Genomic DNA, 57,671 nt, shown 5'->3' with positions numbered 1-57,671 from the left:
GCCACGTCAGCGCCGAAGCGGACCTCAGTTCATCCGTCAGCATCCGCGTCACCACGCACTACGACACCCGGCGCGTCGGCTGGCACGAGATCACCGCCAACGGCCAGGGAGTCACCGTCGCCGACTCCACCGTTCCGGCGGCCTCACCTACCGACCAGTTGCGGCACTACCCACGAGATCCCCTCGCCGCCCCGCTCGACCAGCGGACGGCAGAGCTCCGGGCCACTCCCGGCGACGGGCCCGCAGCCCGGATCGTGCCCCCCGGTCTGCCCGGCTCGGGCCCTGCCACCGCCGTCCTGAACAAGGTCTCCACCCTCTTCGACACCCTGGTCGGCAGCCGCGAACTCACCGTGCCCGTCGGTCTCCTCGCCCTGCTGCTCGCCGTCGTACTCGGTGCCTCTCACGCGGCGATGCCGGGGCACGGCAAGACGATCATGGCCGCGTATCTGGCCGGCCGCCGCGGTACCCCGCGCGACGCCTTCACCGTCGGCGCCACCGTCACCCTCACCCACACCGCGGGTGTCCTCGCCCTCGGCCTCGCCCTCCCGCTGGCCACCCACCTCGCGGGGGAAACCGTCCTCGTCTGGCTCGGGCTGGCCAGCGGCTTGCTCGTCACCGCGATCGGCCTTCAACTGCTGCACTCCGCACTCCGCGGCAAGGCGAACCATCACCACAGTCACCACCACCACGCTCACGGACACCACGCTCACGGACACCACGGGCACGATCACGGCCACGACGGCCACGACGAGCACGACCACCACAGCGACCACGGCGGGCCCGGCCACGGCCACGGGCACGGGCACGGTCACGGGCATGGCCACGGGCATGGCCACGGCCACGGCCACGGGCATGGCCACGGCCACGAGGAGCTGACCGCCCTGCCCCCGGCGCGCCGTGCACCGGACACCCCGTCGACGGACGGCTCCGTGGTGGTCCTGACCAAGCACGCCCCGGCGCCGCACAGCAGCCACCGCCACGACGCGGCCGGGCCCACCCACTCCCCGGCCCGCAGAGGGCGCTGGGCCCTCGTGGGGGTCGGCATCGCCGGCGGCCTCGTCCCCAGCCCCTCCGCCCTCGTCGTCCTCCTCGGGGCCGTCGCCTTGGGCCGTACCGCCTTCGGCGTCCTGCTCGTCATCGGCTACGGACTCGGCATGGCCGTCACGCTCACCCTCGCCGGACTCCTCCTCGTGCGCCTGCGTGACCGCATCGCCGTCCACGCCGTCGAACGGGGTTCCCAGCGCCTGAAGACCCTGGGCCGCATCGGACCGGCCGTAACCTCCGCACTCGTGCTCCTCGTCGGAATCGGCCTCACCGTTCGCGCCCTCACCGGGATCTGAGGAGCCGGGGAGGTCCGGACCCTCACGGTTCAGGAGCGCGCGCGTAAGCGGCGACGCGCTCACGGTGGTGCCACACCCGCAGCTGATCGTCGTCGTTGACGCATGCCCAGCCCGGCAGTGCGCGGCAGCGGGGACAGACGATGGTCCGCGCCTCTTCGGGGTGCACCGGCCGCACGTGTTCCCCGCCCAACTGGCGGGGCATGTCCGAGGCGAGCGCGGCACGGTAGGCGGTGACCCGTTGCGCGTGGTTGGCGGCGCGGTCGGCTCCGCTGACATGACTGCAGGGGTTTCCGGCCCGTGCCCGGCACAGGGGACAGGCCACGGATTCCCGGACCTCGTCCTGGCGGGGGGTGCGCCGCAGTACGAGCAGGGGCTGCTGCAAGCGGGCCAGTGTCGTCCGGGTCTGGGCGCGGCCCTCCTCCGTGCCCCAGAAGGCGATCAGCGGGTCCGGGCCGACGGGGCGGCTCGCCGGGCAGACGTCCTCGTGGCGGACGTGCACGGGTCCGGCCGGGTTCTTTCCGTCCCACCTCGACAGTGCACCCGAATCATTCACTTGCCAGCCCGACCCTGCCGGAACGAGGGAGGAGGGTGCCGGGCGCAGGTCGAGGTCCAGGAACCGGTCTCCCTCGACCGTGTAGCGGCCGACGGTGTCGCCGCAGACCGGACAGACCACCAGGGCCCGCTTGGCGCTTCTTTCAGAGTGCTTACTGCTCACGCGCCGCACGGTAGTGTCCTCACGCGCTGGCTGGCGGGCCTCTTCAGAGGCCGTGGACAAGAGGGTTGGTTCACTCTCGTGCATGGATGCCGCCGGATACGAACCCTGAGGCCCATCCTTCGGGTGAATCCAGAGCACCGAGCCAAACCGGCGGACCGCTCGCAGCGAATTGCACCGAGCGGGGTCCCATGTCCGGACTGCGGGCGCTGCGGGCAGAGGCGCTGAGCAATTCACCCGCACGAGAAACGCGTTCGTAGCCCGCCCGTGCGCAGGTACCCACGTTGTGGTCGCGGCTTCCCGGATCGGGCCTGGCCAGACCCGAGTCATCGCGAAGATCGCGCAGATCCTCGGGCTCGAAGGGTCTTCGACGCCGTCCGCTGACAAGGCTCCCGCTCCCGCCCCGCCGTCGCGGCACTCGTCCTGGCCGGCACGCGTCGGATCACTGCGCGGACCACAGGAAGGTGGGCGCGACAAGGAGCCAGAGGTACGCCGCGTCATCACAGGCGCGCGCGGACGGCGCGCGCGGTGTTCCTGGTGCGGGTAGGCGTCAGGTGGTGCGGGCCTTGAGGTGGGCCCGTTCCCCCTGGGTGCCGAACAAGATGAGGAGTTCCACGGTTCGTTCGTCGTCCGGGCCGAGCCAGTGCGGCACGTGGGTGTCGAACTCAGCGGCCTCGCCGGGCTTGAGGACCACGGTCTCCTCGCCCAGCAGCAGGCGTAGCCGGCCCGCGAGGACGTAGACCCATTCGAAGCCCTCGTGGGTGCTGAGCTGTGGTTCGGTGTCGGGCCGGGGCGGGATGAGGAGTTTGTGGGCTTGGGCGCCGCCGGGGCGGCTGAGCGGCACGAAGGTCATGCCGTTGCGGGTGACGGGCTTGAGGTGGATGCGCGGATCGCCGGTGCGGGGCGCGCCGACGAGCTCGTCCAAGGGCACGGCGTAGACCTCGGCAAGAGGAAGCAGCATCTCCAGGGTCGGCTTGCGGGTGCCGCCTTCGAGGCGGGAGAGCGTGCTCTCGTTGATACCGGTCCGCTCGGCGAGGCCGGCCAGCGTCAGCCGGTGACCCCGTCGCAGTTCCCTCAGCCGCGGCCCGACCGCTGCCAGCCTGTCCTTCTTCTCGGTGCCCGTACCCACCAGCATGCTGAAACGGCATGAAGCTTTGCAACTCCAGCAGCGTGGGGCGCAGTGTCGTACCAGCGGCCCGGCCGGACCGGTGCCTGGCGATCCGCTCGTGGCCTGCCGACTTCCCGAATCCTTTTGAGGACTGGTCCCTGATGGCGATGGAAAATGATGCCGTGATCCGAGGAGGGCCCGTCCTGGACCCGCGGCGCTGGCTGGCGCTGACGGTGATCTCGGTGGCGACCCTGATGGTGGTGCTGGATGCCTCCATCATCAACATCGCTCTCCCGCACGCCCAGGCCGGCCTGGACATCAGCGACGCCAACCGGCAGTGGGCGATCACCGCCTACGCCCTCACCTTCGGCGGTCTGCTGCTGCTCGGCGGGCGCGTCGTCGACTTCGTCGGCCGCAAGCGCGTCTTCCTCATCGGCCTGATCGGCTTCGCGGTCACCTCCATGGTCGCGGGTGTCGCCCCGAACGGCGCGATGCTGTTCGCCGGGCGCGCGCTGCTGGGTGCGTTCGCCGCACTGCTGGCCCCGGCCGCACTGTCGCTGATCGCCGTCACCTTCACCGACACCCGCGAGCGGGCCAAGGCGTTCGGTGTGTACGGGGCCCTCCAGGGCGCCGGAGGCGCGGTCGGACTGATCGCGGGCGGTGTGCTGACCGAGTACACGACCTGGCGCTGGTGCCTGTTCGTCAGCACCCCCATCGCCCTCGCCGTGGCCCTGGCCGCACGCCCGACACTCAAGGAGAGCCCAGCTGAGGGGACACGGCGCTACGACATCCCCGGCGCCCTGCTGGTCACCACCGGACTCGTCGCCGTGGTCGTCAAAGGCCGCCGCGCCAGCGCCGCGACCGCCTGACCACCCACGCCCGAAAGGCCCCGCATATGAACAGCGCCAACGACTCCGCGTCCTTCTGGGAGAACCACTACGCCGGCATGGACGCGCAGAGGGGCACCAAGCCCAACACCATCCTGACCGACCTGGTCACCGACCTGGCCCCCACCGCGGGGACCGCCCTGGACCTGGGCTGCGGACACGCCGGCGACGCCCTCTGGCTCGCCGCCCGAGGCTGGGACGTCACCGCCGTCGACGTGTCACAGACCGCCCCCTCAGCCGCGTGAGCGCCGGCGCTGCGGCCACCGGCTCCGCCGACCGGTCCACACCCGGCGACACGACCTGGCCGCAACCTTCCCCGACGGCACCTATGACCTGGTCACCGCGACCCACTTCCACACCCCGATCACCATCTCCCGCGAACACGTACTGCGCCGGGCCGCCCGGGCCGTAGCTCCCGGCGGACTGCTCATCGTGATCGAACACGCCTCCGTTGCCCCCTGGTCCTGGCAGGCCGGCCAGGACATCCAATTCCCTGCCCCCGGGGAGGTCATCGCCTCACTCCAGCTGACCGACGTCTGGTACGTCGAACGGGGCCACGCACCCCAGCGCACCGCTACCGGCCCCCAGGGGTAGACCGCGACCGTCACCGACAACATCATCGCCGTCCGACGCACCCGCTAGCAGGACACGAGCGCGGCCGTCCCGGCGCTCCGGGCCACCGGACGGGCAGGGTGCCCAGCTCAGGGCTCACCGTGGGAGTGCTCGGCGGGGGAGACCTCCGATGTCGCTTCCTGACGCTGGGCGTTCCGGTCCGCCATCCCCTTGGCCCCGTCCGCCTTGCTGCTGGCCCACTTCGTCTTTCACGCCGAACCCACCCCCACACCGGTCCGCGGGCCGGTCGGCGTCATGGGCGGCTTCGGAGCGGAGTTCTACCTGTTGACCTTGGTGCTCCAAGAGGAAAGGGGTGTAGGCCGCTCGCCGCAGGTCCGGTATGCCTACGGAGCTGGAAAACCTCCGACGCCTCAACGAGTCACGCCTGGACGGAAATAGGTTCAGAGTTTTTCCCAACGTAGTCTTCTCGTTCGCAGGACTCCGGGTGCTGAGCCCGTACAAGAATCACATCTCGCATGTTCCCTCCGAGCTCGGGAAACTCCGCTGCCCGAGTGGATCTCCACCCTGGAACAGAGGGGCTGTGCCGTCCTGACGTGATGGGCTCGTGTGCCGAGTCCCAGGCCGGAGATCCCGGCAGCCGTGCGTGCCAGGTCGGTGCGAGGCCGGCAGCCATCATGCGCTCGGCCTGCTGCTCGTACGTCCGGTCCGCCCGCTCCCTGACGGAGCTGGGCCCTCCGGGGTGGGCCCTCCGGGGTGGGTCGGCCGGGCTGCAATGCCGGGGCGGGCACGGCCCCGGATGCGGAAGACGGGAGCGTGGGCGACGGTGGAAGCTCCGTCGTCGAGTCACGAGGAGAGCCATGATCGTCAAGTTTCTGCACGACAAGGGCCTGCGGAGCGAGCACGCGTACACCGTTGCCTGCCTGACCATCGGGTTGTCGGTAGCTTCGTGGGTGACGTCGATGAAGGTGGAGCCGATGGGCATTGACCGGGCAGACCGGTGGGGAATCTTTGTCGGCACGTGGCCGGCAACGTGGTTCGGCCTCGGCCAGGCCCTGGCCCAGTACGAACACGCCGACGAACTGTTCGTCGACGAGGCATAGGACCCTGCCTGTCGCAAGGCGTCGTACCACGCACCGGACAGGCCCTGCCGTTTCGTCTGGGCCGACGTGGCGTGACAGAGCCCGGCCGGGTGACTACAAGCCCGGCCGGGCTCTACGTGCGTGCGGTACCGCCTCGGCTCAGAACGCGTCGTCGCGCAAGTAGCGCTCGTCGAGGAGGTCTTCCTCGCGGCGCCGCTGCGTCTCCTCCGGGCGCTGACCGCCGTGCGAAGGCGTGGAGGGCTGGGGGTGGACCGGGTTCTGGCCGGGCCTCTGCGGGCGCTGCTGCTCCTCGCGGCCCTTGCCCGGCTCCTGGCGCTTGTCCTGCTTACCGCCCATGACGGCGACTCCTTCATGCGTGGGGTACGGATTCCTCCCGCTCAAACTGGCACGACGCATCACTTTCCGCATTTTCTCGGCTACAGGATGTGGCGGGAGGGTGGTGTGACGCCTGGAGCCGGATGCCGGGATGCGGGCCGGGGTTCCGGTGCCGAAGATGGGCGCGGAACCCATCCACCACTCGCACGTCAGGAGTCGATCGTCATGCTGGAGCGCACGCCGCGCAAGGACCGCACCGAGGTCACCTTCGTCCTGCCCGCCGACACCCCGGCCGGCCCTGTCAGCGTGGTCGGCGACTTCAACGACTGGCAGCCCGGCGTCCACACCCTGACGCCCCGCAAGGACGGCAGCCGGGCCGTCACGGTCGCCCTGCCCAGCGCGAGCACCCACTCCTTCCGCTACCTGGCGGCCGGTGACTACTGGTTCAACGACGAAAGCGCCGAGGCACAGGACGGCGGCAACAGCCGTCTGTACACCTGAACGGCCCAATCGGCGTGACGCGTGGTCGCCGCGGTCGCCGCGGTCGCTGCGGACGTTGAGAGCGACGGGGCAGGGCGTTTTCGCGCGTCAGTTCGTGCGGCCTGGAAGTCGGGGTCGGCGGTCGCTCTCGCACACGCCCGCCGAGGAACGGGGCCGCTCCCGGCGGGGCGGCCCTTCCGGTCGGGGGTGAACCAGTGACCTCGGCGGGACCTTCAGGGACGGCAGAGGAGGAGCAGAGCGAGGCTGCAGAGCCCGAAGGCGGCCACGGCCAGGCCGGTGATGCGCCGACGCAGGCGGACGTATCTTCGCGAGTATTCCGCTCTGAGTTCGTCTGCTCGCGCCATCGTCCTGGCGAGCATCTCCTTGCGCAGGTCCAGGTGGTGTTGGGCGAACAGACGGCTGACTTGTTCCTGTTCGCTCGGGCCGAGCCAGGTCAGGGCGAGGGCGAAGGCCTCGCCCTCGGCCTTGGCTTCTCGCAGGGCTGCCTGACTCATCAGGTACCCCTCGATCCGCGCGAGCCCGGCCGCCGTTTCCTTGGAGCGCTCACTCATTAGCCGGCCTCCGCCTACTTGGGCTGCTCCGGACCTGTTCCAGGCAGGGAGCCCCGGGGGCCGGAGGCCTTGTCCTGGTCGACGACGTCGCGTTTCGGGTTGGCCGCGTAGTCGAAGGCGGCGATCGCCGGGTAGTGGAGGTCGAAGGCCGGCGATTCGGACCGTACGCGGGGCAGGGTCACGAAGTTGTGCCGCGGCGGGGGGCAGGAGGTGGCCCATTCCAGGGAGCGGCCGTAGCCCCACGGGTCGTCGACCTCGACGCGGGGTGCGAACTTGGCCGTCTTCCACACGTTGTAGAAGAACGGCAGCGTCGAGGCGCCGAGAAGGAACGCGCCGATGGAGGACACCGTGTTCAGCGCGGTGAACCCGTCGACGTCCAGGTAGTCCGCGTACCGCCGCGGCATGCCTTCGGCGCCGAGCCAGTGCTGGACGAGGAAGGTCATGTGGAAGCCGATGAACAGGGTCCAGAAGTGGATTTCCCCGAGGCGTTCGTCGAGCATCGTGCCGGTCATCTTCGGCCACCAGAAGTAGAAGCCGGCGAACATGGCGAAGACGACCGTCCCGAAGACCACGTAGTGGAAGTGGGCTACCACGAAGTACGAATCGGTGACGTGGAAATCCATCGGGGGCGAGGCCAGGATGATGCCGGTCAGGCCGCCGAAGAGGAACGTGACGAGGAATCCGATGGCCCAGAGCATCGGTGTTTCGAAGGAGATGGAGCCCTTCCACATGGTGCCGATCCAGTTGAAGAACTTCACCCCGGTGGGCACCGCGATCAGGAACGTCATGAAGGAGAAGAACGGCAGCAGCACTGCCCCGGTGGCGAACATGTGATGGGCCCACACGGTCATCGACAGGCCGGCGATGGCGATGGTCGCGCCGACCAAGCCGAGATATCCGAAGACCGGCTTACGCGAGAACACCGGGAAGATCTCGGTGACGATGCCGAAGAACGGCAGGGCGATGATGTACACCTCGGGGTGTCCGAAGAACCAGAACAGGTGCTGCCACAGGAGGGCGCCGCCGTTCTCCGGGTTGAACACCTGTGCGCCGAAACGACGGTCGGCCTCGAGTACCAACAGCGCCGCCGCGAGGACGGGGAAGGCGAAGAGCACCAGGACCGAGGTCAGCAGGATGTTCCAGGTGAAGATCGGCATCCGGAACATGGTCATGCCCGGCATCCGCATGCAGATGATCGTCGTGACGAAGTTGACCGAGCCGAGGATCGTGCCGAACCCGGCCAGGGCCAGGCCCATGATCCACATGTCACCGCCCACGTACGGAGTCCGTTCACCGCCGCTGAGGGGCGTGTAGGCGGTCCAGCCGAAGTCGGCCGTGCCCTGCGTGGTGAACAAGCTCGACACGACGATCAGTGCGCCGAAGAGGAACAGCCAGAACGACAGCATGTTCAGCCGCGGAAAGGCCACGTCCGGCGCGCCGATCTGCAGCGGCATGATGGCATTGGCGAAGCCCGCGAAGGTCGGGGTCGCGAAGAACAGCAGCATGATCGTGCCGTGTAGCGTGAAGATCTGGTTGTACTGCTCGTTCGAGACGATCTGCATGCCCGGCCGGGCCAGCTCGGCCCGCAGCAGCAGCGCCAGTACGCCGCCGATGACGAAGAACCCGAACGAGGCGATCAGGTACAGGTGCCCGATCTTCTTGTGGTCGGTGGTCGTCAGCCAGGACACAAGGACGCTTCCCCATGAACGGCCCTGTACCGGGATCGGTGTGACAGGCTCGGTCGACGTCGCCATGGGCGATTCCTTTGCGTCAGATCACACGGATGGACGCACCGGTACCCGCCGAAGCAAGTCTTACGCCCGGCTTACAGGTGTACTACGGAATGTGACGAAAGAGCTGTGCGACAGCCGTCTGGTAACTCGGTTGGCCCACCTCGCAGCAGCCGACGCCGCCCGAGCGGCCCGTGTGTCACATGGCCCCCAGCGACCTTCGGGGGCGCGTTGCGGGCTGCAGGTGATGGACTCGGAATCTAGAAGTCCGTCAGCGGTTGCGGTGCGACCGGGCGCGTGAGGATCCTGCCCAGACGGGAGCCGGGGTCGGTGCCGCGGTGGGTGATCTTGTGTGTGATTCCGCGGGCCTGGATCAGGCACCGGTTTCTACGACGAGATCATCGAACCTGGCCCGCAAACACCGGGTCCTGGACATGTACGTCGTGGACAACATCCTGGACATGGGGTACGTGAACACGGTGCTGCCGCGCATCATCGAGAGCGGTTTCGACCTCCGTATGCACATCGAGATCAAGTCCAACATGCGGCAGAAGCAGCTCCAGGTCCTCGCCGACGCGGGCCTGATCTTCGTCCAGCCGGGCATCGAGAGCCTCAACAGCCGGGTGCTGACACTGATGGACAAGGGCGTGAGCGGCGGCCAGAACGTCCGGATGCTCCGGGACGCCGCCACCGTCGGCCTCTCGGTGGCATGGAACTACCTGCACGGCTTCCCCGGCGAGGACGCCGAGGACTACGACGACGTCATAGCCCAGCTCGCCGCGCTGGAGCACCTCAACCCACCCGTGGGCCCGTCCTCGTTGGCGAGGACGCCCTGCGCGAGGTACTGACGCGGTGGCGGGCGCTCGGGGTGGTCTTCGAGGACAGCGGGCAGTTCGTGCAGATCGCGCCGCCCGCACTGAACGAGGAGTTCCTGCGGATCGACTTCATGCGGCACACCTCCGCTCGCGCCGCCGAACTCGCCGCGTCGACCGCCTGAAGACCGTCAGACAGAGAGACGACGATGACTCCCGTACCCACCGGCACCCCGTCATTCACCGTGACCGCCTCGCGGGACTACGATCCCGAGGTGGGAGCGCTGCCCGCGATGTCCCTGGGCAGCTACGAAATCGACCTGCCCGGCGGCGAAGCCGCCCGGCGGCTCTTCGCCGCCGGGGCACGGCACGTCACGCTCCCCCGCCCGGTCGACCTGACGGACCCCGCCGACGCGGCCTGGTCGGTCCGGGCGCTGAGCTTCGTGGGCGCGCTGTCCAGTGTGGCCATCTCGGTCGACTGGCAGCTCCACACCGGCCCGGATCCCGATGCCTGGCGTCACTACGGCCACCTCCAGCCGCCAACCGCCGTGCCCGGCACCGCCGACCCGGCGGCGACGGCCATCGAGTGGCGCAAGGCCTACTACATCTGCAAATGCGTCTTCCGGCACGGCCCGGGGTTCATCCAGGTGCGCGACCGGCGCTACGGCGAGCTGCGCCGCTTCACCATCGACGAACCGGATTACCATCAAGCCATCGAAGCGCTCACCGACGGCGCCCGCGTCGACGCGATCCCGGGTCCGATCCTCGACGACCTGATGGGCGAGACCCTCGTCCTGCGTTTCGGTGACCACCTGTGGTGGACCCCGTACAGGGTGCGCCGCTGGTCGGAGGCTCCGATGGTGATCTGCCCCCCGGGCCACGCCCGCCACGCGCCAGGTCGGCCGGTATACCGAGCTGGGCGACGGAGGCGGACGTGTGCAGCACGCGCAGCACCACCCAGGACGGGGCCGAGCGGCCGGCGCTGGCCCCGGGCGCTCGCCGAGGGCCCGGCCGTCGACGGGGCGGCGAAAGGGTTGGTGCGCGGGGCCGCCGGGACCGGGTAACGTCCTTGTCATGTTCTTCCAGGCGCCGATTCACGAGTGAGAGCGTGATGGGCCCCTGCTGACGTCCTTCGACGTCGCCGCCCGTCCCTCACCGATGAATCCGCAGATCACTTCGCATCATTACCGGGAGAACCCGTGACCGTGAGCAAGAACATCAACAACCCCGTGGGCATGGGCGGCGGCCAGCGCAAGAGGCTGTCCCGCGCCGAACGGCAGAACAACGGTCCGCACCGCAACCTCGACCGCCAGGGTGCAGCCGACCAGAAGGCGGAGCTGGTGCGCAAGATGCGCGAGAAGGCAGACGCAGACGAGGACGCCGGTCAGGCGGGCGACGACACCGCACAGAGCTGACGCACCGCCGCCGCAGGGCGGCACCGCACGGGGCAGGGCCCAGACCGCGACGCGCGGTCCGGGCCCTGCTGCCGTACCGGGCGCGGCCGGTCCCGCGCGGCGCTCGGGCGAGCACCCGCGTCTCAGCCGACCAGCGCCACCTCGAACCCTTGTGGTGCCGCCGCCCAGCGGGTCACCCGCAGGCGGCGGTCAGTGCGGCGGTGAGCCCCTTGGCCAGATCGGTGATCACGGGGAGGTCGAAGGCCAGTGCGTTGTACTGCAGCCAGCACCGCAGGCCGCCGTCCGGCTGTTCGACCACGGTCAGCTCGGGCACACCCCGGTCGCCGCCCGGCAGCGGCCACGGCACGGTGCTGCCGCGCGGCAGCTCCCAGGGCTCGCAGGCCAGGCCGGGGAGCTGCGCGGGCGCGGCCCATGCCTCGTAGCGGAGCCAGGCCGCGAACGGCACGGACGGACTGAACTCGGCGAACGGGTAAAGCTGGTGATCCAGCGCCGCGCTGTAGACCGCTCGCAGCCGGTCCACCAGTTCGGCGAAACCGGGTCCCCCGCTCGCGTCCACCCGCAGGAGCAACGACTGGACGAAGCAGCCCACCGTTCGCTCGGCGTCCGGCCGTGGGCGGCCGGGCACGGGGGTCATCACCACCAGGTCGGGACGGCCGCTGCGGCTCGCCAGCAGTCCGGTCCAGGCCGCCGTGACGGCCAGGAAGGGCGTGGCGCCCAGCTCGGCCGCCCGGGCCCGCAGCGCTCCGGCCAGTGGAGCCGCCACCTCGAACTCGTACGCCTTGGTCAGCACCTCGTTGACCGCCCGGCGGCCGGCGAACTGCTCGATGGCCTCCGGAGCCCCGGCCAGCGCGGCCCCGAAGTGGGCCCGGGAGGCCGGCCAGTGCGCGTTGGCCCAGTCGACCAGCTCCGGATAGCCCGGGCCCGAGCGGGCCTGCGGGGCCGGCCGGCCCCGCCGCAGCGCGGAGTAGAACACCCCGAGGTCGGCCAGCAGCACACCGACCGACCAGCCGTCGGAGACCATGTGGTGCATCGCGACCAGCACCACGTGGTCGGTCTCCGACCGGCTGACCACCAGGAGGCGTGCCATCGGGTCACGGGCCAGGTCGGTGAGGCGGTCGCGTTCGGCCAGCAGCAGGGCGTCCACCTCCGCGTCCGTTGCGCCCGGGGCCCGGGTCAGCGTGATCCGCACCCGGGGCTCCTCGTCCAGTACCGCCCGCACGACCCCCTCGCCCACCGCCTCGAACCGGGTCCGCAGCGCCGGATGGCGCCGGACCGCCTCGGTGAGCGCCAGGCCCAGGGTCTCCGGTTCCAGCCGGTCGGCCACCTTGAACAGCGCCGTCACCGCGCCGGCGTCCCGCCCGGGAGCCTCGGCCATCCAGCGGAAGAAGTTCTCCTGCTGCGAGGTCAGTGCGACGGCGTGCGGCTGCGCACGGAGCGCGGCCAGGTACGGCGTCACGGTCTCCGTCCCGGAAGCCGCCGCGTCGGCAGCGGTCTGCCGACGGTCGGGGTGGTCCACCCACGCCGCCTGGGAGCGCAGTGAGGGCCGCTCGAAGACCACGGCGGTGCGCGCCCGGACCCCGAACTCGTTGCTGATGCCGGCGGCGAGCTGGACCGCCCGGAACGAGTCGCCGCCGAGCGCGAAGAACTCGGCGGCCACGTCGGTGACCGGCCGGCCGAGCAGGCGCCTCCAGAGCCCGGCCAACCGCAGTTCCGTCGGGGTGGCCGGGGCGACCACAGGGCCCGTGGGCTCCGCAGGTACGTCGAACAGCGGGCGGAGCCGGTGCTTGACCACCTTGCCGCTCGGGTTCCTGGGCAGGTCGCGCGCCAGCAGGATCCGGACCGGCAGTTCGGGCCGGCTCAGCCGGGCGCTCAGGAACAGCCGGAGCTCGTCCAGATCCAGACCGCCGGGCCCGGCCACCACGACCGCCACCGGGACGGCGCCCATCACGGGGTGCGGCAGGCCGAGCGCGGCGGCGTCCGCCACCGCGGGGTGTTCGTGCAGCGCCTCTTCGATCCGCAGCGTGGAGACCTTCAGCGCACCGCTCTTGATGACGTCGCTCTCCCGGTCGACCAAGTACAGGTAGCCGTCCGGGTCGAGGCGTCCGACATCGCCCATCCGCACCCAGCCGTCCCGGAACACCCGGGCGCTCTGCCCGGCGGCACCCAGGTAGCCACGGGGCGGTCCGGGCTGGCGCAGCCAGACCTCGCCGACCTGCCCGGCGGGCAGCGGCAGCCCGTCCGCGTCGAGGATCCGGACGTCACGGGGGTCCGCCGGGCGGCCCAGCGAGCCGGGGCGGCGGGTGTCGACCACGGTGGAGATCTGCGCGGGCGAGGCCTCGGCGGAGGTGTACGTGTTGACCAGTGTCGCGCCCGGCAACGCCGCGGCCAGCGCGGCTGCCACCGGCACGGGCAGGGCGGCTGCGGAGGAGTTGACCAGGCGCAGACTGCTCAGGTCGTACCGCTCGGCGGTGCCCGCGTTGACCAGTTCGATTGCCATCGAAGGCACCAGGAAGGCGGTGCCGATCCCGAACTTCTCGACCGCGCTGCCGAACGCGTCCGCGTCGAAGCGCGGCAGGCTGAGCGTGGTGGGCGCGGCGGTCAGTGCGCCCAGCAGCATCACCTGGCCCGCGTTGGTCCCGATCGGGAAGGCGTGCAGGGCGTGCCGGGAGTGCGCGTAGGCGCGGCGGCGGGGGCGGGCGGCCAGGCCGGCGGTCAGGGTTCCGTGCGCGGCGAGCACGCCCTTGGGCGCGCCGGTGGTGCCGGAGGTGCCGATCACCTGGGCCGGGTCGGCCGGGCCGACCCGGTGCGGCGGACCGGCCGGCGGCTCGGGGTGCGCCGCCAGCAGGGCGTCCAGACGCAGGTCCGTCAGTCCCGGGACGGTGGGCAGCTCTCCGTCCCGCAGGATCGTGCCGGCTTCCGCCAGCACGGCCAGGGCGGCGGCATCGGTCTCGGACAGGTCCTCGCGGACCGGGACGGGCACCCCGCCCGCGTACTGGACGGCGAGGAAGCCGACGGCGTACCGCTCCCAGCGCGCGTTGGAGAACCGCAGCACCACCCGGTCGCGCGGTTCGACCCCGGCGGCGGCCAGTCCGACGGCAGCGCGCAGCGCCTCCTCGCGCCAACGGCGGTAGGTGAGTTCCCCGCCGCCGACGACCTGCAGCGCCACGTGGTCCGGGTGTTCGGTGGCCCGGGCGTCGAGTAGCTCTGGGACGGTCGTCGCGGCGGGCGGCACGGTGGTGGCGATGGCGTACTCCGGTGAGATGAGGTGGGAGGTCGAAACGGAGCGGCAACTCAGTTGCTGGGACGTACTGGTGAGGATCCGTCGGGAATGCGTGCCCGACCGGTGACAAGCGCTGGCTCGGACGGGGGGATGCCCGCTCCGCCGCCGGAGTCCGAGCACGGCTGCTCGGACTCCGGCGGCGACGAGACGCGCCCCGAGACCGGGACGCGGAGTCAGTCCAGCCGGTCGGCGGCCTGCTCCTCGCTGAGGGCGTCGATCTCCGCGATCAGCAGTGCCTCGATCCGGGCCGCCAGGGCTGCCGGGGTGGGGCTCTCGAAGACGTCGCGGATCGACACGTCGAGGCCGACGCCGGCCCGGATGCGGGCGGCGACCCTGGTGACCAGGAGCGAGTCCCCGCCGAGGCCGAGGAAGTCGTCCAGTACGCCGACCCTCGGTACGCCTAGCACCTCCTGCCAGAGGCCGACCACCAGCGCCTCGGCATCGGTACGGGGCGCCAGGTACCCGGCTGCGGCGCCCGCCGGGTCCGGGTCGGGCAGGGCCGCAGTGTCGAGCTTGCCGTTCGCGGTGAGCGGGAGGGTGTCGAGCAGCACCACGGCGTCCGGCACCATGAAGGCAGGCAGCAGCAGCGCCAGGTGCTCGCGCAGTTCGCCCGCCCGCGGCGCGGCGGACGACTGCTGCCCGGCGCCCGACTGCTGCCCGGCGCCCGACTGCTGTCCGGCGGCCGGTCGCAGGACGGCGTAGGCGATCAGCCGGCGGCCGTCGCGGACCAGCACGGCCACCCGGCCGACAGCCGGGTGGGCGGTGAGGGCGGCCTCGATCTCGGCGGGCTCGATCCGGTATCCGCGGATCTTCACCTGGTCGTCGGCGCGGCCGAGGAACTCCACCTGTCCGTCGGTGCGCCACCGGGCGCGGTCGCCGGTGCGGTACATCCGGCCGTCCGGGGCGTCGGCGAACGGATCCGGGAGGAACGCCTCCGCAGTCAGCTCGGGCCGGGCCAGGTAGCCACGCGCGAGGCCGCGGCCGCCGATGTACAGCTCGCCCTCGGAGCCGGCGGGCAGCAGGCTGCCGCGCTCGTCCAGCAGGTAGAGCCGCACCCCCGGCAGCGGACGGCCGAGCGGCGGGCGCTGCTCGGCGGCGGGCTCGCTGGCGAGGCGGCCGCCGGGGCCGCCGGTGAGCTCGCCCGCGGTGACGATGACGGTGGCCTCGGTCGGGCCGTAGGTGTTGACCAGCCGGACGGTGTCGGCGTGCCGCTCCCGCCACTGGGCGAGGGTGGCGGCGCGCGCTTCGGAACCGCCGAGGACCACCAGGCGCAGCGCCGGCGGCCACGGGGTCCGGTCTCCGAGCGACACCAGTTCCTGCCAGTACGCGGTCGGCAGGTCGAGTACGGTGACGGACCGCCCGGCCTCGGTGCGCAACAGGTCGGGCAGCATCCGGCCGCCGCCGGGCAGCAGGACGACGCAGGCGCCCGCGGTGAGGGCGGGCCAGATCTCCTCGGCGTGGGTGTCGAAGCCGATGGAGGCGAACTGGACGATCCGGTCGCCCGGCCGGAGCCCGTAGCCCTCCGCACCGGCCATCCACCGGACGCGCTCGGCCAGGGCGGCGTGCTCGACGGCGACGCCCTTGGGGGCGCCCGTGGAGCCCGAGGTGTAGAGGACGTACGCGAGGCCGCCCGGGTCGGTCCCGGCCAGCGCGGCCCCTGCGGGCCCCGTGTTCCCGGACTCGACGCCCGCGGCGCCGGCCTGTCCGGCCCCGGTGTCCCGACCGCCGACGGCCAGCACCGGGACACCCAGGTCCGGACGCTCGCCTCCGGTGAGCAGCAGGGCGGCGTCCGCCTCGCCGAGCATCAGCCGCTGCCGCTCGGCCGGGTGCGCGGGGTCGAGCGGCAGGTAGCAGGCGCCGGCCTTCCAGATCGCGAGCAGGGCGGTGACCAGTTCGAAGGACGGCTCGATCCGGACGCCCACCGCGCGGCCGGCCACCGGGCCCAGCCGGCGGGCCAAGTCGTCCGATGCACGGTCGAGTTCGGCGTAGGTACGGACGCTGCCCGCACATTCGACGGCGGGTACGTCGGGACGGGCGGCGACCTGGTCGGCGAAGCCGCGCAGGATCGGACGGGCGTCCTCGGTGACGGCGGGTCCGGCGCCCAGGGCGAGCAGCGCGGCGCGCTCCTCGCCGGACAGCAGCCAGTCACCGTGCAGCGGGACCTCCACGTCCACGACGGCTCGGGCGAGCAGGTCGCGGATCCGGCGCGCCAGGGCCTCGACCGTGGCGCGCTCGAAGAGCTCCCGGTCGAAGCAGAACGAGAGCGTCATCCCGCCGTCCGGGGTACGCCAGCTGTCCAGCAGCAGATCGGTCTTGGCCCGGTCGAAACCGGAGTCCATGCTCGCCGTCCGGACGCCCGCGGGCAGCGCGGTCCGCTCGTCGGCGCCGGCCAGATCGTACTGGCTCTGGTGGACGAACACCGCCTGGTAGAGCGGGCCGACGCCGGGCAGCACGGGCAGCCCCAGTGCTGCGGCCACCCGCTCGACCGGGACGTCCTGATGGCTCAGCGCGGCCATCGTGGCGGAGCGCACCCGGCGCAGCACGGTGCGGAAGTCTGGCTCGCCGGTGAGGTCCGCACGGATCACCCCGGTGCGGGAGAAGTAGCCGAGCAGGTCCTCGTGGGCGGTCTCGTTGCGGCCGGCCAGCGGGGTGCCGACGGTGAAGTCCCAGCTGCCGCTCCAGCGGGCCAGCACGCTCTGGTAGGCGGCGAGCAGCACCATGAACGGGGTGCAGCGCTGCTCGCGGGCCAGGGCGTCGAGTCCGGCGACGAGGTCGGGGCCGAGGGCGAGGTCGGCGAAGCCGGCCGGATGGGCGGGCTCGGCGGGCCTGGGGTGGTCCAGCGGCATCCGCAGGGCGCCGACCCCGGCCAGTCGCCCGCTCCAGTACCGGACCGCATCCTCGGCCGCGCCACCGTCCAGCCTGGCCCGCTCGGCGAGCGCGAAGTCGCCGAACTGGAGCTTGAGATCCGGTAGTTCGGCCGTACCCTCGCCGATCTCCTCGCGGTACAGCGCGAGCAGTTCACGCCACAGCACGGTGAACGACCAGCCGTCGGCGACGATGTGGTGGACCACCACGCTCAGGGCGTGCTCGTGCTCGCCGGCGCTGACCAGGACGGCCCGCAGGGGCGGGCGCTCGCCCAGGTCGAAGGGGGCGTTGACGTAGGGGGCGCAGGCCGCTGTGAAGGAGTCCTCCGAGGCGTCCGGTATCGGGATCAGGGTGAGTTCGACGTCCCGTACGGGCTCGACGAGTTGGACGGGCTGCTCGCCGTCCAGGGTGAACCGGGTGCGCAGTACCCGGTGGCGCGCGGTGAGCCGGGTGAGCGCCGTGCTCAGGGCCTGCGGGTCGATCGGACCGCTCCAGCGCCGGTTCAGGTACATGTTGAACCCGGCGTCCTGCGGGTTCAGTTGCTGGAGAAACCAGAGGCGGCGCTGCTCGTCGGTCAGAGGATCGCGGGCGATGGAGGTCGGGGAGGTCATGTGCTCATCTCGCTTTTCGCGCGGGCCTGCAGGGTCTCCAGGCCGATCAGGTCGTCGGACTCGGCGTCCGGGACGTCCCGGTCGAAGCGGGCCAGGACGGGAATGCAGAGGCTGATCAGGACCAGTACGGCCATGGCGAGGCCGAACACCAGGTAGAGCAGGCCGATGCCGCGACCGTCGCCGGTGCCGATCAGTGCGCCGACGCTGGAGGCCAGTGCGCCGCCCTCGTCCATCAGGGGCTGGAGCAGTTCGGGGCCGGCCGGGGCGACCAGGGCGAAGCCGATCGGCAGGGTGGACCAGGCGACCATGGTGTTCACCGCGATCACCCGGCCGTGGAAGCGCATCGGCACCTTGGTCTGGACGACCGTCGCGTAGATGCCGTTGAGCAGCGCCAGCCCGTAGGTCATGCCGAACGCGCCGGCGGCGACCACGGTCACCGAGGGCCGCAGGCCGGTGACGACGCAGGCGGCGGCGAGGCCGAGGGTGGCGAGCAGGACGCCGCGCAGGCGCATCCGGCGCGGGCCTCCCCAGACGAGCAGGGTGAGGCCGCCGAGTACGGCGCCCAGGCCGGCCGCGGTGGAGACCCAGCCGGCCGCCGCGGTCGAGGAGAAGGAGAGCACCAGCGGGGTGACGAGCAGGAAGAGCGGGGAGAGGAAGATGTTCAGCACCGCGAACCAGAACAGCATGGCCCTGAAGTGGCGGCTGCCGAGCGCCCGTTGGAAGCCGGCCCGGATCTCGGCGGCGACGCTCTCGCGGCGGGTGGCGGCCATCGCGTCGGGGAAGCGCACCGCCAGGGTGACGCCGGTGGCGATCAGGTAGCTGACGACGTCGAAGACCAGGATGCCGCCGAGACCGATCACGTGCAGGATGCCGACCGCGATCAGCGGGACGAGGAACTGGGCCAGACCGAAAGCCATTTGGACCACACCGTTGGCACGGCCGAGGAAGCGCTTGGGCACCAGCTGCGGCACCGCCGAGCCCCAGGCGACGCGCTGGAAGGCGAGCGCGGCGGAGAGCAGGGAGATCATCACGTAGCAGTGCCAGGTCTCCAGCGAGCCGCTGAGGTAGAGCACCAGCAGGGCCGCCTGGGTCAGGCCGGCCGCGACGTCGCCCCACAGCATCACCCGGCGGCGGTCGCCGCGGTCGACGATGGCGCCGGCCAGCGGGGCGACCACGATGCCGGGCACCAGGCCGAAGGCGGCGAGCAGGCCGAGTTGGAACAGTGAGCCGGTCTGCAGGTAGACCCAGATCGGCAGGGCGAATTCGGTGAGTGCCGAGCCGATCATCGAGAGCTGCTGGCCGGTGGCGATGGCGAGGAACCGGCCCATCGTCGGGCGGACGGGGCCGCGCTTGCGGGCCCTCCGGGACTTGCCCGGCGTCCCGGCCCGCTCCGGCTCCTCCGGCTGCCCGGTTTCCGGCCCGGTTTCCAGCCCGGGGCCGGGCCCGGGGTCCGGCTCCGTCCCGGCGACGCCGCGGGACAGGCCGGCCAGCCACCAGGTGGCGTCGGCGGTGCGTTCGTGGCGCGCCTCTTCGCCTGCGGCGATCGAGCGGTGCACCCCGGTCAGGATGTCGGCCAACTCCGCGGCGCGGTACTTGAGGTAGAAGTGCCCGGCCTCGTCCAGGACCACCACGGCGGCGGTCCCGGTGATCCGGTGCCACTCGCGGAACCGCTCCTCGTAGAACTCGGTCGCCGGATCGCGGTCGCCGCAGACGGCGATAACCGGCGCCGTGATGGCGCCGCCCTCGCTCTCGTACAGCTCGCCGAAGTAGCGCTCGGCGCCCTTGGTGCCGACCCGGCGGTTGTGCACGATCAGCCGCAGCTGGTCCTCGTCGACCTCGTCCACGTCCAGGCCTGCCGCGGCCAGTGCGTTGATCATGCCCTGGTCGCTGCGCAGGCGGGCGGACAGTTCGGCGAAGCGCTCGGCCAGCGCGGCGCCGCGGCCCTTCGGGCGGGCGAACGGGAAGATGCCTCCGAGGTGGACGGCGTCGATCTCCCGGCCGGCCGCCTCCACCCGGCGGGCGATCTCCACGGTCAGCCGGACGCCGACCCCGCAGTGCCCGTAGAGCACCAGCGGTCCGGCGACATGGGCGACGATCTCCTCGGCGCAGAGCCGGGCGACCTCGTCGATGTCCATCGCCTCCTCGCCCAGCTCGTGGCCGGGGACGGCGATGGAGTGCAGGGCCCAGTCCGCCGGCATGGCGTCGGCGAGCGGCTTGTAGATCAGTGCGCTGCCTCCGCCGTAGGGGGCGCAGACCACACTGGCGGCCACCTTGCGGCGCTCGGGCGTGAGCAGGTGCAGCAGCCGGCGCGGGCTGCGGTCGGCCTCGGGGGTGGCCACCAGTGCGGCGAGCCGGCGGACCGTCGGGTGCTTGAAGAGGTCCATCACGCCGACCGGGGTGTCCAGGTCGGGGAAGGCCCGGCGCATCCGGGCGACCACCTGGGTGGCGAGCAGGGAGTGGCCCCCGAGCTCGAAGAAGTCGTCCAGTGCGCCGACCCGGGGGAGGTCCAGCAGGTCCGCCCACATGGCGGCGATCACCTGCTCGGTCCCGTCCTCCGGATCGACGTGGGCGCCGGCGGCCGGGCCGTCCGCGGGCGCGGGCAGCGCCTTCCGGTCGACCTTGCCGTGGGCGAGCAGCGGCATCCGCTCCAGCACCACGTAGCGGGCGGGGACCATGTAGTCCGGCAGGACCTCGCCCAGGGCGGCGCGCAGTGTGGCGGCGGCCGGCGGTTCGCCGCCGGCGGGGCGTTCCAGGTAGGCGACGAGGTTCTGCCTGAGGCCCTCGCCGCGGGCCAGGACCACCGCCTGGGTGATGCCGGGCAGGGCGGTCAGGGCGGCCTCGATCTCGCCGGGCTCGACCCGGTAGCCGCGGACCTTGATCTGGTCGTCGCTGCGGCCGAGGTAGTCCAGGGTTCCGTCGGCGCGCCAGCGCGCCAGGTCGCCGGTGCGGTACATTCGCGGACCGCCGGTCCCCGGGGCGCTCCGGTCGGTGCCGGACGGGCCGGCCGCGGACGGCTCCGCGTCGGCCGGGTCGGCGTACGGCTCGGAGGGGTCGGCGTACGGGTGGGCCGGGTCGGCGTACGGGTCGGCCAGGAACCGTTCGGTGGTGAGGTCCGGCCGCCCGAGGTAGCCGCGGGCCAGCCGGTCCCCGCCCACGTACAACTCCCCTGTGACGCCGGGCGGCACGGGGTTGCGGGCCTCGTCCAGCACGTAGCAGCGTCCGCCGGCCAGCGGACTGCCGATCGGGGTGTTGCCCGGCGCGTCCACGCCGTCGGCGGTGACCTCGTGGACGGTGATGCCCACCGTCGCCTCGGTCGGCCCGTAGTGGTTGAACACCGCGCACCGGCCCAGTGCGGCGATGCCCGCCGCCCAGGACCAGCTGCTGGCCTCGCCGCCGAGGACCAGCGCACGGCGCGGCAGCAGCTGCTCGACAGGCGCGTCGGCGGTCAGCGCGGCCAGGTGGGAGGGCGTCATCTTGAGGTAGTCGATGCCGGCCCGCTCGATCTCCGCGGCCAGTTCCACGCCCGCGATCCGGCGCGGCAGCAGGTGTACCCGGCCGCCGGTCGTGAGCGCCAGGTAGAGCATGGTGATGCTGAAGTCGAAGGAGAGTGACTGCAGCAGCCCGAAGGAGGACCCGGGCTCGATCCGCAGCCGCTCGCGAGCGCCCGCAAGGTAGTTGAGGACCTGGCGGTGCTGCACCGCGACACCCTTGGGCGTGCCGGTGGAGCCCGAGGTGTAGATCACGTACGCCAGGTGGTCGGCGCCGGAGACCTCCTCCAGCGGCGTTCCGTCCCACTCCGTCGCGTCGTCGTCGCCGGCGTCGGTCAGCAGGTCGGCCGCCGGGTGGTCGCCGAACCGCGGCCGCAGCACGGTGTCGGTGATCAGGACCTTGGCTCCGGCGTCGGCGACCAGGTGGGCGAGGCGGGCGGGGGGCTGCTCGGGGTCGAGCGGCAGGTAGCCGCCGCCGGCCTTGACGACGGCGACCAGGGCGACCGCCAGCTCGGCGGACTGTTCCAGGCAGACGGCCACCCGGTCGTCCGCGCCCACGCCCAGCGCCCGCAGGCGCCGAGCCAGGGCGTTGGCGCGCCGGTCGAGGTCGCCGTAGGTCAGCGTGCGGTCCTGGAAGACCAGCGCCGGCGCCTCGGGCGTCCGGGCCGCCGTCCGGGCCAGCGCCCCGGTGAGGGTGGCGGGACCCCCGTCCGGCAGCGCGGGACCGGCCGCCCAGGTCCCCAGTACGGCCGTCCGCTCGGCCGCGCTGAGCAGCGGGAGCCGGTCGACCGGCAGTGCGGGGTCGGCGACGCCCGCCGCCGTCAGCAGCCGGAACCGCGCGGCGAGGCGCTCGACGGTGGCGGCGTCGAAGAGGTCGGTGCGGTAGGTGAACAGACCGTACAGGGTGCCGTCCGGCTCCTCGCGCATGTAGAGGGCGAGGTCGGCGTGGGTGGTGGTGGCTTCGTAGCCGAAGCCCTCGGAGTCCAGGCCCGCGGTGGGGGCGGAGGCGGGGTCGCCGTAGTTCTGGAAGGCGAAAGTGGTCTGGAACACGGCGGCGCGACTGACGTCGCGTTCCACCGCGAGATCGCTGACCATCTGCTCGAACGGCACCTCCTGGTGCGCGTACGCGTCGAGCGTGGTTTCACGGACCCGGCTGATCAGCTGGCCGAAGCCGAGGTCGGCGGAGAACCGGGCTCGGATCGGCAGCATGTTGACGAACGCACCTACGACGCCCTCGAGTTCACGGTGGAGACGGCCGGCGACAGCGGAGCCGACGGCGAAGTCACGCTGGCCGGTCTGCCGGCTCAGCAGGGCCTGGAACGCGGCCATCAGCACCATGTACGTGGAGGCGCCGTAGGCCCGCGCCGCCTCACCGACCTGGCGGGAGAGTTCGGCGCTCCAGCGGAACTCGGTCGCGGCCCCGTCGAAGGTGAACAGCGGTGGACGGGGGCGGTCGGAGGGCAGCTCCAGCGCCGGTACGCCGTCGAGTTCGATGCGCCAGTGCTCCCGCGAGGCGGCGAGCTGTCCGTTCTCCAGGCGGCCCCGCTGCCAGGCCGCGTAGTCCCCGAACTGAACAGCCAGAGAGGGCAGTTCGCCCGGAGCGCCGTGGGCGTGGTGAGCGTAGCGGAGGTCGAGCTCGCGGTTGAGGAGGTCGATCGACCAACCGTCGCAGACGATGTGGTGCATCACCAGGGCGAGGACGTGATCGTCCTCGGCGATCCGGACCACCAGGGCGCGAAGGAGCGGGCCGACGTGCAGGTCGAAGGGTACGGCGATCAGCGCGCCGAGTTCGGCGGCGGCGCGCGCCTCCGGGTCCGGGTCCGCACTGGCGTCCAGGTGCTGGGCGGCGAGCAGCGCGGGCTCGGCGACCCGGACCTCGGCGGTGCCGGCCTCGGTGGTGCGGAAGGTCATCCGCAGGCTCTCGTGCCGGGCCACCAGGTCGGTCAGCGCGGCATCCAGCGCGGCGCGGTCGAAGGGGCCGCGGAGCCGGCGGGCCGGCGCCAGCGTGTAGGCCGTGGAGCCGGGAGCGAGCTGGTCCATGAACCAGAGCCGTTCCTGGCCGCTGGAGAGCGGCGGTGCGGTGTCCGCCGGGCGGGGGTCCACCACCCGGGCGGGGGCCGCGGCGCCGCGCAGCCGCTGGCTGAGCAGGGCGCGCTTGGCTGCGGACCAGCCGGTGGGCAGGTCCTGGGTGTCCGTCATCGGGTTCCTGTTCGGGCGTTCGGCGGGGGAATCGGGGGGTGCGGACGCGGCGGGGCCGGGCGCGGGGCCGAGTGCCCTGCGCCCGGCGTACCGGGCGCGGGGCCTACTGGCGCTCGCGGACGGCGGCGGCGATGCCGGCCGGGGTCGGCACGTCGAAGAAGATGTCGAAGTCCAGTTCCACGCCGAGCGCGTCGCGGATCCGGGCCGCGATCTGGATCACCGTCAGCGAGTGCCCGCCGAGGTCGAACAGGTCATCCTCGGGGCCCACTTCGGGCAGCTTCAGCACCTCGGCCCAGATCCGGCGGATCGTCCCGGTCGTCGAGTCGCCGGCATCGGAATCGGCGCCGGCACTGGCGCCGGCGTCGGCGACCTGCGGGGCCGGAGCCTCGCGTGGCGGTACCGGCAGGGCCCGCCGGTCCAACTTGCCGTTGGGGGTGAGGGGCAGGCGCTCCACGGCGAGCCAGCGCTGCGGCACCATCGCGGCCGGCAGCGTGCGCATCAGGTGGTCGCGCAGGTCGGAGGGGGCGGGCGGGCGGGCGCCGGCGGCCGGGACCAGGTAGCCGGCCAGGAACGGCTCACCGTCTTCCCCGGTGCGGACGGCAACGGCGGCCTCGGCGAGGGCCGGGTGGTCCAGCAGGGCGGACTCGACCTCGCCGAGTTCGATCCGGTGGCCGCGGATCTTGACCTGGTCGTCGATCCGGCCGAGGAAGTCGAGTTCGCCGTCGGCCGTCCAGACGGCGCGGTCCCCGGTGCGGTAGAGCCGGGCGTCGGGCGGGCCGAACGGGTCCGGCACGAAGCGTTCGGCGGTGAGTTCGGGTCGGCCGAGGTAGCCGTGGGCGACGCCGTCCCCGCCGATCAGCAGCTCTCCGGGGATGCCGAGCGGGGTGGGGCTCAGCTGCTCGTCGACCACGTAGGCCTGGGTGTTGGCGATCGGGCGGCCGATCCAGACCTGTGCGGGCTCGGCCGGGAGTTCGGCGCAGGTGGACCAGATGGTGGTCTCGGTGGGCCCGTACACATTGAACAGCCGGGCGGTGCGCGCGCGCAGTTCGCGGGCGAGCGGCAGCGGGAGCGCCTCGCCGCCGGCCAGGCCGGTCACGCTGGTGAGCACGTCGGCGCCGGTCCCTGCCGTGAGCATCACCCGCCATCCGGACGGGGTGGCCTGGACGTGGGTGACGCTCTCGGCACCGATCAGTGCGAGCAGGCCGGGGCCGTCGACGGCGAGGCCGTCCGGGGCCAGGACCAGGCGGCCGCCGGTGATCAGCGGCAGGTAGAGCTCCAGCGCGGAGATGTCGAACGAGAGCGAGGTCAGGCCGAGCCAGGCGTGCTGGGGCCCGGAGCCGAGCCGGTCGGCGAAGGAGGTGAGCAGGTTGACCAACGCCCGGTGGCCGACCGTGACGCCCTTGGGGCGGCCCGTGGAGCCGGAGGTGTAGAGGACGTACGCCACATCGTCCGGACCGGGGGCCACCTCGGGGGCGGCCTCGGCCGGGGCCTGCGCCGACGGCGCCGGTAGCCGCAGGACCGCGTGGGCGGCGGCGACGACCGCGGGCGAGGGCTCGCGGTCGGCGAGCACCAGAACGGCTCCGGAGTCGCGCAGGACGAGGGCGAGGCGCTCGGCCGGATAGCCGGGGTCCAGCGGCAGGTACGCCGCGCCGGTGGCGAGGACGGCGAGCAGCGCGGCGGGCAGGTCGGCGGTGCGGTCCAGGTGGAGGGCGACCAGGTCGCCGGGCCGGACGCCGCCGGCGCGCAGTGCCGTGGCCAACTGGTTTGCACGGGCACGCAGTTCGCGGTAGCGCAGGTGGCGGCCGGCCGTACTGACGGCGATGGCCTCGGGGGTGGCGGCGGCCTGGGCGCGGAACAGATCGAGCACGGTCCGGTCGGCCGGATAGGGCCTGTCGGTGGCGTTCGGCGCGGTGGTGACGGCCCGGAGTTCGGCGGCGTCCAGCAGCGGCAGGTCCACCAGCCGGGTGCCGGGCGCGGCGGCCGCGCCGGCGAGCAGGGTGCCGTAGTGGCCGGCGATCCGGCGGGCGGTGTCCGGGGCGAGTACGGCCGGGTCGTACTGGAGGCTGAAGTCGATGCCGCCGCCCGGGGTGCGGGGTGTGTCGGGGGCTTCGACGATCTGGAGGTGGAGGGTGTTGCGGGCGGTGCGGTTGTGCACGGCCCAGGAGATCCGGGCGCCGGTGCCGGCGAACTCCGGGTCCGGGCCGCGCCGGCGGTAGCCGAGCGAGACCGCGGTCAGGCCTACGCGGGGACCCAGTCCGGCGACGGCGGTGCCGAAGGGCACGCTGCGGTAAGGGTAACCGGCCCGCAGCTCGGCGCGGACGGCGGCGGCGAAGGCGGCGAAGGTCTGCGACGCATCGGCCGCAGGGGCGTGGACGGGCAACTCGTTGACGAACAGCCCTATTTCTGCACAGAGTTCGGGCGTCCGGGTGGAGAGGGGGACGGACACCGGCACCGCCTCGCCGCCGTAGCGGCGCAGCAACCCGTGCAGGGCCGCGAGCAGGAACTCGAAGACGGTGGTGCCGGTGAGGGCGGCCGCGGCGGCCAACCCGGCTGCCTCGGAGCCGTGGATGCGCCACTCGACCGCCTCGCCGGCCCCGGCGACGGTCGGGGTGCGGGGCGCGCCCGGCAGTACCGGTTCGGTGGCGGCGGCCCAACGCGGCCCGTACCACTCGGCAGCCCTCCGTACGGTGCCCGGCCCCGGGGTCGGTGCGGTCGGTGCAGCGGTCACGGGCAGGGGCGCCGAGCCGTACGCGGCTGCGAGGTCCCGGGTCAGGACGTCCTTGGAGTTGCCGTCGAAGACCGAGTGGTGGGCGGTGACCAGCAGCTCGGCGCTGCCGTCGGCCCGCTGGAGCAGGGTGAAGCGGCTGAGCGGGCCGGCCTCCAGGGCGAACGGACGAGCGGCCTCCTCCTCCAGCCGCTTCTCCAAGTCGGCCTCGTCCGCCGGTGCTTGGGGCTGCACCAGTTCGGGCGGTTGCGCCGCAGGCTCCTGCCAGACCTGGCCGTCGCGCTCCACCAGTCGGGCGGCAAGGGCCGGATGGCGCCTGGTCACAGCGGCCACCGCGCGGGCCAGCGCCGCCGTGTCGACCCGGTCGAAGGAGATCCGCACCGGCATGTGGAACGCCTCGCGGGCCAGTCCGAGCCGATCGGTCAGCCAGACGCCCTGCTGGGCCGGCGAGGCGGGAGTGCGGTCGGGTAGTGGGAGGACTTCGGACATCGGCAGCTCACTTAGGACGTCGGAGCAGAGCGGAGGAGCGGCACAGTGAACGTGCGGACGCGGCATGGGGCGCGGGCTGCCGCACGCCGGGACTTCGGACGCCGACGGCATGCTGCGGCAGATGGGTTCGGTAACGGTTTCGGCCATCGTGTGGTGTCCGGCCCACCCCCGGGGACCGGCCGACGGCCGTGAGCGGTCAGGACCGCCGGACACCCCGGGGTGCCCGAGGCGTTCGGTAGCTCCGGCCCCCGCCCGATGAAGACAATTGGTCCAGACCTGTCGAGAGATTCGCACAACACCCACACACCGTCAAGGCCCGTCCACGGCCCGGAATCGACCGTCATGTGCACGTCGAGCCGTACGGGCGCCCCGCCGGACATCCAAGGGCATGGTCAACGCTGACGGCCCGTCAATGCCCGTACCTGCGGCGGCCTATCACCCGCACCCCGGTCCGCCTCCACGCCGCCGTCCGGGCTGCAGGCGCAGGTCGACGGCGGTGTCTCGAAGACACCGTGCCCCATGACATCGCCGACCGTGAGAACGGTCTCCCGCCGGGACGGCGGCGGCCGATCGAGAGTCCCTCGGAGCACGAAGGCGATCTTCGACGGGACCTCGACCCGCGGGTCCTGCGCCACCTCGGTCACGTCACCTCCGGACTGGCCGGGACCGTGGCGACCAGCGTCTACGCCACGGGACAGCCCCCGAACTGCCCACCCTCCCCGCCGGTGTCCCGCCGGGCACGGTTGGCGCCGGCAGCGCCGAAGATCGAAAGCGGGGGCCGGTTCGGTGCCGGTGGCCGTCTCGCCTCTAGGCGAGCTGCTGCTCGCAGGGGAGGCGGGCGGCGTTGGGATGGACGCGTACCTCGTGCTCGATGACGGGTCTCCTCGGGTGCGCAAGCGGCGGGCCCCTCTCCTTGTTCCAGGGCCGGTAGGCCACCGCTTCAGCCGTGAGTGCGCCCCTCGGCGGGCGTGGGGCGCCGGCGCTCTGGCCTGCGCGGGGCGAGTCGTGATTTATGCTTCAACCCGGCCGCGGAGCGATGGCTCAGCGCGGTACACGGCACCTGCGGCACGGTTCGTCCGGCCGGTCGCCGAGGAGCGCGGCGTGCGTCGGGATCTCGGTCCGGACGGGGACCGGAGGACGCTGATCGAGATGATCTTGGGGAATCGGGTGGCTGTCGGGGCGCGTCTCCATGGTGTGGGGTGTACAGCCCACCCACCCGTAGACAGAAGACCCCCAGGGAGAAGCGAGGTATGCCGGTGATCTGCGTCGGAGGCATGATCGGGATCGGCAAGACGAGCGTGGCCGAGCTGCTCGCCGAGGAGCTCGGCAGCGAAGTCTTCTACGAGAGCGTGGAAGACAACCCGATCCTCCCGCTCTTCTACACGGCGAGCCCCGAGGAGATCCAGGCCAAGCGCTACCCCTTCCTCCTCCAGCTCTACTTCCTGCAGACTCGGTTCGCCTCGATCAAGGAGGCGTACAGGCGGGGCGACAACGTCCTGGACCGGTCCATCTACGAGGACTGGTACTTCGCCAAGGTCAATCACGACCTGGGGCGGATCAGCTCCCTCGAGATGCGGGTGTACGAGGGGCTGCTCCACGAGATGATGCGCGAGATCGACGGCCTTCCGTACCGCAAGGCGCCCGATCTCATGGTCTACCTCAAGGCGGACTTCGAGACGGTGCTGCACCGCATCGGGCTGCGGGGCCGCGATTTCGAGCAGGACGAGAGCCTCGTCGCGTACTACCGGACGCTGTGGTCCGGCTACTACGACTGGGTGCACAAGCACTACGCGGCCAGCGAGGTCCTCGTGGTCGACATGAACCACACCGACGTGGTGAACAGCGCCGAGGACGCGGCCCGGGTGGTGCGGGAGGTCAAGGACGCCCTGACGGCGGCCAGGCGCCGGAGCTGAGACCGGCCCTCGGGGGTGCCTCCGCGCGGGGTTCCCGACCGCGCCGCCGCGCCTGCCCTCGTCGGGCAGGGCCTGCACCGGGGCGGGCTTCGCTCCCGGCGCCACGGACCAGACGGGCGAACCGCAACCGCTTCTGAAGGCGTCGCCGGCGCCAGCGCAACTCCAGGGCGTACACCGGGCCCTTCGCGGGCCGGTACGCGCCCTGCCGTTCCGGTGGCGTTGCGTTCTATGATCGCTACTCCGCGTACGAGGGGGCTGGCTATGGGGGCAGGCGGGGCGGCATCGCAGCGGGCGCAGGACGCTCGGCGGCAGGAGCGGTTACTCCGGGAGCACTGGCAGGCCGCCCGCCGGCAGGCCCAGCGCTGGGAAGGGGCCGGCGAGGGTGAACGGCGGGCCCTCGCGCAGCTGTTGGTGCTGACCGCCCGGGGCTGGCGGTTGCTGGTGGACCGGTCCTGGCCCGGACGGCGGACCGCTCGCGCGGACATGCTGCTGGTGGGGCCCGGCGGCGTCTTCGTCATCGCCGTCACGGCCGGCGGCGAGCCCGGGGGCGGCGGACGCGCGGCCGAGCTGCTCGCCGCCACGAAGGCCGCCGAGAGCGCGGTGGCGTCCCTGGGCATGTCGCCGGTCGCGGTGCAGCCGATCATGGTGTGCGCCGGCCGGCGCATCGACACGGACCTCGGCCGGATCCGGCTCCTGCGCGAACACGAGCTCGGCCCCGAGCTGTTGTCGCAGCGGCACAGACTGCGGGTGGAGTCGGTCCGGGCCATCGCCGACCATCTGGAGCGGGTGTTCCCGGACCACGCGGGGGTGGCCCTCAACCAGCAGCAGCAGTCGCCGCCGGCGTCCGAACACGACCTGCCCCGCGCCCCGGACGGGCTGTTCGACCTCGAAGGGCTGCGCGACGCGGCCGTGAAGGGCGCGAGGGAGGCGCCGATCGAGCAGTGGATGACCTTCCTCCACCCCGACCAGGTGGCCCTGGTACGCCGCAACTGGTCGGGCCCGGCGCGCATCAGCGGCCCGGCGGGCACCGGCAAGACGGTCGTCGCCCTGCACCGTGCGGTCCACCTGGCCAGGCGGACGACCGGCCGCATCCTGTACGTCACCTTCGCCAACAACCTGCCCCGGGTGCAGAGCACCTTCCTCAGGACCATGGCCCCGGCAGTCGCCGACCGCGTGGACTTCCGCAGCCTCCACTCCTGGGCGCAGGAGTTCCTGCAAGAGCGCGGCATACCGGTGCGGCTGCACCGGGACAAGGCCGAGACCGCCTTCAGCCTCGCCTGGACCCACGTCGGCCGCGAGGGCCGGCTCGCCGAGCTCGACCCGGTCCCCACCTACTGGCACGAGGAGATCGACTACGTCATCAAGGGTCGGGGACTCACCCGCTTCGAGGACTACGCGACCGTCCCCAGGCGGCGCAGGAAGGCGAGGCTCCACCGGACACACCGGCAGTCGGTGTGGGAGCTGTACGAGGCGTACGAATCGCTGCGCGGCGAGCGCGGCGTCCACGACTTCAACGACGTCCTCTCCCTCGCTCTGGCCGAAGCGTCCCGCCGGCGCGAACAGCCCCCGTTCGCGGCCGTCATCGTCGACGAGGTCCAGGACCTCACGCTCGTCGGCGTGCGCCTCCTGCACGCGCTCGTCGGTGACGTGCCCAACGGCCTGCTGCTCGTCGGCGACGGCCAGCAGACCGTGTACCCGGGCGGATTCCGCCTCACCGACGCGGACATCGACATCCGCGGCGACCGCGGGCAGGTGCTGCGGACCAACTACCGCAACAGCAAGCAGATCCTGGACGCGGCCCTGACCGTCGTTGCCGACGACGTCTTCGAGGACCTCGACGGCGTGCGCACCCCGGGCCGCCGCGACGTCGACCTCACGTACCACGACGGGGACGTCGTACGCGTCACCCGGCCCACGGTGGACGCCCACGACAGGGACCTGCTGGACGCCCTGCGCTCCCTGCCCGACGGCGCGCTAGCCGACACCGCCCTGCTGTGCCCGTCCCTGCGTGCCATCGGCCACTACCAGCGGCTGCTCTCCCAAGCCAACATCAGCGTCTGCCAGTTGGAGCACTATGACGGCCGTGCCGTCGACGCGGTGAAGCTGGGCACCTATCGCAGGGCCAAGGGGCTGGAGTTCAAGAACGTCTTCCTGCCCCAGCACGACGCGGTGCTGCCGTACGGGACGCAGGCCGGCGCGGCGGGCGGTACGGAGACGACGGAGACGGCCCGGGAGCGTGAGGAACTGCGGCGCAGCCGGCTCTTCGTGGCGATGACCCGGGCTCGTGACCTGCTCTGGCTCGGCAGCGTTACCGACGGGGGCGGTCAGGTGCGGGGCGGGTGCGCGGCGGTGTCGAGGTAGAAGGCGTCGATGCTCTGGACGGCCCGCTCGAAGTCCTCCAGGTTGACGGGCTTGGCCACGTAGGCGTTGGCGTGGCTGCTGTAGGCGCCCGCGACGTCGTCGGGCGCGGTGGACGTGGTCAGGACGACCACGGGGATCGCCTGGAGGATCTCGTCGCTCTTGAGGACCTTCAGGAGGTCCCGGCCGTTCATGCGGGGCATGTTCAGGTCCAGGACGATCAGGTCGGGACGCGCGTTCTCCGGGTCGCGAAGGTGTTCGAGGGCGGCGACGCCGTCGGTGACCTGGACCAGGTTGCGGGCGCCGCGTTCGGAGAGGGCTTCCTCGATGAGCATGGCGTCGGCCATGTCGTCCTCGACGAGGAGCACGTCGAAGGGACGGGCGGGGGTGGTCGTCATCGGGTGCTCCATGGGTGCTTCGTCGGAATGGTGGAGGGGTCCTGGCGCCGGGACCCCCACCGGCACAGGTGGGACTTCCGCCGAAAGGTGAACGGCCGTACGTCTCGCCAACGGCCCGACCGTCGCGTCCGCGTCCGCTGCCGACTCCTCGGGGGCGGTGCGCGGGACGAAGCCCTTGCCGGGCATACCCCGCACCATAGGCCCAGATCCGACCCTCGACAACTACTGTTGTCGGACACCCTCTGCAGTGTCGACGCCAAGTCCCTGGCCCTGAGCACGTCGTTCCGTCCGGAATCGGCGCTCCTGAACCAGGAGACCGGGATCCGCGGCTACGGCCTCACCGTTCGAAATCGCCGGTCGCCGCGTCCGCGCCGGGGGGTGCGCCACGCCCGTACAGCCGCAGGTCAAGTGCCATCGACCTGACGTAGGCCATACGGGTGCGTGGTGGGCGTCGCGCCGGATGCTCGATACGGCAGCGTGCTAGACACCTCATGGGATAAGCAGCACAAACAGGAGGTATGTAGTGATGCGTGCACAACTTCTCCGCATGGCGGCTGTCGCCGGTACCGTTGCGATCGTGGCTCTGGGCGGGGCTTCGGCGGCGAGCGCCGACGGCGGCGTCGGCAACGCCGGCATCGGGAACTCGGGCGTGGGCAACGCGGGCATCGCCAACTGGGGGATCGGCAACGCCGGCGTGCTCAACGGGGGCGTGGGCAACGCGGGCATCGCCAACTCGGGCCTCGGCAGCCACGGCATCGGAAACTCCGGCATCGGCAGCGCGGGCATCGGCAACTAGGCAGGTCCGACGACCGTCTGATCGTCGGTTGACGGGCGTGGTGGCCGTCCGGCACTGGCCGGACGGCCACCACGTTCCCGTGCGGCCCGGACGTGCCGGGGCCGTACCTGCCCGCGCACCGCCCTCCGGGGTCAGGTCGTCGCTTCGGTCGGGAGGTCGGGCAGGGCCCGCGGCGCGCCTGCCTTGAGCGGCAGGGTGAGGACCATCGTCAGGCCGCCGCCGGGGGTGTCCTCGGCGGTCAGGGTGCCGTCCATGGCCTCCAGGAAGCCGCGGGCCACGGCGAGACCGAGGCCCACACCGGCGCCGCCGGGGGCGTCCCCGTGCCGCTGGAAGGGTTCGAATATCCGGTGCTTGGCCTCGTCGGGGACGCCGGGGCCGCGATCGACGACGCGGACTTCGAGCCGGGTGGCGACGGCGCTCGCTGACACCAGGACGGTCTCACCGGCGGGGCTGTGCTTGACGGCGTTCTCCACGATGTTGGCGACGGCCCGCTCCAGCAGACCGCGGTCGACGGCGACCATGGGCAGCGTCTCGGGGATGTCGAGGATCACGCCGTCGTCGGGGACACCGGCCAGGGCCATCGGCACCACCTCGTCGAGGTCGGTCTCGCGGATGATCGGGACGACGGTGCCGGTCTGGAGGCGCGACATGTCGAGGAGGTTGCCGATCAGGTGGTCGAGGCGGTCGGCACCGTCCTCGATGCCCTCCAGGAGCTCCGCCCGGTCCTCGTCCGACCATTCCACGTCGGTGGAGCGGAGCGAGGTGACGGCGACTTTGACGGACGCGAGCGGGGTACGCAGGTCGTGGCTGACGGCGGCCAGCAGCGCGGTGCGGATCTGGTTGCCCTCGATGAGCCGGCGTGCTTCCTCGGCCTCGTCGACCAGGCGCTGGCGGTCGAGTACGACGGCCGCCTGCGCGGCGAAGGCGCCGAGCACGCGGCGGTCCTCCGCGGGCAGGACCCGGCCGGTCAGGGCGAGGGCCATGTTCTCGCCGATGGGCATGTCGACGTCGGCGTCCTCGGGGCGGGCGGCCGGATTGCGTCCGGTGCTGCCCGCGCAGGTCCACGGGTCGACCTCCGTACCGCGTTCCAGCAGGGCGACGGACTCCATGGCGAAGGTCTCGCGGACCCGCTCCAGCAGCGCGTCGAGGGCGGTCTCGCCGCGCAGGATGCTGCCGGCCAGGAAGGAGAGGATCTCGGACTCGGCGCGGAGCCGGGCCGCCTGGTGGGTGCGGCGGGCGGCGAGGTCGACGACGGAGGCCACGGACACGGCCACGCCGACGAAGATCGCGATGGCGACGATGTTCTTGGGGTCGGCGACGGTGAGCTGGTGGACCGGCGGCGTGAAGTAGTAGTTCAGCAGCAGGGAGCCGAAGGCCGCCGAGGCGAGCGCCGGCAGGAGGCCGCCGAGGAGCGCCGCCGCCACGGTGAACGTGAGGAAGAGCAGCATGTCGTTCGCGAGCCCGAGCTCGGGGACGACCTGGTTGAGCAGCAGGGTGAGCAGGGCCGGGCCGCCCACGCCGGTCAGCCACCCCCAGATGATGCGGGGCCGGGCGAGGCGACCGCCGTGTGCGACGGGCAGGCTGCGGCCCTTGGCGGCCTCGTCGTGGGTGACGATGTGCACGTCGAGGTCCGGGCCGGACTCACGGGCGACGGTGGCGCTCACGCCGGGTCTGAACACGGACTGCCAGGAGCGGCGGCGGCTCACGCCGAGGACGATCTGGGTGGCGTTGACGCCGCGCGCGAACTCCATCAGCGCCTCGGGCACGTGGTCGCCTATGACGTGGTGGAAGGTGCCGCCGAGGTCTTCGGCCAGGGTGCGCTGGAGGGCGAGTTCCTTGGGGGAGGCGGCGGTGAGCCCGTCGCTGCGGGCGATGTAGACGGCGAGGACCTCGCCGCCCGAGCCCTTCTCGGCGAGGCGGGCGGCACGGCGGATGAGGGTGCGCCCCTCGGGCCCGCCGGTGATGCCCACGACGATGCGCTCGCGCGCCTGCCAGGTGGCGCGGATGTCGTGCTCGCCGCGGTACTCGCGGAGGTACTCGTCCACGCGGTCGGCGACCCAGAGGAGGGCGAGTTCGCGCAGCGCCGTGAGGTTGCCGGGCCGGAAGTAGTTCGACAGCGCCGCGTCGACCTTGTCCGGCTTGTAGATGTTCCCGTGGGCCATGCGCCGGCGCAGGGCCTGCGGGGACATGTCGACGAGCTCGATCTGGTCGGCGCGGCGGACCACCTCGTCGGGCACGGTCTCCCGCTGCCGTACGCCGGTGATCGTCTCGACGACGTCGCCGAGCGATTCCAGGTGCTGGATGTTGACGGTGGAGACCACGTCGACACCGGCCTGGAGGAGTTCCTCGACGTCCTGCCAGCGCTTGGCGTTGCGCGAGCCGGGCACGTTGCTGTGGGCGAGCTCGTCCACGAGGGCGACGGCCGGGCGGCGGGCGAGAACCGCGTCGACGTCCATCTCGGTGAAGGCGGATTCCCGGTACTCCAGCTCGCGCCGCGCGATCTGTTCCAGCCCGTGCAGCATCACCTCGGTGCGCGGCCGGTGGTGGTGCTCGACGAAGGCGACGACGACGTCGGTGCCCCGCTCCACCCGGCGGTGGCCCTCCGAGAGCATCGCGTACGTCTTGCCGACACCGGGGGCGGAGCCCAGGTAAATGCGAAACTTGCCGCGTCCCATGACGTCATCCCTCGAAGCGGTAGCCCATGCCGGGCTCGGTGATCAGGTATCTGGGGTGCGAGGGGTCCGCTTCCAGTTTGCGCCGGAGCTGGGCCATGTAGACGCGCAGGTAGTTGGTGTGCTCGGAGTACGTCGGCCCCCAGACGTCGAGCAGCAGCTTCCGCTGGCTGATCAGCCGGCCCGGGTTGGTGATCAGGATCTCCAGCAGGTGCCACTCGGTGGGCGTCAGCCGCACGCTGCGCTCGCCCCGCCGGACCTTCTTCGCGACGAGGTCGACGGTGAAGCCCTCGGTCGTGACCACGGAGATCTCGGGGGAGGGCGCCGACACCTCCCGGCGCCGGACGGCGGCCCGCAGCCGGGCAAGGAGCTCGTCCATGCTGAACGGCTTGGTCACGTAGTCGTCGGCGCCCGCGTCGAGGGCGCGGATCTTCTCCTCGGAGGTGTGGCGTGCGGAGAGGACGAGGATCGGCACGCCGCCGGCCTTCCGCACCTCCTTGATCACGTCGATGCCGTCCATGTCCGGCAGTCCGAGGTCCAGCAGGATCACGTCCGGCGTGCGGGCGGCAGTCAGCCGCAGGGCGGTCCTCCCGTCGGACGCCGCCTCCACGGCGAACCTCCGCGCCTCCAGATTGATCTTCAGTGCGCGGACGAGCCGGGCGTCGTCCTCCACCACCAGCACCCTGATCATCGGTGTGGGGCCTTCCTCTTCGGGTGGGTACGGGCCGGAGCCGGTCGGACGCGGAGGCACCGCGCCCGACCGGCTCCAGACTCCTGCCTGGGCGACATCAGCTCGTGGTCAGTGCCGAGAGCGCGGTGTTGAGTTCGAGGACGTTCACCCGGGGTTCGCCCATGAACCCGAGGGTGCGGCCCGTGGTGTGCTCGGCGACGAGCTTCTCGACCCGCTGGACGTCGAGCCGGTTCCGCTCGGCGACCCGGTGCACCTGGAGCTCGGCGTACGCGGGGGAGATGTGCGGGTCGAGGCCGGAGCCGGAGGAGGTGACCGCGTCGGCCGGCACGTCCTCGGGCGCGACCTTGTGGGAGGACGTGGAGTTGTCGGCGACCACCGCGTCCTTGGCTCCGGTCACCTGGGCGCACAGCGTGCCCTCCTCCGCGTTCGCCGTGCAGCGGCCGTCGACGGCGCCGTTGTCGGCGGAGCGGTTGGTGGCGCCGGAGAGGATCAGCGAGTACCGGGTGTTCACGCTGTTGCTGCCCAGGCCGTTGGACGGGCGCGGCTGGAACCACCGGAGGTCCGGCTGCGCGGCCTCTTCGGCGTCGGCGGGGTCCTTCTTCGGCAGGTTGTAGCTCTGCCCGATGAGGGAGGAGCCGACCACCTGGCCGTCCTTGCCCTTGAGCTCGGAGCCGTTGGCCTTGCCGTTGAACAGGGCCTGGGCGACGCCGGTGACGGCGAGCGGGTAGAGGACGCCGCAGATGACCGTCAGGACCAGCAGGGCCCGCAGGCCGGCGCCGATCAGGCGCGCGGTGTTGCCCACAGAGTTGTTCATCGCAGATCAGCCGATTCCGGGGATGAGGGAGATGAGGAGGTCGATGATTTTGATGCCGATGAACGGGGCGATCAGACCGCCCACGCCGTACAACGCGAGGTTGCGCCGCAGCATCTTGTCCGCACTGGTGGGCCGGTACCGCACGCCCTTGAGGGCGAGCGGGACGAGGGCGATGATGATCAGCGCGTTGAAGACGACGGCGGACAGGATCGCGGACTCGGGGGAGTGCAGGCCCATGATGTTGAGCTTGTCCAGGCCCGGGTAGACCACGGCGAACAGGGCCGGGATGATCGCGAAGTACTTGGCGACGTCATTGGCGATGGAGAACGTGGTCAGGGCGCCGCGCGTGATCAGCAGCTGCTTGCCGATCTCGACGATCTCGATGAGCTTGGTGGGGTTGGAGTCCAGGTCCACCATGTTCCCGGCCTCCTTGGCGGCCGAGGTGCCCGTGTTCATCGCCACGCCCACGTCGGCCTGGGCGAGCGCCGGTGCGTCGTTCGTGCCGTCACCGGTCATCGCCACCAGCTTGCCGCCCGCCTGCTCCCGCTTGATGAGGGCCATCTTGTCCTCGGGGGTGGCCTCGGCGAGGAAGTCGTCGACACCCGCCTCCTCGGCGATGGCCTTGGCGGTCAACGGGTTGTCGCCGGTGATCATGACCGTCTTGATGCCCATGCGGCGCAGTTCCTCGAACCGCTCGCGCATGCCTTCCTTGACGACGTCCTTCAGGTGGATGACGCCGAGCACACGGGCCCCGCGCTCGTCCTTGACGGCGACGAGGAGCGGCGTACCGCCGGCCTCAGAGATCCGGTTGGCCAGGGTGTCGGCGTCGGCGGAGACCCGCCCGCCCTGCTCCTCGACCCAGGTGACGACGGAACCGGCGGCGCCCTTGCGGGTCTGCCGGCCGTCCACGTCCACACCGGACATACGGGTCTGGGCGGTAAAGGCGATCCACTCGGCGCCGGCGAGCTCGCCCTGGTGACGTTCGCGCAGCCCGTACTCCTCCTTCGCGAGGACCACGATCGACCGGCCCTCGGGGGTCTCGTCCGCGAGGGACGACAGCTGGGCGGCGTCCGCCAGCTCCGCCTCCGTCGTGCCCTTGACCGGCACGAACTCGGACGCCTGCCGGTTGCCGAGGGTGATGGTGCCCGTCTTGTCGAGCAGCAGCGTGGACACGTCGCCGGCGGCCTCGACCGCGCGGCCCGACATGGCCAGGACGTTGCGCTGGACCAGGCGGTCCATGCCGGCGATGCCGATGGCCGAGAGGAGCGCGCCGATGGTGGTGGGGATCAGGCAGACCAGCAGGGCGGTGAGCACGATCATCGACTGCTCGGCGCCCGCGTAGATCGCGAAGGGCTGGAGGGTGACCACGGCCAGCAGGAAGACGATCGTGAGGGACGCGAGGAGGATGTTCAGCGCGATCTCGTTGGGGGTCTTCTGCCGGGAGGCGCCCTCGACGAGGGCGATCATCCGGTCGATGAAGGTCTCGCCGGGCCTCGTCGTGATCTTGACGACGATCCGGTCGGAGAGGACCTTCGTGCCACCCGTGACCGCGCTGCGGTCACCACCCGATTCGCGGATGACGGGAGCGGACTCGCCGGTGATGGCCGACTCGTCCACGGAGGCCACGCCCTCGACGACGTCCCCGTCACCGGGGATGACGTCGCCGGCCTCGCAGACGACCAGGTCGCCGATGCGCAGCTCCGTGCCGGGGACCTGCTCCTCGACCGAGCCGGCGAGGCGGCGGGCGACGGTGTCGGTCTTGGCCTTGCGCAGGGTGTCGGCCTGGGCCTTGCCGCGGCCCTCGGCCACGGCCTCGGCGAGGTTCGCGAAGATGGTCGTCAGCCACAGCCAGACGGTGATCGCCCAGCCGAACCAGTCGGTCGGGTCCTTGACCGCCAGGACGGTCGTGACGACCGAGCCGATCAGGACGACGAACATGACGGGGGACTTGACCATCACGCGCGGGTCGAGCTTGCGCACCGCGTCCGGGAACGACTTCACCAGCGCCTTGGGGTCGAACGAACCCCCGCCGACGCGGCCGGCCGCCGGCTTGTGTCCGGTGGGTACGTCCTCGTGCGGAGCACGGGTCGGTGTGGCGGTGCTCATGAGGCGAGCCCTTCAGCGAGCGGACCCAGCGCGAGGGCGGGGAAGTAGGTCAGGCCGGTGATGATGAGGATCGTGCCGACGAGCAGGCCGGAGTAGAGCGGCTTGTCGGTACGGAGCGTGCCCGCGGTCTCGGGGACGGGCTTCTGCCCGGCGAGCGAGCCGGCCAGCGCCAGGACGAACACCATCGGCAGGAAGCGGCCCAGCAGCATGGCGATGCCGATGGTGCTGTTGAACCACTGGGTGTCGGCGTTCAGGCCGGCGAAGGCGGAGCCGTTGTTGTTCGCGCCCGAGGTGTAGGCGTAGAGGATCTCGGAGAATCCGTGCGCGCCGCTGTTGGTCATCGAGTTGCCCGGGGTGGGCAGGGCCATCGCGGCGGCGGTGAAGCACAGCACCAGGGCCGGGGTGACGAGGATGTAGCAGGCGGCGAGCTTGATCTCGCGGGTGCCGATCTTCTTGCCGAGGTACTCGGGGGTGCGGCCGACCATCAGGCCGGCGATGAAGACGGCGATGATCGCCATGATCAGCATGCCGTACAGGCCCGAGCCGACGCCGCCGGGGGCGATCTCGCCGAGCTGCATGCCCAGCAGGGTGATGCCGCCGCCGAAGCCCGTGTAGGAGGAGTGGAAGGAGTTGACCGCTCCCGTGGAAGTGAGCGTGGTGGCGACGGCGAAGATCGACGATCCGCCGATGCCGAAGCGGGTCTCCTTGCCCTCCGTCGCACCGCCCGCGACGTCCAGTGCCGGGCCGTTGTGGGCGAACTCGGTCCACATCATCAGGCCGGTGAACGCGATCCAGATGATGCCCATCGTGGCGAGGATCGCGTAGCCCTGGCGCAGGTTGCCTACCATCCGGCCGAACGTCCGCGTCATCGCGAACGGGATGACCAGGATCAGGAAGATCTCGAAGAGGTTGGAGAAGGGGGTCGGGTTCTCGAAGGGGTGGGCGGAGTTGGCGTTGAAGTAGCCGCCGCCGTTCGTGCCGAGTTCCTTGATGACCTCCTGCGAGGCGACCGCGCCGCCGTTCCACTGCTGCGATCCGCCCGTGAACTGGCCGACCTCGTGGATGCCGGAGAAGTTCTGGATGACGCCGCACGCGACGAGGATCACCGCGCCGATCACGGAGATGGGCAGCAGGATGCGGACGGTGCCGCGGACCAGGTCGGACCAGAAGTTGCCGAGTTCGCCGGTGCGGGAGCGGGAGAAGCCCCGTACGAGGGCCACCGCCACGGCCATACCGACGGCGGCGGAGACGAAGTTCTGCACCGCGAGGCCGCCGGTCTGTACGACGTGGCCCATGGCCTGCTCGCCGTAGTACGACTGCCAGTTGGTGTTCGCCACGAACGACGCGGCGGTGTTGAAGGCCTGGTCCGGGTCGATCGACACGAAGCCGAGCGAGCCCGGCAGGCTGCCTTGCAGGCGCTGGAGTCCGTAGAGGAAGAGGACGCTCACCGCGGAGAAGGCGAGGATGCCGCGCAGGTAGGCGGGCCAGCGCATCTCCGCGTTCGGGTCGGCGCCGATGGCCTTGTAGATCCACTTCTCCGGCTTGTAGTGCTTTTCGGAGGAGTAGACGCGGGCCATGTAGTCGCCCAGCGGGCGGTAGGCCAGCGCGAGCGCGGCTATCAGCGCGAGCAGCTGGAGCACACCAGCGGTTACGGGGCTCATATCAGTGCTCAGAACCTCTCCGGGTACACAAGGGCGAGGATGAGGTAACCGAGGAGGGAGACGGCTACGACGAGGCCGACGACGTTCTCGACAGTCACAGCTTGGTCACCCCCCGGGCGATGAGAGCCACCAGCGCGAACACCGCGACCGTGGTGACGACGAAGGCCAGATCGGCCATCGCGAGCTCCTGAGTGAAGTGGGAAGAAATGAATCAGCCAGTTGGCTGATGACGACATAACCGTGTCTTCACCCGGGTGTTAAGCCACTTTGACGTGCTCCATACGGGCGCCCGGGAACCCTTAACGCCGCCCTGACGGTCGTGCCGTGGCCCGTGGCCCGTGGCCCGTGGCCCGCGGCCGGCCCGCCGCGTCGACCAGGGCCAGTGCCGCGTCGGGCGACGGCAGCTCCGCCCGGGGGCGCGAGGGCCGCCTCTTGGCGGACCTCCTACGCCGTTCCCACCTGCGCGTATGGAACGCGTGAAGAGTGGCGCGGCGGGCGTATGGAACACGCCAAGGGTGCTGGTGGCCCCCTGGCGCGGCTTCGACGCTGTCCTCACTTTGCTCATTCGGAGGGACCAGCGACATGGCCGTTCACACAGGAAAACCGACCGAGCCCCCCGTGGCCCCCCACGCCCCCGCGGCTGCTCGGGAGGCGGGCCGGGAGGAGCCCCCTGATACCCGCGCGGGCGGGGAGGGCGACCGGCACAAGCTGACCGCCGTGCAGGGCCTGGCCGCGCTGTCGCTCGACGCGATGGCGTCCGTCGCGTACGGGCCGGAGTCGATCGTCCTCGTCCTGGCCGCCGCCGGCGCCTACGGGATGGGCTTCACCCTCCCGGTCACCCTCGCCATCGCCGCGCTCCTGGCCGTGCTGGTGGCCTCGTACCGGCAGGTCATCGCGGCGTTCCCCGACGGCGGAGGCTCGTACGCGGTCGCCAAGCGGCATCTGGGCCGGCGTACGAGCCTGGTCGCGGCAGCCTCGCTCATCCTCGACTACGTCCTGAACGTGGCCGTCTCCGTCACCGCCGGCGTGGCCGCCCTGACCTCGGCCTTCCCCGGCCTGCACGGCGAGCGCGTCTGGAGCGGCCTCGCCGTCCTCGTCCTGGTCACGGCCGTGAACCTGCGCGGGGTCGTCGACTCCGCCAAGGCGTTCCTGGTCCCGACCGCCCTCTTCGTCGGCTCCGTGCTCGCGATGATCACCCTCGGGCTCTTCCGTGACGGCCCGGCCAGCACCGCCTCCGCCGCCGGCCACGCCTCGGCGCTCGGTGAGGGCGCCACCGCGGTCGGCGCCCTGCTCCTGCTGAAGGCCTTCGCGGCCGGCTGCTCGGCCCTGACCGGGGTCGAGGCCGTCGCCAACGCGGTGCCCTCCTTCCGCGCGCCCGCCGCCCGCCGCGCCCAGCACACCGAGGTCGCCCTTGGCGCCCTGCTCGGAGTGATGCTGATCGGGCTGTCCGTCCTGATCGGCCGTTTCCACCTCCAGCCGGTCGAGGGCGTGACCGTACTGGCTCAGCTGGCGGACGCCTCCTTCGGGCACAACGCGGCCTTCTACGTGGTCCAGTTCGCCACCATGGTGCTGCAACACCTCCTTCGGCGGGCTGCCGGTCCTGATGAGCCTGCTGGCGCGGGACAACCACCTGCCGCACTTCTTCGCCCTCAAGGCCGACCGGCAGGTCCACCGCCACGGCGTGGTCTGGCTGGCGCTCGTCTCGGCGGCCCTGCTCGTCTTCTCCGGCGGCGACACCAACACGCTCGTCCCGCTCTTTGCCATCGGCGTCTTCGTCGGCTTCACCATCTGCCAGGTCGGCATGGTCCGGCACTGGAACGGCGAACGCCCCAGGGGCTGGCAGACCAAAGCCGCCCTCAACGGCTTCGGCGCCCTGCTCACCGGTGTCTCCGCGGTGGTCGTCACCGCGACCAAGTTCACCGAAGGCGCCTGGCTGATCGTCCTCGCCCTGCCGCTGATCGTCCTCGGCTTCGAGAAGGTGAACCGGGCCTACGCGCAGATCGGCGAACGCCTCGAACTCGGCCGCGTCCCGCAGCCCCCGCACCGGGCCCGTTCGCTCGTCGTGGTCCCCGTCTCCGGCTTGTCCCGCCTGACCTGCCAGGCCCTCACCGCCGCCCGCTCCCTCGGCGACGAGGTCCTCGCGGTCACCGTCACGCACCCCGCGGCAGAGGACCGGAAGAACGCCGAAGCCCTGCGCCGGGACTGGGAGTTGTGGAACCCCGGCGTCGAGCTCATCGAGGTCGCCTCACCGACGCGTTCCCTCGGCCGCCCGGTCTCGGGCTACGTGCGGAAACTGGCGCGGACCCATCCGGACGCCCAGATCACCGTGCTCATCCCCGAAACCGAACCCGCCCGCCTGTGGCAGCGGATGCTCCAGAACCAGCGCGGCTCCGTCGTCGCCCACGCCGTCCGCCGCGACACCGACGCCGTCATCTGCCGCCTCCGCTTCCGCCTCGGCGAGCAGACCGGACCGAAGGCCCCTGACGCGTCCTGCACGGAGTCCTGACGCAACGGGGCGCACCAGCGTCAAGAGGCCACCAATATCGGGCTGGACAGGGCCGATGACCCCGTGCGGCCCGGTAGTTTCCTGTCCGTTCCACCGCCGGGGATCCCACGTCGCACGACGAGCCGGAGGGGGTCCCACACGGGACGGATCCCCGGCGGTGCATCCCACGATCCGGCTGAGCCGGATCCCACCAAAAGGTCTCTCCATGCGTCCCGCTGCCACCAGGCAGACACCTCCCGTCCCGTCCCCGCGACAGGCGTCCGCCGACCGGCCGCCGCGAAGGCGTCCGGACCCGCGTCCCCTGCTGGAGTCGATCCGGCCGGCGGCCTCCTTCCACGAGGCCGTGCGCAAGCTCCACCCCCGTGAACTGCTCCGCAAACCGGTGCTGTTCGTGGTGGCGGCCGGATCCGCGCTGACCACGCTCTCGGCGCTCGTCCACCCGTCCGTCTTCACCTGGGTCATCAGCGTCTGGCTGTGGCTGACGGTGGTCTTCGCCAACTTCGCCGAGGCCGTCGCGGAGGGCCGCGGCCGCGCCCAGGCCGAGTCGCTGCGCAAGGCGCGTACGGACACCGTCGCGGTCCGGCTGCGCCACTGGACGTACGGGACGAACCCGCGGCACGCCGAATCGGAAGCCGTCACCCCCGGTCAGCTCCAGCCCCTGGACGTCGTGCTGGTCGAAGCGGGTGAGCTGATCCCGGCGGACGGCGACATCATCGACGGCGCCGCCGCGGTCGACGAGTCCGCCGTCACCGGCGAATCGGCGCCGGTGATCCGGGAGTCCGGCGGCGACCGCAGCGGCGTCACGGGTGGTACCACCGTGCTGTCGGACTCGATCGTCGTGCGGGTCACCTCCCGCCCGGGACACAGCTTCATGGACCGCATGATCGCCCTGGTCGAAGGCGCGTCGCGGCAGAGGACGCCGAACGAGATCGCCCTGAACATCCTGCTGGCCGCCCTCACGGTGATCTTCATCCTGGTCGTCGTCTCGCTCCAGCCGATGGCCGCCCACGCGGGAGCCGCCCAGACCACCACGGTCCTGGTGGCCCTCCTGGTCACCCTCATCCCGACGACCATCGGCGCCCTGCTCTCCGCCATCGGCATCGCGGGCATGGACCGCCTCGTCCAGCGCAACGTGGTCGCGTTGAGCGGACGGGCGGTCGAAGCCGCCGGCGACGTGAACACCCTGCTCCTCGACAAGACCGGCACGATCACCCAGGGCAACCGCGAGGCCGTCGCCCTCGTCCCGCTCCCCGGCGTGGACCACCTCCAGCTCGCGGACGCGGCCCAGCTGGCCTCGCTCGCGGACGAGACGCCCGAAGGCCGTTCCATCGTCGCCTTGGCACAGCGCTACGGGCTCCGGCCGACCGCCGTGGAGGACTTGAGTAGCCCGCGCTTCCAGGAGTTCAGCGCCCGTACCCGGGTGAGCGGGATCAATCTGAGCTGGCCCAACGGAGCCGGCTGCGCCATCCGCAAGGGCGCGGCCGCCCAGGTTGCCGAGTGGGTGGAGCTGCGGGGCGGGACCGTGCCGACGGAGGCCCTGCACTGGTCCGACGAGGTCTCGGCCTCCGGCGGCACGCCCCTTCTCGTGGCGGTCCACGACTGGGACGGACCGCGGGTCCTCGGCATCGTCCACCTGAAGGACGTCGTCAAGGAGGGCATCCGGGAACGGTTCGAAGAACTGCGCCGGATGGGGATCCGTACGGTCATGGTGACCGGCGACAACCCGCTGACGGCCCGGGCCATCGCGCAGGAGGCCGGCGTCGACGAGTACCTCGCCGAGGCCACCCCCGAGGACAAGCTCGCCCTGATCAAGCGGGAGCAGGCGGACGGCAAGCTGGTGGCGATGACCGGTGACGGCACGAACGACGCACCGGCGCTCGCCCAGGCCGACGTGGGCGTGGCGATGAACACGGGCACCTCGGCCGCCAAGGAGGCCGGGAACATGGTGGACCTGGACTCCAACCCCACCAAGCTCATCGACATCGTCGAGATCGGCAAACAACTCCTCATCACCCGGGGAGCCCTGACCACCTTCTCGATCACGAACGACGTCGCGAAGTACTTCGCGATCGTCCCCGCGATGTTCACCGCGGCCCACCCGGGGCTGGAGGCGCTCAACATCATGGGCCTGCACAGCCCGTTGTCCGCGATCACCTCGGCGATCATCTTCAACGCGCTGATCATCGTCGCCCTCATCCCGCTCGCCCTGCGCGGCGTCCGCTACAGGCCGGCCTCCGCGCACGACCTGCTGCGCCGGAACCTCGCCGTGTACGGGCTGGGCGGCCTCGTCCTGCCGTTCGTCGGGATCAAGGTCATCGACCTGCTGGTGTCCATGATTCCCGGGCTCGGGTGAGATCCGGTCCGTCCGTCCACCGCCCCGGATTCGAGACCGGCGTCGCCGTCATGCCGCACGTCAAGGGTGATCCGGACGACGCCCCCGAGAAGCCCGCGGGCCGGATCCGCGGTGCCAAGAAGCTGCTGACGACCGCGGCCATCATCATGAGCGTCTTCCTGATCAGCTCCAGCTTCATCACCACCCTGCTGATCCCGGCAGACCAGTTCCAGCCGGGCGGCGAGGCCAACGGCCGCGCCCTCGCCTACCTCGCGCACGAGTACCTGGGCTCCGCCTTCGGCACCGTCTACGACATCTCCACGATCCTGATCCTGTGGTTCGCCGGCTCCTCCGCCATGGCCGGCCTGCTCAATCTCATGCCGCGCTACCAGCCCCGCTACGGCATGGCCCCGCACTGGGCCCGCGCCCTGCGCCCCATGGTCATCGTCTTCACCTTGATCGCCTTCCTGGTGACCTGGATCTTCGACGCCGACGTGGACGCGCAGGGCGGCGCCTACGCCACCGGCGTCCTGGTTCTGATCACCTCGGCTGCTGTCGCCGTGACCATCGCCGCCCGCCGGGCCGGCGAGCGCGGCTGGACGATCGGCTTCGGCGTCATCTCCGCGGTCTTCATCTACACCACCGCCGTCGACGTCGTGGAGCGCCCCGACGGCGTGAAGATCGGGGCGTGCTTCATCGGCGGCATCATGGCCCTCTCGCTGCTGTCCCGCCTCGCCCGCGTGTTCGAGCTGCCCGTCACGCACGTGGAACTCGACGACATGGCGCGTCGATTCGTCCGTGACACCGCCAACCGCACCATCCGCTTCGTCGCCAACGAGCCCGACCACCGCGACAGGACCGAGTACCGCGAGAAGGCCGAGCAGATCCGTGCCGACAACGACATCCCGCCCGGCGACGACGTCATGTTCGTCGAGGTCACCGTCCTGGACGCGTCCGAGTTCGAATCCGGCCTGCGCGTACGCGGCGAGGTGCTCCACGGCCGCTACCGCGTCCTGACCCTGGAGAGCTCCAGCATCCCCAACGCCCTGGCCGCGCTGCTGCTCCACGTACGGGACGAGACCGGGCAGCGCCCCCACATCTACTTCGAGTGGACCGAGGGCAACCCGATGGCCAACTTCCTGAGGTTCTTCCTCTTCGGGCAGGGCGAGGTCGCCCCGTCACCCGAGAGGTGATCCGGGAGGCGGAACCGGACCGGTCCCGCCGCCCCCACGTGCACGCCGGCTGACCTCCGCGTTCCGGGGCCCGGCGTCAAGATGCCGACAGGAATCCCGCCGGACCCTCGCCAAGGCGTCGATCCGGCGGGATTCTCACAGGGTGACCATCGACTGGCTTCCCAACCGCGGCATCCGCCGGGCGACCCTCGTCCTCGGCGTAGCCGGCGTGGCCGGCGTGGCCGGCGTGACCGTGATCACCACCGGCGCCGTCCTCGAAGCCCTGTGGCTGCTGGGCATCGGCGTCTGGGCGATCATCACCGCCATGATGATCGAACTCGTCTACCGGCCTTAGGCCGTCCTTTCCGGGTCGTGCCGGACCGGCACGACCCGGAGGAGGCGGCGCCCTAGAGACCGATGTCGCGGCTCCGGAAGTCCTCCAGCGTCTCGCGCCGGAGCAGGACCCGGGCCGAGCCCTCGTGGACCGCGATGACCGGGGGGCGGCCGACCATGTTGTACCCGGACGCCATGGACAGCTGGTAGGCGCCCGCCACCGGTACGGCCAGCAGGTCGCCGGGGTGGACGTCACCCGGCAGCTCCACGTCGGAGGCGAGGATGTCACCGGCCTCGCAGTGCCGCCCGACGACCGTGGCCCGGCAGGGCGTGACCGTGGAGTGGCGGCCGACGAGCCGGGGTGCGTACCGGACCCCGTACAGGGCGGGCCGGGGGTTGTCGCTCATCCCGCCGTCCACGGCCACGAACACCTTCTCGCCGGTGCGCTTGACGGCGAGCACCCGGTACAGCGCCACACCCGCCGGCCCGGACACCGCCCGCCCCGGCTCGATGGCGAGCCGCGGCACGTCCAGCCCTGCGGCGGCGCAGCACTCGCTCAGCTCGGCGCGGAGCTGCCGGGCGAGCGCGGTGAGGTCGAGGGCCGCCTCGCCGGGCCGGTAGGCGACGCCGTGGCCGCCGCCCATGTCCAGCTCGGACAGGACCACGCCGTGTTCGTCGCGCAGGCGGGCCATCAGCTCCACCATGCGGCGCATTGCCACGAGGTACGGCTCCACGGTCGTGATCTGGGAACCGATGTGGCAGTGCAGGCCGGTGAGTTCGAGCTGCGGCTGGCCCAGGATCCTGGCGACGGCGTGCTGCGCCGAGCCGTCGGTGGGGGAGAGGCCGAACTTCTGGTCGTCCGTGCCGGTGCGGATCTTGTCGTGGCCGCCGGCCGAGACACCCGGTACGACGCGCACCATCACCTTCTGGTGCCCGTCGGCGCCGACGGCGGCCGCGATCCGCGCGATCTCGGACGGACTGTCGATCACGATCCGCCCCACCCCGAGCCGCAGCGCGGTCGCGATGTCCCTGGGTGACTTGGCGTTGCCGTGCAGCACGATCCGCTCGGGCGGGAACCCCGCCGTCACGGCGAGCTCCAGCTCCCCGGCCGAGCACACGTCCAGGCCCAGGCCCTCCTCCTGGACCCAGCGCACCATCGCGCGGCAGAGGAACGCCTTGGCCGCGTACAGCACTTCGGCCTCCGGGAAGGCGTCGCGGTAGGTGCGGCAGCGCTCGCGGACCTCGCCCTCGTCCAGGACGTACGCGGGTGTGTCGAACCGCTCGGCCAGCTCGGCCAGGGACACCCCGCCGACGGAGAGGCCGCCGTGCGGGAGCCGGGCCGTGGACGCGGGCCATATCGACAGGTCATCGGTACGGGGCGGGACCTCGGGGAGGGCGGCGATCGTCATGGTGCGATTCCCTTCAGGCTTTCCGGGCAGCGGTTTCGGTCGTGCGGAGCACCGGGGCGCCGACGCCGCCGACCGGCCCGGAAGCCGCCGTCGTGGTGGCCGAGGGAGCCGTGAGGGTCGGATCGACTACGTACAGGGGGCCGTCCGGGACCCGTTCCTCGGACTCCGGGTCGTCGTCGTACTGGAACAAACACATGGGGCCCTCCCAGAGGAACCACGAGTGGCAGATGGGGCCCCGGTGGCGGGGAGGCGGTCCGGGGCGCGACACCGAAGCTATCCCCGCGAGCGCACCCCTGTGGTCACCCCATGACGGGACCTTGACGGCGGCGGCCCCACTCCATACGGATCGCTGATGGGGGGCCCGGCAGCGTCAGGAGCACGTCATGCCCGCGGCTCCGACGGCCTCCTGGTGGTGGGCACCGGCTCCCGCAGCCCGCTGCGCCGCCTCGTCCGCCCCTCGGTGGCGCGCCACTGCCTGGCGCACGCGGCCTGCCCGGTGCTGACCGTCCCGCCGTCGCCCCTCCAGGCCGACTTCGACGAGGTGCACCGCCGCAACGTCTGGCGGGTGCCTCTGGACGCCCGTGAGCTGACCCCGTAAGTGCCGCCGGGGCCCGCCGGGCCGCTGAATTTGTCCGTCCGTGACAAGAGTGAACTCGGGTGCGATGACGGTCGTATGCAGATCGGGGGGACAGCGTCCATCGATAGAGGAGTTGCCATGACCCGGAAACGGACCATGAGTCGCACGAAGAAGCTCGTTCTCTCCGTCGTGGCGGGAACCCTGGTGGCAGGAGGGGTCGTCGCCACGATGGCGACCGGTAACGCCGCCGTGCCCGAGGTGGTGTGTCAGGGGTCGACGGTGACCTTGTCGGGTGAGGGGGGTGCGCCGGCGGCGAGCAGTGGGACGTTCCCGGTGGGTACGAAGCTGAAGGTGACGAACCTGGACAACGGTCAGGCGACGACGGTGACGGTGAACGGGCCGTCGGGGAGCTGTGTGTTGTTGAACAACGCGGCTTTCGACACGGTGCGGGAGCCGGGTAAGAACCTGATCCGCCGGGCCCGCATCGAGCGTCTGGGCGGTGGCGGTGGCGGTGCCGCGCCGTCCGCGCCGTCGTCCGCGCCGTCCGGTGCGTCCGGTGCGTCCGGTGCGTCCGGTACGGGGGGTGCGGCGGCCGGTGCGGCGGGTGTGCGGGTGCCTCCGGCCACCGGCGAGGTGGTGTGTCAGGGGTCGACGGTGACCTTGTCGGGTGAGGGGGGTGCGCCGGCGGCGAGCAGTGGGACGTTCCCGGTGGGTACGAAGCTGAAGGTGACGAACCTGGACAACGGTCAGGCGACGACGGTGACGGTGAACGGGCCGTCGGGGAGCTGTGTGTTGTTGAACAACGCGGCTTTCGACACGGTGCGGGAGCCGGGCAAGAACCTGATCCGCCGGGCCCGCATCGAGCGCGTGGGCTGAGCCGCCGGAACCCGTTGCGAGTCGCCGCCGCCATGACGGGGGCGCGGCGCGCGCTCCCGCCCCCGGCGGGCCGGCCGTGAGGCGGGTCCGCCGGGGGCGGCCCGCTTGCGGCCGGCCCGGGGGTGCGTGGGGCTCCCGCGCGGGTGTTGGTGGGTCAGGCGGCGGGTGTGCCGGGTTGGTCGTGGGTGGAGCAGTGGATTCCGCCGCCGCCGGAGGCGATGGTGTCGATGGGGACGGGGACGATGTCACGTTTGCGCCGATGAGTTCTCTCATCTTCCGCAGTCAATAGAGCATGGTGGGTGTGCGGCGGCCGCGCGTGCGGTCCGATCGCGCACCGGCCGAAGCTGCCGAGCACCGGACACGAGACACTGAGGAACCCAGATGCGAACCCTGATCAGCACCGCCTTCATCTCCCTCGACGGCGTCGTGGAGGCCCCGGGCGGGGAGCCCGGATACCGGAACTCCGGATGGACCTTCAAGGACGTGGAGTTCCTGCCCGAGGCGTTCGAGATCAAGGGCCGCGAGCAGGAGGAAGCCGCGGCCATGCTGCTGGGCCGGACGAGCTACGAGGCGTTCAGCCCGGTGTGGCCCGACATGGCGGACTTCGCCGGCTACAAGGCGATGCCCAAGTACGTCGTCTCCACCACCCTCGGCGAGGGCGACCTGGTGGCCAATTGGGGCGAGACCACGATCCTGCGCTCGCTCGACGACGTCGCCGCGCTGAAGGAGACCGAGGGCGGCCCGATCATCGTCCACGGAAGCGCGTCCCTGAACCGGGGCCTCGCCGACGCCGGCCTGATCGACCGCTACCACCTGCTCGTCTTCCCGCTCCTGCTCGGCGCGGGCAAGCGGCTGTTCAGCGCCACGGACAAGGACACGCAGAAGCTGAAGCTCGTCGAGCACGAGGCGTACGCCAACGGCCTGCAGAAGAACGTGTTCGAAGTCGTCCGCTGAGGCACGGCACGGTACGGGCGCGGCCGGGGGCGGGGCGTGCGGGGCGGGCGTCACCCCGCACCCGGCGCGGCCGGTCAGTCCCGGTGCTGCACGATGTTGAGGACGTTGCCGTCCGGAGCGCGTACGAAGAACCGGCGTACCCCCCAGGCCTCCGTCGTCAGCGGGTGCACGATCTCGAACCCCAGGGCCAGCGCCTCCGCGTACGCGCCGTCCACGTCGGGGGTGTGCACGGAGACGACCGAGTCCTCGGGGGCCGTCTCGTCCCGCGTGACCAGCTGAACGTGCTCCCCGTTGTCGGGGGAGGTGTAGCGCGCGACCCACCCCAGGTTGAACTCCTCGGTGCTCAGCCCCAGGTACCCGGTGTAGAAGGCCTTCGCCTCGTCGATGTCGGCCACGGGCAGGTTGGTGGTGATGCGATGGACACGCACGTCGTGCACCTCTTTCGGTTTGCCGTGGGAACCACCGGTCAACGGTCGCACGTCGCGTGGGGCGTCGCCATCACCGATGACGCCGCCCTCCGTGGCAGCTCCTCGGTGTCCCGGACCGGCTGCTTCGGCATCAGGACGGTGTCGACGATGGAGGCGCGGGCGTTGGCGGTCTTGACGAGCGCCGGCTGTGGGCCCGCGCCGGGCCGGGCACGCCCGCAGCCGCGCCGGCTCCCCACGGGCGGTCCGGACCACCCGCCAGGTGGTGGAGTCCATCGTCGTCCGCTGAACTGCCGCGTCCGCCCCGCACGCGGGGACGGGGGGAGATGCCTCAGTCCTCGCTCTCGCCCGTTCCCACGACGTACGCGACGAGCGCGCCGGCGAACACGGCCCAGGCGGCCGCCGAGGGGCCCGCGGTGATCCAGGCGAGGAGCCCGAGCAGCAGGGCGGCAAGGGCTCCGGTGGCCATGGCCCGGGGACTGGTGAGGAACGCCCACTGCCCGCGCCCGCTGCCCGGCCGGCGGATCTCGGCGACGGCCGTCCTGATGACGAGGGCGGCCACCACCAGGGCGATGCTGAGCAGGGTGATCCCCATGGCGCGCGCCTCCGGTCCGGTCCGACGTACTGCACCGCAGTCTGCTCTGCTTCGTCGCGCAGGTCGATGCCGGGGGTCCGATGCGCCGGTCCGGTGTGCCGGCCGGCCGAGCAACGGCCGGCCGGCACGTCGGACTCAGGCGAGGTCGAAGCGGTCGAGCCGCATCACCTTGTCCCAGGCGGCGGCGAAGTCGCGCACGAACTTCTCCCCTGCGTCCCTGGAGGCGTAGACCTCCGAGAGGGCCCGCAGCTGGGCGTGCGAGCCGAAGACGAGGTCGACGGCGGTCGCGGTCCACTTGGTCTCGCCCGTGACGGCATCCCGGCCCTCGAAGACGTTCTCGTCCGCGTCCGAGGCCTTCCACTGCGTGCCCATGTCGAGCAGGTTGACGAAGAAGTCGTTCGTCAACACCCCCGGCCGGTCGGTCAAGACGCCGTGGGGAGAGCGCCGGAAGCCGCCGTCCAGGGCCCGCATGCCGCCGATCAGGACCGTCATCTCGGGCGCCGTCAGGGTCAGCATGGAGGCGCGGTCCAGGAGCAGGGTCTCCGGCGACAGCTTCACCCCGGCCCGCACGTAGTTGCGGAACCCGTCCGCCTCCGGTTCGAGGACGGCGAAGGTCTCCACGTCGGTCTGCTCCTGCGAGGCGTCCGTACGCCCCGGTGCGAACGGCACCGTGATGTCGTGCCCGGCGTCCTTCGCGGCCTGCTCGACGGCCGCGCATCCGCCCAGGACGATCAGGTCCGCGAGCGAGACCTTCGTCCCGCCGGTCTGCGCGCGGTTGAAGTCCTGCTGGATCTGCTCCAGGGTCCGCACCGCCTCGGCCACCTCGGGCAGGTCGTTGACCTCCCAGTCCTTCTGCGGCGCGAGCCGGATGCGGGCCCCGTTGGCCCCACCGCGCTTGTCGGTGCCGCGGAAGCTCGCCGCCGAGGCCCAGGCGGCGGCGACCAGCTGGGGGACCGACAGTCCCGACGAGAGGATCCTGCCCTTGAGCTCGGCGACGTCCGCGTCCGCGACCAGCTCGTGATCGACCGCGGGCACCGGGTCCTGCCACAGCTGCGGCTCCGGTACCCACGGACCGAGGTACCGGGAGAGGGGTCCCATGTCGCGGTGCAACAGCTTGTACCACGCCTTGCCGAACGCTTCCGCGAGCTCCTCCGGGTTCTCGTGGAAGCGCTTGGCGATCGGGCCGTAGACCGGGTCCACCCGCAGCGCGAGGTCCGTCGTCAGCATCATGGGGGCGTGCCGCTTCGCCGGGTCGTGGGCATCGGGCACCGTGTCCCGGGCCGAGTCGTCCGTGGGGGTCCACTGCTTCGCGCCGGCCGGGCTCGTCGTCAGCTCCCACTCGTACCGGAACAGGTTGTCCAGGTACCCGTTGTCCCACGTCGTCGGCGCAGATGTCCACGCGCCTTCGAGCCCGCTGGTGAGCGCGTCGGCGCCCGTGCCGCTGCCGTACGTGTTCCGCCAGCCGAGGCCCTGCTGCTCGATGGGACACGCCTCGGGCTCAGGGCCGATGTACTCGGCGCCGACCGCACCGTGGCACTTGCCGAAGGTGTGGCCGCCGATGATGAGCGCGGCCGTCTCCTCGTCGTTCATCGCCATGCGCCCGAAGGTCTCGCGGATGTCCCGGGCGGCGGCGAGGGGATCCGGGTTCCCGTTGGGCCCTTCCGGGTTGACGTAGATCAAGCCCATCTGTACGGCTCCGAACGGACCGGTGAGTTCCCTGTCGCCGCTGTAGCGCGCGTCTCCGAGCCACGTGTCCTCGGGCCCCCAGAAGATCTCCTCGGGCTCCCAGATGTCCTGCCGCCCGAAAGCGAAGCCGAACGTCTTGAACCCCATCGATTCCATGGCGCAGTTGCCGGCGAAGACCAGCAGGTCGGCCCAGGAGATCTTCCGGCCGTACTTCTGCTTGACCGGCCACAGCAGACGGCGCGCCTTGTCGAGGCTCGCATTGTCGGGCCAGCTGTTGAGGGGGGCGAAACGCTGCGCGCCGGCTCCGCCACCGCCCCGGCCGTCGGCGATGCGGTACGTTCCGGCGGAATGCCAGCTCATCCGGATGAAGAGCGGCCCGTAGTGGCCGTAATCGGCGGGCCACCATTCCTGTGACGCCGTCATCACCTCGAAGACGTCCCGCTTCAGGGCGTCGAGGTCCAGCGTCGCGAACTGCTGCGCGTAGTCGAAGCCCTCACCCATCGGATCGGCCAGAGGCGAGCGCTGGTGGAGCACCTGAAGATCCAGCTGATCCGGCCACCAGTCCCGGTTCGAGCGGGGGCGAGTCGGCTCGGGGGTGGGGGCAGGGATTACCGGGTTCTCGCTGTCGCTTCCGGACACGTCCGTCCTTCTTTCCTGTATCGGTGGTCCCGCTGCCGACCCCCGCCCCCGGCGCCGCCTGAACGACGCCGACGACCGGGAGCGTGTCGGCGCGTCCGTATGGTCGCGCACCGGAGAGCCCACCGCCGCGAGAACACGCGGGGCGCCTCCCCATCACCGGCAGTCGAAATCCAGATCGGGCCCGGCCGACCGTCCGGAATTCCCTCGCTTTCCGGACCCGCCACCATGAATGGCATTTTCTGATCATTCCGCGGGCCGGGTCCAGCGCGCCGAACCACACGTGCGTGACCGCGCTGACGTAGCGCGCCCCGCACCGGTCCGAAGGCACCACCAGCTGCGCGCCGGCCCCGTCGAGCTCCGTGCCGTCGAGGCTCACCCGGGCGGCCGGCTCCGATCCGCTCTTCGCGGGGTGTCGCTGAGGCGGGGGAGCGTGGTGCGGGGGCGGGTACGGTCGCGCCGTGGGTCAGGGGCGGGTCGTGAGGTAGCCGCCCATGGAGGTGAAGTATTCGAGGGCGGGCATCTCAAGGCCCTCCTCGGTGCGTACGCGCGTGATGGCCAGGCCGTGGTTGCGGCCGGTGCGGGCGTCGGCTCCGGCGACGATCGCCACGCCCTCGCCCTCGCGGTAGAAGATGCGGCCGGGCGTGCCGCCGTAGCGGCCCTCGGACACCACCGCGGTCACTATCTCCAGCCGCTTGCCCTTGTGGAAGGTGAACGCGCTGGGGTACGGGGCGGACTGGGCGCGCACGAGGCGCTCCAGGACGTCCGCCGGCCAGTTCCAGTCGATGCGGATGTCGTCCTCGGCGCGCTTGTGGAAGAAGCTGGCCTGCGAGCGGTCCTGCCGGGTGAACTCGGTCTCGCCGGCGGCGATGCGGGCCAGCGCGCCGACGGTGACCGGGGCGATCAGGTCGACCGTCTTGTGGAAGAGGTCGGTCGCGGTGTCGGTGGGGCCGACGGTGACCGCCTGCTGGAGGACGATGTCACCGGCGTCGAGCTCGTCGTCCATCATGTGCGCGGTCACGCCGACTTCGGACTCGCCGTTGATGAGGGCCCAGATCAGCGGGGAGAAGCCGGCGTACTTCGGGAGCAGCGAGTCGTGGACGTTGAGGGTGCCGTGGCGCGGGAGGTCGAAGATGCGCGACGGTATGTACGTGCGCCAGTTGTTCGCCACGATGATGTCCGGGTCCGCCTCCTTGAGGCGCGTGAACAGCTCCTCGTCGTCGGGGCGGTTGCGGATGACCACGGGGACGCCGTGTGCTTCGGCCAGGTCCGCGACCGAGTCGCTCCAGATCTTCTCGTAGGCGTGCTCGCTCTTGGGGTGGGTGACGACCATCACCACGTCGTGCTCGGAGTCCAGGAGCGCTTGCAGGGTGCGGTGGCCCCAGGTCTGATAACCGAACATGACGACCCGCATGGGGTTCCTCCTCTGGAGAGCAATAGATCACCAGAAAGTAAAGCAAGCCTTACCTAAGGATGCAACGTACCGGATTCTAGGCGCCCTTTGCAGCCATAGTGGCCGGTTTGACTGATTTGCCTGGTCGACAGGGTGCCGTAATGAGGTTAGCTTTACCTAAGTTCGCTCGGCCTGCTGCTCATCGGTATGCCCTGCCCAGATTCTCCTCGGCGCCTCACAGGCGGCTGTCTCGCATGATCGGAGTGACATGTCACAGGCTCTTCCTGATGACGCACCGGTGATCCACGACCTCATAGGCATCGGCTTCGGGCCGTCCAATGTGGCCATGGCGATAGCGCTCACCGAGCACAATGCACGCGTCGACATGCAGGAGGCGGTCACTGCTCACTTCTTCGAGCAGCAGCCGTGTTTCGGCTGGCACCGCGGCATGCTGTTCGAGGACGCGACCATGCAGGTGTCGTTCCTCAAGGACCTGGTGACGCTGCGGAACCCGTCGAGCGAGTACAGCTTCCTCTGCTATCTGCAGAGCAAGGGGCGGCTGATCGACTTCGTCAACCACAAGAACCTGTTCCCGCTGCGCGTGGAGTTCCACGACTACTTCGAGTGGGCCGCCGCCAAGGTCGACGACATGGTGTCCTACGGACACGAAGTGGTCGCCGTGCGGCCCGTCGTGCGCGACGGCGTCATCGAGTACGTGGACGTCACCGCCCGCTCCGGCGCCGAACTGGTCACCCACCGGGCCCGCAACCTCGTGATCGGCACCGGCCTGCGGCCCTACATGCCCGAGGGCGTCGAGCGCACCGAGCGCGTGTGGCACAACTCCGACCTGCTCCGGCGGGTGGACGGCCTGGACGGCACCGACCCGTCCCGGTTCGTCGTCGTCGGCGCCGGCCAGAGCGCCGCGGAGAACGTGGCCTTCCTGCACCGCCGCTTCCCCGAGGCCGAGGTCTGCGCGGTGTTCGCCCGCTACGGCTACAGCCCGGCGGACGACAGCAAGTTCGCCAACCGGATCTTCGACCCCGCGGCCGTGGACGAGTACTACACGGCTCCCGGCGAGGTCAAGAACAAGCTGATGGACTACCACGGCAACACCAACTACTCCGTGGTGGACATCGACCTGATCGACGACCTGTACCGCCAGTCGTACCAGGAGAAGGTCCTGGGCGAGGAGCGGCTGCGCTTCCTCAACGTCTCCCGCCTCTCGGACGTCGTCGAGACGCCCGACGGCGTGAAGGTGACCGTCGAGTCCCTGGTCTCCGGCGAGGAGACCCCCCTCGACGCCGACATCGTGGTCTACGCCACGGGGTACCGGCCCGCCGACTCCCTCGGCCTCCTCGGCGAGGTCGAAGGGTTCTGCCACCGCGACGACGAGGGCCGCGTCCGCGTCGAGCGCGACTACCGCATCACGACGGACCCCGCGCTGCGCTGCGGCATCTACCTCCAGGGCGGAACCGAGCACACGCACGGCATCACCTCCTCCCTGCTGTCCAACACCGCTATCCGGGTCGGCGAGATCCTGGAGTCGGTCATCGACCGGACCCCGAAGCCGGCCGCCGGCGAAGCCCAGCTGGTCGCCGACGGGATCGGCACCTCCAGCTAGGGGGCCGCCCGCCCCACCCTCTCCTCCTGCCTGGCAGCGCCGTCCTGCCGGGCGTGAGGCATGCACTGCGCAACCCCCGTGAAAGGAACACCCGTGTCCGTTGGTTCCCGCCCCGCGCTGACGAGGATCGTCAGAAACCTTCCCCGTGTGGCCGCCGCGGCCGCCGCCGCTCTCGTTCTGAGTGCGTGTGGTGGTGGCGAGGAGAAGAAGGCCGAGTCCAAGCCGTCCGGGGAGGCGACCGGTTCGTCCGCCGCGTTCCCGGTGACCGTCGAGCACAAGTACGGGTCGACGACGATCGACGCGGAGCCGAAGAAGGTCGTCACGCTCGGCCTGTCCGACCAGGACGCGGTGCTGGCCCTGGGCGTGAAGCCGGTCGGCGCCGTGGACTGGTTCAAGGAGACCCCGTACGGCAAGTGGCAGTGGTCGAAGGACCTGTGGGGCTCGACGCCGCCGCAGGTCGTCGGCGAGCGCGACGAGTACAACATGGAGAAGATCGCGGCGCTGAAGCCGGACCTGATCATCGCCCAGTACTCGGGCATGAAGAAGGAGCAGTACGACACGCTCTCCAAGATCGCCAAGGTCGTCGCGCAGCCGAAGGGCTCGGAGGACTACCAGGCGACGTGGCAGGTGATGACGCAGCAGATCGGCAAGTCGCTGGGCAAGGACGCCGAGACGCAGAAGCTGATCGCGGGGATCGACGCGCGGTTCAAGGCCGTCCGGGAGAAGCACCCGGAGTGGAAGGACAAGACGGTCGCGGTCGGCGAGCCCGTCGAGCCCGGCAAGTTCTCCGCGTTCTCCCCGAAGGACCCGAAGGTCATCTTCCTCAGCGAGATGGGCTTCACGACCTCCGAGGCCTACCGCACCGCGCTGGGCAAGGACAACATCGCCGACCTGAGCTCCGAGCGGTTCGACGTGATGGAGGCCGACCGGACGGTGTGGCTGGGCACTCCCGACACCGAGGCGGCGATGAAGGCCGACCCGCTGTACGCGAAGACCAAGGTCAACCAGGAGAAGCGCGACCTGTTCCTGCCGTACGACAGCCCGGA

The 57,671-nt window shown here is 71.4% G+C and carries 40 protein-coding genes and 7 pseudogenes (2 of these 47 cut by a window edge); 23 read left to right on the top strand and 24 right to left on the bottom strand.

Annotated elements, in window-relative coordinates; all coding sequences use genetic code 11:
* On the top strand, nucleotides 1-1,340 hold the 3' portion of the coding sequence (locus tag ACFWTC_RS18250; protein WP_384028677.1) for a nickel/cobalt transporter. Its footprint begins 406 nt before the window's first position; only the last 1,340 of its 1,746 coding nucleotides appear in the window; the start codon falls outside the window, past its left edge; the stop codon is at nucleotides 1,338-1,340.
* A 22-nt stretch (nucleotides 1,341-1,362) separates the two neighbouring features.
* On the opposite strand, the gene ACFWTC_RS18245 is transcribed toward ACFWTC_RS18250, so the two are convergent.
* Together ACFWTC_RS18245 and ACFWTC_RS18240 are read right to left on the bottom strand one after the other, a co-directional pair.
* Nucleotides 1,363-2,055, bottom strand: a complete 693-nt coding sequence (locus ACFWTC_RS18245) for a DUF6083 domain-containing protein (RefSeq protein WP_383928858.1) — start codon at nucleotides 2,053-2,055, stop codon at nucleotides 1,363-1,365.
* Nucleotides 2,056-2,602: 547 nt separating this feature from the next.
* Nucleotides 2,603-3,187 carry a helix-turn-helix domain-containing protein gene (locus ACFWTC_RS18240; protein WP_384028679.1) on the bottom strand — a complete coding sequence of 195 codons (585 nt, stop codon included), beginning with the start codon at nucleotides 3,185-3,187 and terminating at the stop codon, nucleotides 2,603-2,605.
* A 134-nt stretch (nucleotides 3,188-3,321) separates the two neighbouring features.
* Here ACFWTC_RS18240 and ACFWTC_RS18235 point away from each other — a divergent pair, with 134 nt between their 5' ends.
* The 5 genes and pseudogenes from ACFWTC_RS18235 (at nucleotide 3,322) to ACFWTC_RS18215 (ending at nucleotide 5,720) form a co-directional block, all read left to right on the top strand.
* Nucleotides 3,322-4,029, top strand: coding sequence for an MFS transporter (locus tag ACFWTC_RS18235; RefSeq protein WP_384074251.1), 708 nt, complete (start codon nucleotides 3,322-3,324; stop codon nucleotides 4,027-4,029).
* A 26-nt stretch (nucleotides 4,030-4,055) separates the two neighbouring features.
* Complete coding sequence (locus tag ACFWTC_RS18230; protein WP_384028683.1) at nucleotides 4,056-4,292, top strand: class I SAM-dependent methyltransferase; 237 nt, start codon at nucleotides 4,056-4,058, stop codon at nucleotides 4,290-4,292.
* A gap of 55 nt (nucleotides 4,293-4,347) precedes the next feature.
* Nucleotides 4,348-4,422, top strand: a pseudogene (locus tag ACFWTC_RS18225) (SAM-dependent methyltransferase); the annotation flags it as partial.
* 57 nt (nucleotides 4,423-4,479) lie between these two features.
* Nucleotides 4,480-4,641 (top strand): hypothetical protein, encoded by a 162-nt coding sequence (locus ACFWTC_RS18220; RefSeq protein WP_384028685.1) that lies wholly within the window; start codon nucleotides 4,480-4,482, stop codon nucleotides 4,639-4,641.
* 836 nt (nucleotides 4,642-5,477) lie between these two features.
* Nucleotides 5,478-5,720, top strand: coding sequence for a hypothetical protein (locus ACFWTC_RS18215; protein ID WP_383928863.1), 243 nt, complete (start codon nucleotides 5,478-5,480; stop codon nucleotides 5,718-5,720).
* Between the two features lie 138 nt (nucleotides 5,721-5,858).
* Here ACFWTC_RS18215 and ACFWTC_RS18210 read toward each other — a convergent pair whose 3' ends face one another.
* Nucleotides 5,859-6,056: a hypothetical protein gene (locus ACFWTC_RS18210; RefSeq protein WP_384028687.1), complete on the bottom strand. Its 198-nt coding sequence runs from the start codon at nucleotides 6,054-6,056 to the stop codon at nucleotides 5,859-5,861.
* 204 nt (nucleotides 6,057-6,260) lie between these two features.
* Between ACFWTC_RS18210 and ACFWTC_RS18205 the strand changes: the two genes are divergently transcribed.
* Entirely contained in the window at nucleotides 6,261-6,536 is a 276-nt protein-coding gene (locus tag ACFWTC_RS18205; RefSeq protein WP_383928869.1) for an isoamylase early set domain-containing protein, read from the top strand.
* A gap of 212 nt (nucleotides 6,537-6,748) precedes the next feature.
* Here ACFWTC_RS18205 and ACFWTC_RS18200 read toward each other — a convergent pair whose 3' ends face one another.
* Together ACFWTC_RS18200 and ctaD are read right to left on the bottom strand one after the other, a co-directional pair.
* Complete coding sequence (locus tag ACFWTC_RS18200; RefSeq protein ID WP_383928872.1) at nucleotides 6,749-7,087, bottom strand: hypothetical protein; 339 nt, start codon at nucleotides 7,085-7,087, stop codon at nucleotides 6,749-6,751.
* A 14-nt stretch (nucleotides 7,088-7,101) separates the two neighbouring features.
* On the bottom strand, nucleotides 7,102-8,841 hold the full coding sequence (gene ctaD / locus ACFWTC_RS18195; RefSeq protein ID WP_383928875.1) for a cytochrome c oxidase subunit I: 1,740 nt from the start codon (nucleotides 8,839-8,841) through the stop codon (nucleotides 7,102-7,104).
* 361 nt (nucleotides 8,842-9,202) lie between these two features.
* Here ctaD and ACFWTC_RS18190 point away from each other — a divergent pair.
* The 4 genes and pseudogenes from ACFWTC_RS18190 to ACFWTC_RS18175 all read left to right on the top strand — a co-directional run.
* A pseudogene (locus ACFWTC_RS18190) lies at nucleotides 9,203-9,635 on the top strand (radical SAM protein); the annotation flags it as partial.
* 50 nt (nucleotides 9,636-9,685) lie between these two features.
* Nucleotides 9,686-9,814 (top strand): hypothetical protein, encoded by a 129-nt coding sequence (locus tag ACFWTC_RS18185; protein WP_383928877.1) that lies wholly within the window; start codon nucleotides 9,686-9,688, stop codon nucleotides 9,812-9,814.
* A 24-nt stretch (nucleotides 9,815-9,838) separates the two neighbouring features.
* Nucleotides 9,839-10,693, top strand: a complete 855-nt coding sequence (locus ACFWTC_RS18180; RefSeq protein WP_384028689.1) for a DUF5825 family protein — start codon at nucleotides 9,839-9,841, stop codon at nucleotides 10,691-10,693.
* A gap of 135 nt (nucleotides 10,694-10,828) precedes the next feature.
* Entirely contained in the window at nucleotides 10,829-11,044 is a 216-nt protein-coding gene (locus tag ACFWTC_RS18175) for a DUF6243 family protein (protein ID WP_383928883.1), read from the top strand.
* A 172-nt stretch (nucleotides 11,045-11,216) separates the two neighbouring features.
* Here the strand turns inward: ACFWTC_RS18175 and ACFWTC_RS18170 are convergent, their stop codons facing one another.
* The 4 genes from ACFWTC_RS18170 to ACFWTC_RS18155 form a co-directional block, all read right to left on the bottom strand.
* Nucleotides 11,217-14,276, bottom strand: coding sequence for an AMP-binding protein (locus ACFWTC_RS18170; protein ID WP_384028691.1), 3,060 nt, complete (start codon nucleotides 14,274-14,276; stop codon nucleotides 11,217-11,219).
* 221 nt (nucleotides 14,277-14,497) lie between these two features.
* A complete protein-coding gene (locus ACFWTC_RS18165) occupies nucleotides 14,498-17,800 on the bottom strand; it encodes an amino acid adenylation domain-containing protein (RefSeq protein ID WP_384028693.1) in 3,303 nt (1,100 codons plus the stop codon).
* Nucleotides 17,797-23,487, bottom strand: a complete 5,691-nt coding sequence (locus ACFWTC_RS18160) for an amino acid adenylation domain-containing protein (protein WP_384028695.1) — start codon at nucleotides 23,485-23,487, stop codon at nucleotides 17,797-17,799. The genes ACFWTC_RS18165 and ACFWTC_RS18160 overlap by 4 nt, the downstream gene beginning before the upstream one ends.
* Nucleotides 23,488-23,590: 103 nt before the next feature.
* Nucleotides 23,591-26,701 (bottom strand): amino acid adenylation domain-containing protein, encoded by a 3,111-nt coding sequence (locus tag ACFWTC_RS18155; protein ID WP_384028697.1) that lies wholly within the window; start codon nucleotides 26,699-26,701, stop codon nucleotides 23,591-23,593.
* 1,250 nt (nucleotides 26,702-27,951) lie between these two features.
* Between ACFWTC_RS18155 and ACFWTC_RS18150 the strand changes: the two genes are divergently transcribed.
* Both ACFWTC_RS18150 and ACFWTC_RS18145 read left to right on the top strand, forming a co-directional pair.
* Nucleotides 27,952-28,614: a deoxynucleoside kinase gene (locus tag ACFWTC_RS18150; RefSeq protein WP_384028699.1), complete on the top strand. Its 663-nt coding sequence runs from the start codon at nucleotides 27,952-27,954 to the stop codon at nucleotides 28,612-28,614.
* A gap of 261 nt (nucleotides 28,615-28,875) precedes the next feature.
* A complete protein-coding gene (locus tag ACFWTC_RS18145) occupies nucleotides 28,876-30,975 on the top strand; it encodes a UvrD-helicase domain-containing protein (protein ID WP_383931914.1) in 2,100 nt (699 codons plus the stop codon).
* Here the strand turns inward: ACFWTC_RS18145 and ACFWTC_RS18140 are convergent.
* Entirely contained in the window at nucleotides 30,939-31,556 is a 618-nt protein-coding gene (locus tag ACFWTC_RS18140; protein WP_384030676.1) for a response regulator, read from the bottom strand. The two genes, ACFWTC_RS18145 and ACFWTC_RS18140, sit on opposite strands and share 37 nt — an antisense overlap.
* Before the next feature lie 361 nt (nucleotides 31,557-31,917).
* Between ACFWTC_RS18140 and ACFWTC_RS18135 the strand changes: the two genes are divergently transcribed.
* Entirely contained in the window at nucleotides 31,918-32,166 is a 249-nt protein-coding gene (locus tag ACFWTC_RS18135; protein WP_383931917.1) for a hypothetical protein, read from the top strand.
* 131 nt (nucleotides 32,167-32,297) lie between these two features.
* Here the strand turns inward: ACFWTC_RS18135 and ACFWTC_RS18130 are convergent, their stop codons facing one another.
* The 6 genes from ACFWTC_RS18130 to kdpF form a co-directional block, all read right to left on the bottom strand.
* Nucleotides 32,298-34,841, bottom strand: a complete 2,544-nt coding sequence (locus tag ACFWTC_RS18130) for an ATP-binding protein (protein ID WP_384028759.1) — start codon at nucleotides 34,839-34,841, stop codon at nucleotides 32,298-32,300.
* 4 nt (nucleotides 34,842-34,845) lie between these two features.
* Nucleotides 34,846-35,529 carry a response regulator gene (locus ACFWTC_RS18125; RefSeq protein ID WP_384028761.1) on the bottom strand — a complete coding sequence of 228 codons (684 nt, stop codon included), beginning with the start codon at nucleotides 35,527-35,529 and terminating at the stop codon, nucleotides 34,846-34,848.
* 97 nt (nucleotides 35,530-35,626) lie between these two features.
* Nucleotides 35,627-36,343 (bottom strand): potassium-transporting ATPase subunit C, encoded by a 717-nt coding sequence (locus ACFWTC_RS18120; RefSeq protein WP_383932019.1) that lies wholly within the window; start codon nucleotides 36,341-36,343, stop codon nucleotides 35,627-35,629.
* A 6-nt stretch (nucleotides 36,344-36,349) separates the two neighbouring features.
* On the bottom strand, nucleotides 36,350-38,449 hold the full coding sequence (gene kdpB / locus ACFWTC_RS18115; protein WP_384028763.1) for a potassium-transporting ATPase subunit KdpB: 2,100 nt from the start codon (nucleotides 38,447-38,449) through the stop codon (nucleotides 36,350-36,352).
* On the bottom strand, nucleotides 38,446-40,110 hold the full coding sequence (gene kdpA / locus ACFWTC_RS18110) for a potassium-transporting ATPase subunit KdpA (RefSeq protein ID WP_384028765.1): 1,665 nt from the start codon (nucleotides 40,108-40,110) through the stop codon (nucleotides 38,446-38,448). Before kdpA ends, kdpB (ACFWTC_RS18115) begins: the two co-directional genes overlap by 4 nt.
* An 8-nt stretch (nucleotides 40,111-40,118) precedes the next feature.
* Complete coding sequence (kdpF, locus tag ACFWTC_RS18105) at nucleotides 40,119-40,208, bottom strand: K(+)-transporting ATPase subunit F (protein WP_267724323.1); 90 nt, start codon at nucleotides 40,206-40,208, stop codon at nucleotides 40,119-40,121.
* Between the two features lie 484 nt (nucleotides 40,209-40,692).
* On the opposite strand from kdpF, the pseudogene ACFWTC_RS18100 reads away from it, so the two are divergent.
* The 4 genes and pseudogenes from ACFWTC_RS18100 to ACFWTC_RS18085 all read left to right on the top strand — a co-directional run bounded on the left by ACFWTC_RS18100 (nucleotide 40,693) and on the right by ACFWTC_RS18085 (nucleotide 46,475).
* A pseudogene (locus ACFWTC_RS18100) lies at nucleotides 40,693-42,616 on the top strand (APC family permease).
* 205 nt (nucleotides 42,617-42,821) lie between these two features.
* Nucleotides 42,822-44,969, top strand: a complete 2,148-nt coding sequence (kdpB, locus tag ACFWTC_RS18095) for a potassium-transporting ATPase subunit KdpB (RefSeq protein WP_383932011.1) — start codon at nucleotides 42,822-42,824, stop codon at nucleotides 44,967-44,969.
* A gap of 26 nt (nucleotides 44,970-44,995) precedes the next feature.
* Nucleotides 44,996-46,194: pseudogene (locus tag ACFWTC_RS18090) on the top strand (amino acid transporter); the annotation flags it as partial.
* Nucleotides 46,195-46,283: 89 nt separating this feature from the next.
* Complete coding sequence (locus ACFWTC_RS18085; protein WP_384028767.1) at nucleotides 46,284-46,475, top strand: hypothetical protein; 192 nt, start codon at nucleotides 46,284-46,286, stop codon at nucleotides 46,473-46,475.
* Between the two features lie 52 nt (nucleotides 46,476-46,527).
* Here the strand turns inward: ACFWTC_RS18085 and lysA are convergent, their stop codons facing one another.
* Both lysA and ACFWTC_RS18075 read right to left on the bottom strand, forming a co-directional pair.
* On the bottom strand, nucleotides 46,528-47,862 hold the full coding sequence (gene lysA / locus ACFWTC_RS18080; protein ID WP_383932007.1) for a diaminopimelate decarboxylase: 1,335 nt from the start codon (nucleotides 47,860-47,862) through the stop codon (nucleotides 46,528-46,530).
* Between the two features lie 13 nt (nucleotides 47,863-47,875).
* Nucleotides 47,876-48,058: a hypothetical protein gene (locus ACFWTC_RS18075; RefSeq protein ID WP_383932005.1), complete on the bottom strand. Its 183-nt coding sequence runs from the start codon at nucleotides 48,056-48,058 to the stop codon at nucleotides 47,876-47,878.
* Nucleotides 48,059-48,214: 156 nt separating this feature from the next.
* Here ACFWTC_RS18075 and ACFWTC_RS18070 point away from each other — a divergent pair, with 156 nt between their 5' ends.
* Nucleotides 48,215-48,460: a universal stress protein gene (locus ACFWTC_RS18070; RefSeq protein WP_383932003.1), complete on the top strand. Its 246-nt coding sequence runs from the start codon at nucleotides 48,215-48,217 to the stop codon at nucleotides 48,458-48,460.
* Between the two features lie 216 nt (nucleotides 48,461-48,676).
* Nucleotides 48,677-48,937 (top strand): annotated as a pseudogene (locus ACFWTC_RS18065) (hypothetical protein); the annotation flags it as partial.
* 532 nt (nucleotides 48,938-49,469) lie between these two features.
* Here the strand turns inward: ACFWTC_RS18065 and ACFWTC_RS18060 are convergent.
* Nucleotides 49,470-49,577, bottom strand: a pseudogene (locus ACFWTC_RS18060) (agmatine deiminase family protein); the annotation flags it as partial.
* Between the two features lie 119 nt (nucleotides 49,578-49,696).
* Here ACFWTC_RS18060 and ACFWTC_RS18055 point away from each other — a divergent pair.
* On the top strand, nucleotides 49,697-50,269 hold the full coding sequence (locus tag ACFWTC_RS18055; protein ID WP_383930367.1) for a dihydrofolate reductase family protein: 573 nt from the start codon (nucleotides 49,697-49,699) through the stop codon (nucleotides 50,267-50,269).
* A gap of 74 nt (nucleotides 50,270-50,343) precedes the next feature.
* On the opposite strand, the gene ACFWTC_RS18050 is transcribed toward ACFWTC_RS18055, so the two are convergent.
* From ACFWTC_RS18050 to ACFWTC_RS18030, 5 genes and pseudogenes are all read right to left on the bottom strand, one after another.
* The gene (locus tag ACFWTC_RS18050; protein WP_383930370.1) at nucleotides 50,344-50,697 is read right to left on the bottom strand and encodes a VOC family protein; all 354 of its coding nucleotides are present in this window, start codon (nucleotides 50,695-50,697) and stop codon (nucleotides 50,344-50,346) included.
* Between the two features lie 328 nt (nucleotides 50,698-51,025).
* Nucleotides 51,026-51,289: a hypothetical protein gene (locus tag ACFWTC_RS18045; protein ID WP_383930373.1), complete on the bottom strand. Its 264-nt coding sequence runs from the start codon at nucleotides 51,287-51,289 to the stop codon at nucleotides 51,026-51,028.
* Nucleotides 51,290-51,424: 135 nt separating this feature from the next.
* The gene (gene katG / locus ACFWTC_RS18040; protein WP_383930376.1) at nucleotides 51,425-53,614 is read right to left on the bottom strand and encodes a catalase/peroxidase HPI; all 2,190 of its coding nucleotides are present in this window, start codon (nucleotides 53,612-53,614) and stop codon (nucleotides 51,425-51,427) included.
* Nucleotides 53,615-53,879: 265 nt separating this feature from the next.
* Nucleotides 53,880-53,984, bottom strand: a pseudogene (locus ACFWTC_RS18035) (molybdopterin-dependent oxidoreductase); the annotation flags it as partial.
* Between the two features lie 93 nt (nucleotides 53,985-54,077).
* Nucleotides 54,078-55,025, bottom strand: coding sequence for a methionyl-tRNA formyltransferase (locus ACFWTC_RS18030; protein WP_383930379.1), 948 nt, complete (start codon nucleotides 55,023-55,025; stop codon nucleotides 54,078-54,080).
* A gap of 247 nt (nucleotides 55,026-55,272) precedes the next feature.
* Here ACFWTC_RS18030 and ACFWTC_RS18025 point away from each other — a divergent pair, with 247 nt between their 5' ends.
* Both ACFWTC_RS18025 and ACFWTC_RS18020 read left to right on the top strand, forming a co-directional pair.
* Nucleotides 55,273-56,625: a lysine N(6)-hydroxylase/L-ornithine N(5)-oxygenase family protein gene (locus ACFWTC_RS18025; RefSeq protein ID WP_383930381.1), complete on the top strand. Its 1,353-nt coding sequence runs from the start codon at nucleotides 55,273-55,275 to the stop codon at nucleotides 56,623-56,625.
* Nucleotides 56,626-56,718: 93 nt separating this feature from the next.
* Nucleotides 56,719-57,671: the 5' portion of an iron-siderophore ABC transporter substrate-binding protein gene (locus ACFWTC_RS18020; protein ID WP_383930384.1), read on the top strand. 88 nt of this gene lie beyond the right edge of the window; 953 of the gene's 1,041 nt are visible here — the first part of the coding sequence; it begins with the start codon at nucleotides 56,719-56,721; its stop codon lies beyond the right edge, outside the window.

Source organism: Streptomyces sp. NPDC058619, from assembly GCF_042717785.1.
GTDB lineage: Bacteria > Actinomycetota > Actinomycetes > Streptomycetales > Streptomycetaceae > Streptomyces.
The sequence above is the reverse complement of the archived record's forward strand: the minus strand, read 5'-3'. Positions and strand labels throughout refer to the sequence as shown.

What these genes read in the sequence shown, in the direction of transcription:
- ctaD (WP_383928875.1), bottom strand. Translation starts at nt 8,841, where the DNA reads ATGGCGACGTCGACCGAGCCTGTCACACCGATCCCGGTACAGGGCCGT.
- ACFWTC_RS18070 (WP_383932003.1), top strand. Translation starts at nt 48,215, where the DNA reads ATGGGGGGCCCGGCAGCGTCAGGAGCACGTCATGCCCGCGGCTCCGAC.
- ACFWTC_RS18130 (WP_384028759.1), bottom strand. Translation starts at nt 34,841, where the DNA reads ATGGGACGCGGCAAGTTTCGCATTTACCTGGGCTCCGCCCCCGGTGTC.
- ACFWTC_RS18210 (WP_384028687.1), bottom strand. Translation starts at nt 6,056, where the DNA reads ATGGGCGGTAAGCAGGACAAGCGCCAGGAGCCGGGCAAGGGCCGCGAG.
- ACFWTC_RS18075 (WP_383932005.1), bottom strand. Translation starts at nt 48,058, where the DNA reads ATGTGTTTGTTCCAGTACGACGACGACCCGGAGTCCGAGGAACGGGTC.
- lysA (WP_383932007.1), bottom strand. Translation starts at nt 47,862, where the DNA reads ATGACGATCGCCGCCCTCCCCGAGGTCCCGCCCCGTACCGATGACCTG.
- kdpA (WP_384028765.1), bottom strand. Translation starts at nt 40,110, where the DNA reads ATGAGCCCCGTAACCGCTGGTGTGCTCCAGCTGCTCGCGCTGATAGCC.
- ACFWTC_RS18140 (WP_384030676.1), bottom strand. Translation starts at nt 31,556, where the DNA reads ATGCCCGGCAAGGGCTTCGTCCCGCGCACCGCCCCCGAGGAGTCGGCA.
- ACFWTC_RS18235 (WP_384074251.1), top strand. Translation starts at nt 3,322, where the DNA reads ATGGCGATGGAAAATGATGCCGTGATCCGAGGAGGGCCCGTCCTGGAC.
- ACFWTC_RS18160 (WP_384028695.1), bottom strand. Translation starts at nt 23,487, where the DNA reads ATGACGGACACCCAGGACCTGCCCACCGGCTGGTCCGCAGCCAAGCGC.
- ACFWTC_RS18240 (WP_384028679.1), bottom strand. Translation starts at nt 3,187, where the DNA reads ATGCTGGTGGGTACGGGCACCGAGAAGAAGGACAGGCTGGCAGCGGTC.
- kdpB (WP_383932011.1), top strand. Translation starts at nt 42,822, where the DNA reads ATGCGTCCCGCTGCCACCAGGCAGACACCTCCCGTCCCGTCCCCGCGA.
- ACFWTC_RS18205 (WP_383928869.1), top strand. Translation starts at nt 6,261, where the DNA reads ATGCTGGAGCGCACGCCGCGCAAGGACCGCACCGAGGTCACCTTCGTC.
- ACFWTC_RS18230 (WP_384028683.1), top strand. Translation starts at nt 4,056, where the DNA reads ATGAACAGCGCCAACGACTCCGCGTCCTTCTGGGAGAACCACTACGCC.
- ACFWTC_RS18155 (WP_384028697.1), bottom strand. Translation starts at nt 26,701, where the DNA reads ATGTCCGAAGTCCTCCCACTACCCGACCGCACTCCCGCCTCGCCGGCC.
- ACFWTC_RS18135 (WP_383931917.1), top strand. Translation starts at nt 31,918, where the DNA reads ATGGCGGCTGTCGCCGGTACCGTTGCGATCGTGGCTCTGGGCGGGGCT.
- kdpB (WP_384028763.1), bottom strand. Translation starts at nt 38,449, where the DNA reads ATGAGCACCGCCACACCGACCCGTGCTCCGCACGAGGACGTACCCACC.
- ACFWTC_RS18150 (WP_384028699.1), top strand. Translation starts at nt 27,952, where the DNA reads ATGCCGGTGATCTGCGTCGGAGGCATGATCGGGATCGGCAAGACGAGC.
- ACFWTC_RS18215 (WP_383928863.1), top strand. Translation starts at nt 5,478, where the DNA reads ATGATCGTCAAGTTTCTGCACGACAAGGGCCTGCGGAGCGAGCACGCG.
- ACFWTC_RS18180 (WP_384028689.1), top strand. Translation starts at nt 9,839, where the DNA reads ATGACTCCCGTACCCACCGGCACCCCGTCATTCACCGTGACCGCCTCG.
- ACFWTC_RS18200 (WP_383928872.1), bottom strand. Translation starts at nt 7,087, where the DNA reads ATGAGTGAGCGCTCCAAGGAAACGGCGGCCGGGCTCGCGCGGATCGAG.
- ACFWTC_RS18145 (WP_383931914.1), top strand. Translation starts at nt 28,876, where the DNA reads ATGGGGGCAGGCGGGGCGGCATCGCAGCGGGCGCAGGACGCTCGGCGG.
- ACFWTC_RS18165 (WP_384028693.1), bottom strand. Translation starts at nt 17,800, where the DNA reads ATGACCTCCCCGACCTCCATCGCCCGCGATCCTCTGACCGACGAGCAG.
- ACFWTC_RS18055 (WP_383930367.1), top strand. Translation starts at nt 49,697, where the DNA reads ATGCGAACCCTGATCAGCACCGCCTTCATCTCCCTCGACGGCGTCGTG.
- ACFWTC_RS18030 (WP_383930379.1), bottom strand. Translation starts at nt 55,025, where the DNA reads ATGCGGGTCGTCATGTTCGGTTATCAGACCTGGGGCCACCGCACCCTG.
- ACFWTC_RS18120 (WP_383932019.1), bottom strand. Translation starts at nt 36,343, where the DNA reads ATGAACAACTCTGTGGGCAACACCGCGCGCCTGATCGGCGCCGGCCTG.
- ACFWTC_RS18025 (WP_383930381.1), top strand. Translation starts at nt 55,273, where the DNA reads ATGTCACAGGCTCTTCCTGATGACGCACCGGTGATCCACGACCTCATA.
- ACFWTC_RS18125 (WP_384028761.1), bottom strand. Translation starts at nt 35,529, where the DNA reads ATGATCAGGGTGCTGGTGGTGGAGGACGACGCCCGGCTCGTCCGCGCA.
- ACFWTC_RS18045 (WP_383930373.1), bottom strand. Translation starts at nt 51,289, where the DNA reads ATGGGGATCACCCTGCTCAGCATCGCCCTGGTGGTGGCCGCCCTCGTC.